This window comes from Ruegeria sp. AP12 (genome assembly GCF_056540025.1).
Genome location: NZ_JBQFVZ010000013.1, coordinates 1 through 43,660 on the forward strand (window position 1 = coordinate 1; position 43,660 = coordinate 43,660).

Here is a 43,660-nt window from a genome sequence, read left to right on the forward strand (position 1 = left end):
CATCGGATACTGAACAGGCATCTCCCAGCCCGCAAAATCAACCAGCTTACCTCCCAACTCAACGTGCAAGGCGTACAACGGCGTGCGTTTCATGTCGGACATAATTCTCACCTTTCAATCAGCGGGACTGGTCGCGAACGACCATGACGGTGCAATGCGCGTTGCGCACCACGCGGGCCAGGTTCGGGCCAATCTCATAATTCGGGAAATCGCCCTTGGTCGATGCCATGACGATCAGGTCAAAGCCGTCCTTATGAGCCAGCTTCAGGATTTCGCGGTAGACGCTGCCTTCTTCGATATGCACCGGCACGTCCGAGGCATTGCCGTGATCCAGAATGGCCTGAACCGCGCCCCGCACGTGGTCTTTGGCACCCGCGCCATAGTTGGCGGGCAGGTTCGGCAGCTGGATGATCTCGGGGATGACGGCCACCGCGTGCAGTTCGGCACCGTAGAATTTCGCCTGTTCCAACGCGACCGGCAGCGCAGTCTTCCACGAGCGGTCGTCAGTGTGATCGATTGGCAGCAGTATTTTCGTCGCCATCACGTCTCTCCTCGAGATAGGGAAATCTGTTTCAAAGGCGGGGGGCCGGGTTGGCCCCCCGTTATTGCAAGGGCCGGGATTATTCGGCAGGCGTACCGCCGGGTTCTTCCGACTGGCCTCCGCTGGCAAAGAACTCTTTCGTCAGTTTGAAGACGATCGGGCTCAGCAGGGCCAGGGCGATCAGGTTCGGAATGGCCATCATGGCGTTCAGTGTGTCGGCCAGCAGCCAGATGAAGCCCAGATCCGCTGTTGCGCCAAAGTAGATCATCACGATCCACAGGACGCGGTAGGGGATCAGGGATTTCACACCCAACAGGAACTCGACGCATTTTTCGCCATAGAAGGACCAGCCGAGGATGGTGGTGAAGGCAAAGATCGACAGAGCGATGGCGATCAGATACCCGCCGATACCCGGCAGCGACAGTTCAAAGGCGTGGCTGGTGAGCGCTGCACCGGATTCACCCGATGTCCATGCACCAGACGAGATGATTGCCAGACCGGTGATCGAGCAGACGATGATGGTGTCGATGAACGTGCCCAGCATCGCGATCAGGCCCTGATTGACCGGACCTTTGGTCTCGGCTGCGGCATGTGCGATCGGGGCCGAGCCCAGACCGGCTTCGTTCGAGAACACACCACGCGCCACACCGAAACGGATCGCGGCCCAGACGGCAGCACCCGCGAAACCACCTTCGGCGGCGGACGGGGTGAAGGCGTAGGTGAAGACCAGCGACACGGCGTTGCCAATGTTGCCAATGTTGATCAGCAGAACCAGCAGACCGGCGACGATGTAGGCGACCGCCATGAACGGAACCAGTTTACCGGCAACCGCACCGATGCGGGTGATGCCACCCAGGATCACGGCTGCGGTCAGAACCATCAGAACCACGCCGGTGACCGAGGTGTTCAGGCCGAAGTTCGATTCCAGAACCTGTGCCACACCGTTGGCCTGCACGCCGTTGCCGATACCGAAGGCTGCGATTGCGCCAAACAGGGCAAAGGCCACACCCAACCAGGCCCATTTCGCGCCCAGACCGTTCTTGATGTAGTACATCGGGCCGCCGACATAGTTGCCCAGCTCGTCCTTTTCACGGTATTTCACCGCGCAGACGGCTTCGGCATATTTGGTGGCCATGCCCACCAGGGCGGTCATCCACATCCAGAACAAGGCGCCCGGACCGCCCAGGAAGACAGCAGTGGCCACACCGGCAATGTTCCCCGTGCCGATTGTCGCCGACAGCGAGGTCATCAGCGCGTTGAACGGGCTGATCTGCCCCTCGCCCTGACCTTCACGGCCTTTGAACAGCAGGCTGAAGCCCGTGCCAATGCGCAGGATCGGCATGAATTTCAGCCCCACCTGCAAGAAGAAGCCGACGCCAAGGATGAGGACCAGCATCAGCGGCCCCCACACGACGCCATTGATGGCCCCTACGATTGAATTTAACGCTTCCATGGTTTCTCCCTCCCGATAGCGTTGGTTTATGCCCCTTTGGCGAGGGCCCGCTGGCGGGCCTGCCTGAGGGCGGCAAAATCTTCGTCCGCGTGGAACGACGACCGGGTCAGCGGAGTGGCTGACACGTGCAAAAAGCCCTTGGACCGTGCGATCTGTTCCAGTTGGGCAAACTCCTCCGGTGACCAGAACCGGTCGATCGGGTGATGTTTCGGGGTCGGCTGCAGGTATTGGCCGACGGTCAGGAAATCGACCTGTGCCGCGCGCAGATCATCCATCACCTGCCGCACGTCGTTCAGGCTTTCACCCAAACCAACCATCAGGCCGGATTTGGTGAAAATCTCGGGATTGGCGCGCTTGGCATCGTCCAGCAAACGTAGCGACGCATAGTACCGCGCACCGGGCCGAACCGTCGGATACAGATGCGGCACGGTTTCCAGATTGTGGTTGAAAACATCCGGCGCCGCATCGAACACAACATCCGCCGCATCGTCCTTGCCCAGAAAATCGGGCGTCAGAACCTCGACCGTGGTGCCGGGGTTCTGGTGGCGCACGGCTCGGATGGTCTGGGCGATATGCCCGGCCCCGCCATCGTCCAGATCATCGCGGTCCACCGAGGTGATGACCACATGGCGCAGGCCCAGCTTTTTCACCGCCGCCGCAACGCGCCCCGGCTCGAACGCGTCTAGCGCGTCGGGGCGACCTGTGGCGACGTTGCAGAAGGAACAGCCGCGGGTGCAGACCTCGCCCATGATCATCATGGTCGCGTGGCGCTTGGACCAGCATTCGCCGATATTGGGGCAGGCGGCCTCTTCACACACCGTTGCCAGAATGTGGTCACGCATCAGGCGGCGGGTTTCGTAATACTCAGGCCCCTCGATCTTTTTCCGGCGGATCCACTTTGGCTTGCGCGGAATGGCGCTGTCGGCCTTCTTGGCCTTTTCGGGGTGGCGGGGGCGAAGCTGGATGGTCATCTGGCGGCCCCCCTTACGCGTGGATCGCGCGGCCCATGACGTCAAGGCAGGCTTCCTTGACCGCCTCGCCCATGGCCGGGTGCGCATGACAGGTGGAGGCGACCTCGGACACGGTTGCGCCTTTGGTCATGGCCAGAACCAGTTCGGCAATCAGATCGCCGCCATGGGCACCGCAGATATGCGCACCCAGGATTTTGCCATTTGGACCCGCCAGAACCTTGACCGCGCCGTCGGTTTCTCCGGTCGAACGGGCACGCGAGTTGGCCATGAAAGCGAACTTGCCGACCGAATATTCGGTGCCCGCCTCTTTCAACGCCTCTTCGGTCAAGCCGACCGAGGCGACCTCGGGGTCGGTGTAAACCACGCCCGGAACGGTGTTGTAATCCACATGGCCTGCTTCACCGGCCAGCATCTCGACACAGGCAACGCCGTCTTCTTCGGCTTTATGCGCCAGCATCGGACCGGGGATGCAATCGCCGATGGCATAGATGCCGGGAACCGAAGTCTGGAACGCACCATCCACTTCGATGAAGCCACGCGGATTTACGGCAATGCCAAGCTCCTCCAGCCCAAGCCCGCGCGTGACAGGGCGGCGGCCAACGGCGATCAGAACCTTGTCGGCCTCGATCACCTCTTCCTTGTCCTTGCCGACCCGGTCCAGCGTCAGGGTCAATCCCGCCGCGCCCTTGTCGATGGACCTCAGGGCCCGGCCAAGCTGAAACTTCAGGCCACGTTTGGACAAGGACCGCTGCGCCAGTTTGGCAATTTCGCCATCGATGCCCGGCAGAACGCGGTCGAGATACTCGACCACCGTGACCTTGGCCCCCAATCGCGACCAGACCTGCCCCAGTTCCAGGCCGATCACACCTGCGCCGACAACAACCAGATGCTCGGGCACGGTGTCCAGTGCCAACGCCCCGGTCGAGCTCAGAACGTCCTGCTCGTCAATCTCGATCCCGTTCAGCGGGGTCGGCTCGGACCCTGTTGCGATCAGGATGCTTTTGGCCTCATAGACCGTGTCACCGACCTTTACCTGCCCATCGGCGGGAATGCTGGCCCAGCCCTCGATCAGTTCAACGCCGTTTTTCTGGAACAGAAACGCGATGCCCTTGGTCAGATCGCCAACTATCTTGTCCTTGCGTCCCATCATCGCGCCCACGTCGATGCTGGCCCCCTCGACCGCAATGCCATGGGAGGAGAGATGTGCAATTTCGGCATATTTGGCCGAGGAGGTCAGCAACGCTTTGGAGGGGATGCACCCCACGTTCAGGCAGGTCCCGCCGAGGGCCCCGCGCCCTTCGACGCAGGCCACTTTCATGCCCAGCTGGGCTGCGCGGATGGCTGCAACATAGCCGCCCGGCCCGCCGCCGATGACAATCAGGTCGTAGATCATGTCTTGGTCTTTCAGTAGATCGGGTGGCTGGCGCAGATCGCGCGGACTTTCCGGCGGGTGGCTTGTTCAACCGCTTCGTCACCGTCGGGGGATTGTGCCAGCGCATCCAGCACGTCGCCGATCAGGTGGCCGATCTGCTTGAACTCTTCGGGGCCAAAACCCCGGCTGCATCCGGCGGCCGTACCCAGACGAATGCCGCTTGTCACGGTGGGTTTCTCGGGATCACCCGGCACGCTGTTCTTGTTGCAAGTGAACCCAGCCCGTTCCAGCGCGGCTTCGGCGTCTTTGCCGGTCACGCTGATGGGGCGCAGATCGACCAGCATCAGGTGGTTTTCAGTCCCGCCGGAAACGATGTCACACCCGCGCGCCATCATCACATTGGCCAGGGCCGCTGCGCTGTCGACCACGCGCTGCATGTAGATTTTGAACTCGGGCTGCAGCGCCTCTCCGAACGCGACGGCCTTGCCTGCGATGACATGCATCAGGGGGCCGCCCTGCAAACCGGGGAACACAGCCGAGTTGATCTTTTTCGCCAGCGCTTCGTCATTGGTCAGGATGATCCCGCCACGTGGACCGCGCAGGGTTTTATGGGTGGTCGAAGTCACCACATGGGCATGTCCGATGGGCGAGGGGTGCAGGCCCGTCGCAACCAAACCGGCAATATGGGCCATGTCGGCCAGCAGCCATGCGCCGACCTCGTCGGCAATGGCGCGGAAACGGGCAAAATCGATCTTCTGCGAATAGGCCGATGCACCGGCGATGATCAGCTTGGGCTTTTCGGCCTTGGCCAGCGCCGCGACCTGATCGTAATCGATCAGCCCCGCATCGGTCAGGCCGTATTGCACCGGGCGAAACCACTTGCCGGATTGCGCGGGCTTTGCACCGTGGGTCAGGTGGCCGCCTGCATCCAGCGACATGCCAAGGATCGTATCACCGGGGCTGAGCAGCGCCAGCTTGACCGCGCCATTGGCCTGCGCGCCGGAATGCGGCTGGACGTTTGCGTATTCACACCCGAACAGCTGCTTCAGCCGGTCGATGGCTTCCTGCTCGACCTCATCCACATATTCGCACCCGCCATAATAGCGGCGCCCCGGATAGCCTTCGGCGTATTTGTTGGTCAGGACCGAGCCCTGCGCGTCGATCACAGCCTGGGAAACGATGTTCTCGGATGCGATCAATTCGATTTGTTCAGCCTGACGGGTGCCTTCGCGGGCAATCGATGCGGCGATAACGGGATCGGCTTCGTGCAGCGGTGTTTTGAACATTTTCTCCTCCTCGATATCCGAATCCTCGGTTCGAAACTTTGTTTCCTATAGTGGAAAAAGTTCCCCCAAGGCAACATCCTTCTCACTTTTGTGAAGTTGCGAGATGATCGGAGACTCGGTAACCTTCGATAAAATAGGGAGATTTTTATGGGCGAAGACCAACGGATTGAGGCGTCCACCCACGAGGAAGAGGGCGAAGGGGCCGCATTGGGGCGGTCAATTCGCGATGCGCGCCGCGAAAAAGGCTGGACTTTGGAAGAGGCCGGGCGCGCTGCGGGAATCGGTCGCTCGACCCTGTCGAAGATCGAAAACAACCAGACCAAACCCAGTTTCGAGATCGTGCGCCGCCTGACTCAGGCACTGGACATGAACCCGCCACAGCTGTTCGTGCAATCTGGTCAGTCCGGCCTCACGGGTCGTCGCGATTTCACACCCAAGGGCGCGGGCGAGATGCGCGAAACCGCAACCTACCTGCACGAGCTTTTGTGCTCGGAACTGACCAGCAAGCGCATGTTGCCTTATGTCGCGACGATCCGCGCGCGCGATATTTCAGAGTTCGACCAGTGGGTGCGCCATTCCGGGGAAGAGTTCATGTATGTCCTCAGCGGCGAGTTGATCTTTATCTCGGAACACTACCGCCCGCTGCCGATGAAGGCGGGGGATTCGCTTTATTATGACAGTGGAATGGGGCACGGCTGTATTTCGACCAGCGAAGAAGATGCAAAGGTGCTTTGGGTCTCGCTGGAATAGGGCGTTTCGCTATTCGTCTTTCAGATAGGTCCATCGGTAGTGCGGCGGCGTCGGCCCCTTGTTGCGCCCGCCTTGCTGCATCTGCTCCCAGGCGTGGGCCAGAATACCGACCGAGCGGGACAGACAGAACAAACCGCGCGCCAGCGGCGGCGCAAAGCCAAGCTCGGCATAGATCACCGCCGTTGCGCCATCGATATTCATCGGAACGGGTTTGCCCTTGCGATGCGCAAGTTCGCCCTCGATCGCCTGTCCGATCCGCATGAAATCCCCGCTGCATGCCCCTTGATCGACGGCTTCTGCAACCAACTGCATCAGGCGCGGGGCGCGCGGGTCGGTTGGGGTGTGAAAACGGTGGCCGAATCCGGGCAGAATGTTTCCGTGCGTGGTGATCCAGTCATCCAATGCGCCCGGCAGATCCTGCGTGTGACCCGCGACAAAGTGATAAAGCTGAACCGCCTGCTCTCCGGCCCCGCCATGCACGTCCCCCAACATGTTGACCGCGCTGGCCATGGCGTTGTTCAGGGGCAGACCGCAGGTCACCGCCATTCGGGCCGCCGCAATTGAGGGCGCTTGCGGGCCGTGATCCACGGCGGCCACCAGCGCGGCTTCGAACAGATGGGCCTGCGCCGGGGTGGGTCTGTCGCCGCGCAGCATGAACCAGATCATCTCAGCGAAACTCAGGGTGCCGATCAGGTCTTGGATCGGCTCGCCGCGCAGGTCAATCCGGCCCGGTTCCATGTCGATGATCGCGGTTTTCCACCAGTCGGAGACGTCGCTCAAATCACGCCCTCCTGTTGCAGGGCGTCGGTCTCGGACTGGGTCAGGCCAAGTGCGGACCAGATCGCGGCATTGTCCGCCCCCAAATCCGGCGGCGCGGTTTCAGGGTGGTTGCGTGTGCCGTCCATGACAACCGGGCTGCCAGCCAGGTGCAGGGTTTCGCCATGCATTTGCAATGGTCCGATCAGACCACGCTCTGCCAATTGCGGGTCGTCAAGCGCATCGGCGACTGTCAGGACCTGCCCGGTGGGCACCCCGAGGGCGTTCAATTCCTGCACCCATTCCTTTGCTGGTCGTGCGGTCAGCGTACGCTCTAACTCCGCGCGCAAGGCATGGCGGTTTTTCTTCCGATCCTCGCGGGTTGCGTAGTTGGGGTTTGTCAGCAGGTCTTCGCGACCCAGATGCCGGGCCAGGGCCTGCCATTGCTCATCCCTGTTGGCGGCGATGTTGATCGGGCTGTCTGCGGTGGCAAATGTTCCGGATGGTGCCGAGGTTGTGTTCTCATTGCCATGCGCGGCGGGCGTCACGCCGCCGATCAGGTAATTTGACACGACCCAGCCCATTGTGGAAATCACCGCCTCGGTCATCGCGACATCCAGAAACGCGCCGCGCGGGGTGGCGTTCAGGGCGGATGTGATGGCGAAGGCCGCTGTCAGCCCGCCGACCGTATCGGCCAGCGGATACCCAACGCGATAAGGCGCTGTATCGGGCGCGCCGGTGATCGACATGATCCCGCTGATGCCCTGCACGATCTGGTCATAAGCCGGATCGTCGCGGCGCGGCCCGTCCTGCCCGAAGCCGCTGATGGCGCAGTAGATCAGGCGGGGGTTTTCGGCCTTCAGGACCTCATAGCCCAGACCCAAGCGATCCATCACGCCGGGCCGGAAATTCTCGACCAAAACATCCGCCGTGCGGACAAGCCGTTTCAGCAGTGCCTTGCCGCGTTCGGATTTCATGTCCAAAGTGACGGATTTCTTCGCCGCGTTCTGGGCCAGAAAACTGATCCCCATCCCGGCCTTGTTGCGTTCGGGGTCGGCCCCCAGCACACGGGCCAGATCGCCGGAACCGGGGCGCTCGACCTTGATCACTTCGGCCCCCATCAGCGCCAGCTGATAACAGCAATAGGGGCCGGCAAGCACGTTCGTCAGATCCAGAACGCGGATGCCGGCCAGAGGGTCAGTCGCCATCAGCAACACCGGCCGCCCGCGCCTTGGCCCGGCGTGCGCGGTAGCTGGGCAGCAGTACCAGAAGGACGGCGATCACCAGCAGGCCTAGCGTCATCGGACGTTCCCAGATGAAGGCGATGCCATCATACAGCTGCATCGAGCGGGCAAAGTTATCCTCCATCATCCCGCCAAGGATGAACCCGATCAGCAGCGGGGCCAGGGGGTAGTCGGCGAATTTCAACGCGGTGGCGCAGATGCCGAAGCCGACGAGGATCAGCAACTCGGTGGCGTTGTTCTGGCCGATATAGGCGCCCATCAACGTAAAGAACAGGATGAACGGGATCAGGTAGTTGCGCGGCACAGCCAGCACTTTGGCGATGTACGGGATCAGCGGAAGGTTCAGGATCAGCAGCACCAGATTGCCGATGAACATCGACATGATGACCGCCCAGAAGATCTGTGGCTCATCCAGCATCAGGCGCGGGCCGGGGGTCACGTTCAAAGCGATCAGAGCGCCCAGCAGAATGGCCGTGGTCCCGGACCCCGGAATGCCCAGCGTCAGCAGCGGCACGAATGACCCGGTACAGGCCGCGTTGTTGGCGGATTCAGGTGCAGCGAGGCCTTTGATCGATCCTTTGCCGAACTCGTCCTGTTCTTCTTTCGGAGCAATGTTGCGCTCGACCGCATAGCCGAGGAAGCTGGCAATTGTCGCTCCGGCCCCGGGCAGGACGCCGATGAAGAAACCTTGCACCGATTGGCGACCGATCACGGGCGCGATGGCTTTGGCCTCGTCCCTGGTAATGCGCAAGTCTTTGATCTCTCCATCATCGCCTTGCAGGTCCTTGGGTTTCAGAACCAGAAACAAAGCTTCGGGCAGGGCGAACATAGCCATGGCTAGCGTGATGAACCCAAAGCCGGATTGCAGGTCCATGATCCCCATGGTGAAGCGGGGCAGGTTGAACAAAGCGCCTTCGCCGACGGTTGCCATGATCAGGCCGAGGATCGTCATGATCAGCGCCTTGGCCACCTGACCCGACCCGGCAAAGGCCGCAATGGCAGACAGGCCGACAACCATCAGGGCGAAGTATTCGGCCGAGTGGAACAGCAACGCGACCGAAGACAGGGCAGGGGCGAAGACCATCAGCAGAATGGCCCCCAACGTGCCGCCTGCGAAACTGGCGATGGCGGCGATGGTCAGCGCCTTACCGGCCTTGCCTTGCCGTGCCATCGGGTAGCCATCAAAGCTGGAAGCCACGGTGCCCGCGACCCCCGGCGCGTTCAGCAAAATGGATGAGGTCGAGCCGCCGAAAATCGCGCCGTAATAGACGCCCGCCAAAAGGATAAGCGCCGCCGACGGATCGCCCATCGAAATCGCAACCGGGATCATGATGGCGATGATCGACATCGGCCCAAGGCCGGGAAGCATGCCGATGAAGGTGCCGATCAGACAGCCCGCGATGACCATCAGAAGGTTTTGGATTGAGAATGCCGTTTGCAGGCCGATCAGAAGTCCTTCGAGCATATCAGCCTCCGAAAATGCCCGGCAGGGGGCGCATGTAGATGCCAAGGACTTCCTGAACCAGATACCAGACCGCGCCGGTGGCGATGAAGGCAACAGGCAGCATGATATGCCACTTGCGCTCGCCCAGAATGAACGAGCCGAGGATCAGGAAGGCGGAGGTTGAGATCAGAAAGCCAACAGGCCGCAGGCACAGGGCATAGATCACCATCAGGGCCAGCAGCATCAAAGCTTGATCAAGATGATACTCCGCCAGACGCCGGTAATCGATATCAGCCTCTTTCGGCTCGGACTTTTCGAACCCCAGCAGGATGATTACGCAGGCGATGATGCCCAGTATCGACAGCACTTTGGGGAAGGTGCTTGGCCAAATAGGGTTGCGCTGCATGAAGGGGGGCAGGCTGCCATCCATCGTAAACCAGGCGGCATAGCCATAGGTCAGACAGACCCCAAGCAAAACAAGCGCGATCCAGCGATCCAGCGCCATGACATCCCCTCCCTTACGTGTTCTTTTTGTGTGGCAGAGCGGCGAACCGCTCTGCCATGGGTGGTGCTTACAGGAAGCCCAGCTTTTTCATCAGATCGCTGATTTGCTGTTCCTGCTGCTCGAGAAAGGCCGAGAAATCGTCGCCTGAATTGTGGATGTTCACCCAACCATTGCGCGCGCGTACTTCTTCCCATTCGGGGGTGTCATACATCTTGGCGATGGCGTCCTGATAGGCGGCCAGCTTGTCCTCGGGCAGGCCGGGGGCCGCGAAGAAGCCGCGCCAGTTGACAAAGGTGGTGTCGATGCCCTGTTCCATCATGGTCTGCGCGTCAGGCGCTGCGTCCACACGCTCATCCGCAGTCACGCCGATGATCTTCACCTCGCCTGCATTTGCCAGATCGACGGCTTCCGAGAAACCGGTCGACAGTGCTGCGATCTCACCCGACAGCAGGGCTGCCATGGCTTTGCCGCCTGCGTCATACGGGATGTATTTGACGCCGAGCGCGTCTTTGCCAGCCGCTTCCATCACCATGGCCGCAACCAGATGATCCATTCCGCCCGGGACCGAGCCGCCGCCGATGGCCGTTGCACCCGGGTCGGCGTCATAAGCCGCCAGCAGGTCCGCCATCGAGTTGATCGGGCTGTCCTTGCCGACAACAATGGCCGCGTAGTCGCCGATCGTGCCGGACACCAGCGTCAGGTCGCGGAAGTTGTGCGGGAACACCCCGGTCAGCGAGCGGATCACGATGGGGGTCGAGTTCACCATCAACGTGCCGTGGTTGCTTTCGGCGTTTTCGATCAGATAACCGATGGCTTTACCGCCGCCGCCGCCCGACATGTTCTCGTAAGACGCGGTGCCCACAAGGCCCGCTTTGGTCAACGCCTCGCCGGTTCCACGCGCGGTGCCGTCCCAGCCGCCGCCTGCGCCGCCGGGGATCAGAAAGTGGATGCTGTCTACAACCTCATCCGCGAATGTCGGCCCTGCAAGACCAACAGCGGCCACAGCCGCGATCAGGGCGCGACGGCCCAGTTTGAATGTCGTCATGTTTTCCTCCCATTTGACAACCGGCCGCTTGGCGGCTCAGATTATCGTCAAGAAAAACACATCAACCTGACATCAACCTGTCACGCGCGAAAATACTGCTTACGCCTCATGAAATTCCTGCTGGTCGAAGACAATATGGACCTCGCGAATGCGATCAGTTCGCGGATGCGGCTGGATGGCCATGTCGTTGATCATGCAGCGAAACTGGATGATGCAACGGCCTATGTGGACACCGAGGAATATGACCTGATCCTGCTGGACATCATGCTGCCCGACGGCGACGGTCGCGACTTTCTGAAACGGCATCGGGCCAGTCATCTGGACACACCTGTCATCGTTCTGACCGCCCGCAGTCAGGTGTCGGATCGAATCGGATCGCTCGATCTGGGGGCAGATGATTACGTCACCAAACCCTTCGATCATGCCGAGCTTGAGGCCCGCTGTCGCGCCGTGCTGCGGCGCAAATCAGGGATCGCGAAATCGACGATTGAGATTGGTGGGATCGTTTTCGACCCTGTCGCGGGTCATCTGGGTGTGGGGTCCGAGACCGTGTCGCTGCGCAACCGCGAACTGCGCCTGTTGGAGTTGTTTCTGAACGCCCCCGGTCAGGTGTTTTCCAAACAGAAGCTGGCGGATCGGTTGTTTTCCTATGACGACAACGTCTCGGATAACGCTATTGAGGTCTATGTGGGCCGCCTGCGCAAGCATCTTGAAAGCTCGGACCTGAAGATCACCACGTTGCGCGGGCTGGGGTACAGGTTGGATCATGTCCGCTAGCGCTGCCGTCTCGGGGTCTTTACGCAACCGGCTGGTGCTGACCCTGATCGGAGGCGCGGCCATTCTGGCGCTTTTGCTGTTCTTTGCCGTGCGCAGCTACGCGGCCCGCGTGGCGCAGCAAGGGCAGGACAATATCCTTGGTGCGTCGGTCACCTCGATCCTGGATGCCGTGGCGCTGCGGGACGGAGAGCTTGAGGTCGATATTCCTTATGCCGCGTTTTCCATGCTCAACACCCCGTCGGATGACAGGGTGTTTTATGCAATCTTTCAGGACGGCCAGCTTTTGTCCGGCTATGACGATTTGCCCGTAACCAACAGCACCCCGGACGGTGGCTGGACCTTCCGCTCGGGTCAGGTCCGGGGCGAGGCGATTAGGCAGGTCAGCGCCAGCCGGACCTTGGTCGGGCTTGGCACCCGGACACAGGTAGAAGTGGCCTTGGGGCAAACGCAGGACGCGCTGGCCGAGACGCTGGATCAGATCTCGCGTAATGCTGCCTTGCTGGGGCTGGGGTTCTTTGCCCTGGCCGCCGGCTTGTCCTTTTGGGCGACCTCCACCACCATTGGGCAGTTGAACAAGCTGACCACATCCGTCACGCGACGGGGGCCGCAGGACCTGAGCCCGTTCCGAAAACCGGTGCCACGGGAAATGGCGCCGCTGGTGACGTCGCTGAATTCCCTGATGGGGCGGCTGGATCACTCGCTCAGCCAGTCCGAGGAATTTATTGCCGAGGCCGCGCATCGCGTTCGTACCCCTTTGGCAACGGTCCGGTCTTATGCGGATGCCACGTTGCAGCGCGTGGAAAAGGAAGAAAACCGCGAGGCGTTGCGGTCGATGGTGCGGGCCATCGACGAAAGTTCACGCGCGGCGGGGCAGTTGCTGGATCATGCGATGATCACCTTTCGGGCCGATCATCTGGAGCGGGAAGAGATCGATCTGGTCACCCTGATCCGCGATCTGGTCCAGCGCCTGACACCAATTGCCGAGATGAAGGATCTGTCATTGTCGCTGACAGGTGATCCGGCGGTGCCTTATTCGGGCGATCTTATCCTGATCCAGAATGCGGTGCGCAACATGATCGACAACGCGCTGAAATACGCACCCGCCGACAGCACCGTCAGGATCGAGGTCACAACCCCGCCCAAAGTCACTGTCAGCGATCGGGGGCCGGGTTTCCCACCGGACGAGATTGACCTGCTGACCCGCCGGTTTGAGCGCGGCCAGAACGCCATTGGAACCATCGGATCCGGTCTTGGTCTGACGATTGCGCAGGATGTGGCGACGGCGCATGGGGGCACACTGACCCTCAGCAACCGGCAGGAGGGCGGCGCATGCGTTACCTTATTGCTTTAGCGTTTCTTTTGTTGCCCTGCGCTGTGTCGGCTCAGGACTGGGAAGATCGGCAGGTGTTCAACGCGGATGCCGGTGGTCCGGTTCTGCGCGTTCTGTCCAGTACCGACACGGTGTTGTTTGCGCCACTGATCGAGGGTTTCATTTCCGAAAATCCCATGATCGGGATCGAATACCTTGTGACCACCACCGCCGATATCGACCGTCTGGTCCGCGCCGACCCGGATGCGTTTGACATCGTCATCTCAAGCGCGATGGACCTGCAGTTGAAACTGGCCAATGACGGGTTTGGTCTGCCATTGACGGACATACCCCATCCGGACTGGGCGCAATGGCATGACAGCCTGTTTGCGTTTACCTCGGAACCGGCCTCAATCGTGATCAACCGTGCCGCTTTCGAAGGCGGGCCGATCCCCGAAACCCGGCAGGAGTTGATCGAGATCCTGCGCGCCCGTCCGCAGGATTTTCGCGGTAAGGTCGGGACCTATGATATTCGGGACTCGGGGTTGGGCTATCTGTTTGCAACGCAGGACGCGCGGGCCTCGGAAACCTATTGGCGGTTGATGGAGGTGATGGGAGGCCTCGGCGTTCATCTGTATTGCTGTTCAGGTGCGATGATCGACGATTTGACGGATGGCACCATTTCCGTCGCTTATAACGTGCTTGGCAGCTACGCGGCGGGACGAGCGGATCGGGATGGTGTGCTGCAGGTCATCCTGCCGACGGATTTCCAAACCACAATGATGCGCACGGCGATGGGTTTGGCGGGTACTCCGGAACCCCAAACCGCCGAGCTGTTCGTGCGCTATCTGATCGCGCAAAACGCGGGCGGCGCGGCCTCGCTGCCGACGCTGCAATCGGGCGGGGCCGCAAACGCGCGCGGGACGATTGTTCTGGGCCCTGCATTGCTGACCTATCTCGATCAGCTGAAACGGAGGAAATTCCTGAGCGACTGGGAAAACGCGGTTATTCAGAGGTAGGGTCGGACGCTGTCAATGCGGGCGGCAACTGATCGCTCCATTTCCTCAACTCATCCAGAAAGCCCAATGCTGTCTGGCCGAACGCGGTGATCGAATACTGAACCGAAACCGGTGCGGTGTTCATCACGCGTCGGTGGATAAGCCCTTGCTGTTCAAGCTGCCTGAGGCGTTCGGCGATCATCTTCTTGCTGGCACCTCCGATCATGCGGGACAGGTCGTTAAAGCGCACAGGCCCATCCTTGAGGTGCCACAGAATGGACCCGGTCCACTTGCCGCCGATGATCCGCATTCCACGTTCTATCGCGCAAGGTTCGGCGCAGGCATTGGTGGCGATGCGACGCCCATCTTTGTCCTGATTGATCTGTGCCCGCATCTTTCGCGCCTTTTCCGGATTACTAGGCTACAAAAAGTATACTGGTTGCTTTTCCTTTCCGCAATTCACAGGTTCACGATACGCCAAGCCCGACCCGGCATGGCCGCCCGCAAACCCCGAACGCACTGAGGATGACCATGTCCCAAGCCGAAATTCATCTGTACACCGCCGGAACCATGAACGGTTACAAACCTGTCATTTTTCTGGAAGAGGCAGGTATTCCCTATGACCTGACTCATATCAATTTCTCAAAGCAGGAACAGAAAACGCCCGAGTTTCTGGCCCTGAACCCCAATGGCAAAATCCCCACGATCGAAGACCGGACCGAAGGGCGGGCGATTTTCGAAAGCGGCGCGATCCTGTGGCATCTGGCCGAGAAATACGGAAAATTCCTGCCGTCCGATCCGGTCAAGCGGTCCGAGGTCATGCAGTGGATGCTGTTTCAGGTTGGCCATGTTGGGCCGATGATGGGGCAGGCAATGTATTTTCAGCACATCGCTGCCCCGAACGGCCATGAAGAGCCGTTTTCCATCCGCCGCTATGTCGACGAAAGCCGCCGGCTGATGGAGGTGATGAATGATCGCCTGAACGGGCGCGACTGGATCGCGGCGGGGGAATACACGATTGCGGATATGATGCTGTATCCTTGGGCGCGGGCGTATGTATGGGCTCGGGTGAAGGTGGATGACCTGCCGCATCTGAACGCGTGGTTTGATCGCATCGACGCGCGCCCTGCGGTTCAGAGGGCGCTGACCATTCCCAAGGCCAACCCACAGTTCTGGGATGCTGATGCCGATGCCAGCGCATTCGCTAGGGAAAACGCCGCGCGGTTCTCGGGTGATGTCAAAAGCTGATCACTCGCGGAAGGCGCGGTTGAAGTAATCGGACATCGGTTTGACCAGATAGGACAGGGGGGTGCGCTCATCCGTCTTGATCATCGCTTCGACCGGCATGCCGGGCAGCAATACCTGACCGTTCAGACGTTCGACCTGCCCGTCATCCGGCACAAGCTCGGCCCGGTAAAAGGTAAAGCCGGTCTGATCGTCGGTGAATGTGTCGGCCGAGACGTTGATCACATGCCCGTCAATCTCGGGCGTTTCCCGCTGATTGAAGGCAGGAAAGCGCAGGGCGACCGGTTGGCCCACATGCAACTGATCCACGTGGATCGCGTCCACCCGTGCCGCCACCACCAAAGGCGTGTCCTGCGGCACCACATACATCATCGGTTCAGCCGGTTGGATCACCGATTGCAGCGCAAATACCTGACTGTCGTAAACCGTGCCCGAAACCGGTGCACGGATATCCAGCCGTGACAGACGCTCGGTCAGGGACAGACGCCGTTCCGACAACTCCGCGACCTGAGATTGCACGTCGCGCAATGTGGTGATCGCCTCTTCCCGGCGTGTGGCGGCCAGTTCGAGGATTTGAATCTCGGTCGCCGCGATCTGACCTTTCAACCGGGCCACTGCGGCCTCAAGCCGTCCGATTTCGCCGGTCAGGTTGGCCTCTTCCCGTTGCAGGGCCAGCACCCGGCTGACTTGGGTCAGGCCGCGCTCCAGCAGGCTTTGCTGATCCTCAAGCTCTTGCTGGATCAGATCGACCTGACGGCGCAGCGAGACAAGCTGCGCCTCGGTTCCGTCAATCTCGCTTTCGGTTTGCACCAACTGTTTGCTCAGCTGTTCGGTCTGCTGGGCCAAGGTGTTCAGCCGTGCGTCGAACAGGCGTTGTTGCCCGTCGATAAGGTCCGGGGCGATGCCGTTTTCCTGTTGAACTTCGCGCAGACGGGCGGCCAGGTCTTCAGGCGCGGCATTGTCGCGTTCGGCCTCAAGCCGGGCACGGCGGGCCAGCAGCTCGAACAGCTGCGCCTCGACAATGGTCTTTTCCGACGACAGGAAGGTGTCATCCAGCCGCAGCAGCAGATCCCCGCTGGAGACAACAGCCCCGTCGCGCACGAAAATCTCGCCGACCACACCGCCATCGGGGTGCTGTATGACCTGACGGTTGCTTTGCACCTCGATCACACCGGACGAAACGATGGCCCCGGCCAGACGTTGTGTGACGCTCCAGACACCAAGCACGCCCACCAGAAAAAACAGCGCAGCAAAGCCGACCAAGGCAGGCAGGGTGATCCGCCACGCGGAACGCCCGTCCGGTTTCGAAGTGTCCGTCATCCCGAAGTCACCTGGCTGAGGTTTCGTTTGATCGCCCCGGCATTCTGGACCATGGCATTCAGAACCTCGTCGCGGGTACCGAATTTGACCACTTGCCCCTTCTCGACCACCGCCAGATTGTCACATTCCGAGATCGCCTGCGGCCGGTGCGTCATGATGATCGCCGACTTCCCGGCGGCTTTCAGCCCCCGCACAGCGGCATTCAGCGCCTCGGTTCCGTCTGCGTCCAGCGCCGAGTTCGGCTCGTCCAGAATCAACAACACCGGGTCCCCATAAAGGGCGCGGGCCAGTGCGATGCGTTGTTTCTGACCGCCCGACAACTGACTGTCATTGCCTTCCAGAAACGTGTCATAGCCCTTTTCCAGAGACAGGATCAGCTGGTGCGCGTTCGCCTTTTTGGCGGCATCGACCACGGCCTGAGAATCGGGGTTCTGGGACATGCGCGCAATGTTTTCGGCCACCGATCCGTTGAACAGGGTGACTTGCTGCGGCAGATATCCGATGTGCTGACCCAGATCGTTAGGGTCATATTGGTCCAGCGTGGCCCCGCCCAGACGAATTTCACCCGCGGCGGGGTGCCAGAGACCCAGCAAAGCCTTGGCCAGAGTGGTCTTGCCCGACCCGCTTTTGCCAATCACACCAAGCGCTGTTCCGGGTTCAAGGTTCAGCGTGACGTTGCGCAAGGTCGGTGCTGTGGCACCCGGCGGGATGACCGTCAGCCCCTTTGCCGCCAGTTGCGCCGCAGGGGTCGGCAGCTTGGTCCGTTCAGCCTCGGGCGGGGTGTGGTCCAGAAACTGGTTCAGCGAGGTCCAGGCGGTACGGGCCTTTTCGACCATGCCCCATTGTCCGATTGATTGTTCGACAGGTGCCAGCGCGCGGCCCAGCAGGATCGACCCGGCAATCATCGCACCGGGTGAAAGCTCGTTCTGCAACACCAGCCAGGCCCCAAGCGCCAGCATGGCCGATTGCAGGAACAGGCGCAGCGATTTGGTCAGCGAGGTAAAGCTGCCGGTCCAGTCACTGGCCGCAATGGTCTGGCGCAGCGCGTCCGAGCGCTGGTTCAGCCAGCGTAGCGTCACGTCCTGCTGCATCCCTTGCGAGCGGACGACTTCCGCCGCCTGACGCGCATGTTCGGAAAAGGCATTTGCCCGGGCGGATGCCGCTTGCGCTTCGGCCACTTTGCGGCGAGTCAGGGCCTGATTCAGCAGCGCAATCACGATCAGCAACCCGCCGCCCGCGACGGCCAGCCAGCCCAGCAGCGGGTGAAAGATGAAAATCGCGGCCAGAAACACCGGGGTCCAGGGGATATCCATCACCGCCAGCAAAACCGGGGAGGCACACAGGTTCTGGATCGACTCGAGATCGCGCAATGCCGTTGCCGGGGCTGCACGGGCCTGCGGGTTCAGCGACCGGCGCAGCGTGGCGTCAAACACCCGCGCGTCCAACTGCGACTGGAACCGCGCACCAAACCGCGCGACGATGCGCCCGCGCGCGAAATCCAGCATGGCCATCAGCCCATAAAGTAGCGCGACCAGCAAAAACAGCGCCGTCAGCGTTTCGACCGCGCGCGAGCCCAGAACACGGTCATAGACCTGCAGCATGAACAACGGCCCGGTCAGCATCAACAGGTTCACGAAGATGCTGAACAGAAAGGCTAGCGCCAGAAAGGTCATACCCTGATTGCGCGTATTGCGCAGTTCATGACGTGGGGCAGCCGGCATTTGGTGCTGGGGTCTCAAAATTCAAAATCCACATCAATCAGGTTGGGCCGGCGGTTAAGAAAGCCCGGCCTTTGTTGCGAAGAACCAATCCTTTTTCGAGGAAGAAATTGCAAATCACAAGGCAAAGTAGCGGCGGCTTTCGGCCATTCCCTTGGCGAGCATCCGCCTTGCCGGGGAAACTCGCATAAGGTGGCGCGTCTTTGTTGTGGCCGCCGGTTCTATCTCGCTGCCAGAAACTCTGACACGCGGGACAAGCCCTGTTTCAGGATTTCAGGACCGTTGGCATAGCCGATGCGCACATAGCCCTCCATCCCAAGGGCTGATCCGGGGGTGAACATCACGCCGGTCTCCTGCAACAGCTTTACGCAGAAATCGCGGGAACTGATTGGCAGGTCGTATTTCAGCAGGGCCGTGGTGCCGGATTTTGGTTTGACCCAGGTGATTTTTGGTTCCTGCGCCACCCAATCCTGCAGGGTTTCCAGATTGCCGCGCGTGATCCGCTGGCTGCGGGCCAAAAGCTTGTCTTTGTTCTCTAGCGCCAGCGCAGCAAAGTGATCGTCGATCATCCCGACCGAGATGGTGTCATAGTCGCGGTGAATGGTCACCGCCTCGATCACCTCGGTTGGTGCGGCGATCCAGCCCAGCCGCAAACCCGCCAGTGAGTACGCCTTGGACATGCCCGCAGTGCTGATGCCTTTTTCGTAGATGTCGGCAATTGATGCGCTGATGCCCGAGCCGTCCTGATCGGTGCCCCGGTAGACCTCATCACACAATATCCACGCATCCGCCGCGCGGGCAATGTCGGCGATGTCTTCCAACATGGCCCGGTCCATCAACGCGCCGGTTGGGTTGTTCGGGTTGTTCAGCGCGATCAGCCTAGTGTCCGGTGTTACAAGGGCGCGCAACTCGTCCAGATCGGGAAGGAACCCGTTTTCCTCACGCAGCTGAAGATGATGCACATTCGCGCCGATGCTGGCGGGGATCGAGTAATGTTGCTGATAGGTCGGTACCACGGCCACAACCCGGTCTCCGCGTGAGACCAGAGTTTTATGGATCAGCATATTGGCCCCGATCGTGCCGTGGGTGACGATTGTGTTTTCAACCGACTGGTTTTCATACAGCGCCGCAATGGCGCGGCGCAGCCGGTCGGACCCTTCGATGGCGCCATAGGTCATTTTCAGGTCCAGAAGCTCGGACAGGTCGGTTGCGTTTCGGCCTGTCAGGGTCAGCAATTCCTGAATGGTCAGGCTTTCCACGCAGGTTTCGGCCAGATTCCAGTCGCATCTGGTTTCCCATTCGTTCATCCAAATCTCGACGCCGAAAGGTTCGATATACATGGCTGAGGGTCCTTGAGTCGTGTGCTGCCTTGGCTGTCCTTAGATCAACGCCTCAAGCTGGTCCAGAACATCAACACTGACGGCCACGCCATTTTCTTGGGCTTCGGCCCGCCGTCTTAGCCGTCCGTCACCGGGAACGCGGGCGTCGCCATTGCCTTCGATTTCGGCGCAGATCCGGGCGATGTAGTCCGCAAACGCATCATTGCCAAATCGCGCCGGGTCCAGCGCGATCAATGTTGCGCCGCCCTTGATGTTCAGCGCGCCATGCGCCTCGCGCGCGTCGTTATTGACGGACAGGGTGCCGCCTGCAAGGGCTGCGCCCAAAACCTCAACCAGAAAGGCAATTCCGGCCCCTTTGTGACCGCCAAAGGGCAGCAGGCTGCGGGTTTCCAGAATGGCGTTCGGGTCCGCAGTCGGGTTGCCTTCGGTATCCAGCCCGGCGGGGTGCGGCAGGTCATGCCCTTCGGCAGCGGCCATCTTGATATCCAGAAACGCAACGGCCGAGGATGCCTGATCCCACACCACCGGTTCGGCCCCGTCGCGCGGGCAGGCAAAAGACATGGGGTTGGTGCCAAACACCGGGCGTTGTCCGCCCTGCGGCACCACCAAAGACAGTGAGTTGACCACGGCGAGCGCCACCAAACCCGCCTCGGCCAGAGGTTCCGTATCGAACCGCAGGGCGGCCAGATGGTGGCAATTGGCACAGGTGAAGGCGGCAATGCCATTCTCGCGCGCCATGGCGATCAGCTCGTCACGGGCGGCGGAGGCTGCGATCTGATAATACCCGTTGTCCCCGTCGCCACGCAGAACACCCGGCGCGATGCGCTTGATTTCCGGTTGCGCGGACGGGTTGGCATAACCCGAGGTGAAGCTTTGCACATAGACCGGCAGGTTGCGCAGGCCGTGGCTGCGCGGCCCGTCGCGTTCGGATTGTGTGACAATATCGGCCAGAACGTCGCTGCCACGCTCATCCATACCGGCGCGGATCAGCACTGATTTGGCCAAAGACCGGATTTCGGTCAGCGAAAGGGTTCGTGTCGAAGCGTGTGCCACAGAAAAATCCTTTGCTTTCAGGCTGCAATTGGGACCGGTTCGGATCTGGCCTGCGGCCCGAGCGTTGCATGTCTTTCATAGGTTTGAAAGGGCGACGCGCCGGTTTTCCGGGGCAGGGGGCAGCGATTTGAATTGAAAGCCGGGTCCAAAGAATGCTTAACACTTGGCATAAAGACGAAAACACGTGACGGGGAGAACCAAGATGAAGAAGATTCTTATGGCAACGGCGGCCGCAGCTTTGATGGCAGCCCCGGCGCTGGCCGAGACCAAGGTGGGCATGATCACCACATTGTCGGGCGGCGGGGCCGGTCTGGGCATCGACGTGCGCGACGGGTTCATGCTGGCGATCCAGCAATCGGGCCGCGACGATATCGAAGTTGTCATCGAGGATGATCAGCGCAAACCGGATATCGCGGTGCAGCTTGCCGACAAGATGATCCAGTCCGAAAAGGTGGATGTGCTGACCGGTATCATCTGGTCGAACCTTGCCATGGCCGTTGTGCCCTCGGTCACGGCGCAGGGGAAATTCTATCTGTCGCCAAATGCCGGACCCTCGCCGCTGGCCGGTAAGGGGTGTCACCCCAACTATTTCAACGTCGCCTGGCAGAACGACAACCTGCACGAGGCTGCGGGCGCCTATGCCAATACCGCCGGATACGGCAACAGCTTCATCATGGCCCCGAACTATCCCGCCGGGACCGACGCGCTGACCGGATACAAGCGGACCTTCGAAGGCGATGTAGCGAGCGAGGTCTATACCCAGCTGGGTCAGACCGACTATGCCGCCGAAATCGCGCAAATCCGCGCGTCGGGCGCGGACAGCGTATATTTCTTCCTGCCCGGCGGCATGGGGATTTCCTTCCTCAAGCAATACGCCGACAGCGGCGTGGACATTCCGGTCGTGGGTCCTGCGTTCAGCTTTGATCAGGGCATTTTGCAGGCGGTCGGTGACGCCGCGCTTGGAGTTGTGAACACTTCGCAGTGGAACAAGGACATCGACAACCCGACGAACGCGGCCTTTGTCGAAAGCTTTCAGGCCGAGTACGGACGTCTGCCGTCGCTCTATGCCAGCCAGGGCTTTGACACGGCGAACCTGCTGATCTCGGCCATCGAGGCCGCAGACGTGTCGGATGCGGACGCGTTCCGCGAGGCGCTGCGGGCCGCGAATTTCGACAGCACGCGCGGCGATTTCTCATTTGGTCCAAACCACCATCCGGTACAGACAATCTACGCGCGCGAGGTTGTTCAGGAAGGCGATGTCTTCACCAACAAGATCATCGGCACCGCGCTTGAGAACCATTCCGACGCATATGCTGCTGACTGTAGCATGTAACACCACGCCCCGGGGTTGATCCCGGGGCTTCCCCTTCGTCCTTTGACCAACCCTCCCGGACTGGATTCGGGACACCGGAACGCGTGATGTCCACACTACTTGTTATCGAGCAGGTCCTGAACGGATTGCAGTTCGGTGTCATGCTGTTTCTGATGGCAGCGGGCCTGACCCTGATTTTTGGCGTCATGGGCCTGATTAACCTCGCGCACGGGTCGCTCTATATGGTTGGCGCCTTCGCGGCCGCTTGGGTTGCGGGTGCGACGGGTTCGTTCCTGCTGGCGCTGATCGCGGCTTTTGCGGCGGCGGCCATGGCCGGAACGCTGATCGAGATGGTGGTGATCAGGCGGCTTTACAAAGCGGCGCATCTGGATCAGGTGCTGGCGACCTTTGCGCTGATCCTGATCTTTTCCGAGGGCACCCGATACGTCTTTGGGTCCTTCCCGCTGTTTCTGGATGTGCCCGATTACCTGTCGGGCCCTGTGACCCTGCCGGGCGGTATCCAATACCCGCTATACCGTCTTGTCCTGATCGGGATCGGCCTTGTTGTGGCGCTTGGCCTATGGTGGCTGACGGCGCGGACCCGCATCGGCATCCAGATCCGCGCAGGCGAGAATGACCGCGAGATGATCGCCGCACTGGGCGTCGATATTTCGAAGCTATACACGCTGGTCTTTGCCCTCGGCGCAGCGCTTGCGGGGCTTGCCGGAGCCCTGGTCGGTGCGATCCAGTCGGTGCAGGTCGGGATGGGCGAGCCGGTGCTGATCCTTGCCTTTGTGGTCATCGTGATCGGCGGCATCGGTTCGATCCGGGGGGCGTTTATCGGATCGCTGCTGGTGGGGCTGACGGACACGCTGGGCGGTATCTTCTTGCCCGAGCTGTTTAAGCTGTTCATGGACAGCGGCGCGGCCACGCAAACCGGGTCTGCGCTTGCCTCGATGTCGGTCTATATCCTGATGAGCATCGTTCTGATCTGGCGACCATCTGGCCTGTTCGGGGCGCGCGCATGATCTCGGAACGCCTTATCAACTGGGCCGTGATTGCGGGCCTTGTGGCGCTGCCACTTTGGGCGCTGAGCGTGGATGAGATTTTCACGATCACCCTGACCACCCGCGCCGTGATCCTGGCGCTGGCGGCGGTGGGCCTTAACATCGCGCTTGGCATCGGAGGCATGGTCTCCTTTGGACATGCCGCTTTCTTCGGGTTGGGTGGCTATACGATGGGCATTCTTGCCTATCATGCGCAAACCTATGTGCCGCTGGAACTGGGGCCGTTCACGATAGAAGGCACAAAATCCATGCCGGTGATCTGGCTGACGGCGACGGTGATTTCCGCTCTGGCCGCCTGGGTGATCGGGCTGCTCAGCCTGCGCACGACGGGCGTGTATTTCATCATGATCACCCTCGCCTTCGGGCAGATGTTCTACTACTTCGCCATTTCCTGGGGCAGTTATGGCGGCGAAGACGGCTTGTCGATCTACGTGCGCAACGGGTTTCCGGGACTGAATACGCTGGATCCGATCCAGTTCTTCGGGTTGTGCTTTGCGGCCTTGTGTCTGGCGCTTTTGCTGCAATGGGGCTTGCGCAATTCACCTTTCGGGCTGGCCCTGAATGCCGCCCGCCAGACGCCCGAGCGGGTTGAAACCGTCGGCCTGAACCCGATGCACCTGAAACTGGTGGCCTTCGTCATCTCGGGCGCGATCACGGGGTTGGCAGGGGCATTGTTTGCCGATCTCAACAGGTTTGTCTCTCCCACCATGTTCAGCTGGCAACTGTCGGGTGAGCTGATCATCCTGATCGTGATCGGTGGGGTCGGGCGGTTGATGGGGCCGGTCATCGGCGCGGTGATTTTTGTGGCGCTAGAACACTGGCTGGGTGGCCTGACCGATTTCTGGCACGTCTGGCTGGGCACGATCCTATTGTTGATCGTCCTGTTCGGGCGCGGCGGGGTGATTGGCCTGTTGACGGGTAAGGAGGGCGCGCATGTCTGAGCCGATCCTTGCCACGCATGGCCTGACGAAATCCTTCGGCGCTTTGACAGCAACTGACGATGTTTCGATCGATCTGAAACCGGGTGAGATACATGCGATCATCGGCCCGAACGGGGCGGGAAAATCCACCCTGATCGGACAGATCAGCGGCAGCCTTGCGCCCGATCAGGGCCGCGTCGATCTGATGGGGCAGGACGTCACTGGTCTGAGCACCGCCGCCCGCGCGCAGGCAGGGTTGGGTCGGACATTCCAGATCTCGGCTCTGGCGATGGAAGACAGCGTTTTCGAGAATGTGCTTCTGGGGGCCATCGGTGCGACTTCGGGCGCTTGGTCGTTGTTTCGCCCGGTCACGCGCAAGACTGATCTGAACGCCCGCGCTACAGAGGCGTTGGACCGCGTCGGGCTTGCCGACGTCAGGGAAGCCCGCTGCGCGGACCTTTCGCATGGCCAGCGCCGCCAGCTTGAAGTGGCCGTTGCCCTGACGTTGAAACCAAAGGCCTTTGTCATGGATGAGCCGATGGCCGGGCTGGGGGCGGAAGGGTCCAAAGCGATGACAGGTTTTCTGGACGGGCTGCGCGCCGAGGCCCCCATTCTGCTGGTTGAACATGATATGGATGCGGTCTTTGCCTTGGCAGACCGGATCAGCGTTCTGGTCTATGGCCGGATCATCGCCACGGGCAGCGTCGATGACATCCGCAGGTCGCAAGAGGTGCAGGACGCCTATCTGGGAGACAGCGCTTGAGCCTTCTGTGCGTTGAAAACCTGACCGCCTCTTACGGTCCGTCGCAAACCCTGTTTGGCGTAAACCTGTCATTGGATGCGGGTGAGGTTCTGGCCCTGATGGGGCGCAACGGCATGGGTAAGACAACCACCGTGCGCGCGATCTGCCGAATGATGCCCTCGGATGGCCGTCTGGAGTTTGCGGGGCGCGCGTTGCACATGTTGCCGAGCCATAAGGTGGCCCGTCTTGGGGTCGGGCTGGTGCCCGAAGGCCGGCGCTGTTTTCGCGACCTGACCGTGCGTGAGAACCTGATCGCTGCTGCACGCCCCGGCGAATGGACGTTGCAAACGGTGGGTTCGCTGTTCCCCCGATTGGCGGAACGTTCGGGTCAGCGCGCCGCATCCCTGTCGGGGGGTGAACAACAAATGCTGGCCATCGGGCGCGCGCTGATGACCAATCCGCAGCTTTTGATACTGGACGAAGCGACCGAGGGTTTGGCCCCGATCATCCGTCAGGAAATCTGGGCCGCAATTGCCCGGCTGAAACGCGAGACCGGCATGGCCATTCTTGTGATCGACAAGTCGCTGAAAGAACTCTCGGCAATTTCAGATCGCGCGGTGATCCTGGAACGTGGAAAAACCGTGTGGCAGGGGACAATGGCCGAACTGACCCCTGAGATTTCGCAAAGATATGTCGGGATTTAAGCCCTGGGTTTGCGGCTGAGCAGCCCGTATTTCAACGCCCATGACCGAAAAGACCGACGCTTGCGCTTGTCCTGTTTCAACGCCTGCTTTGCCTGCGCCCCGCCTTTGCGGTTGAATTCGTAAACGTCAATGACCCGTTCGGCGCAGCCGCAGGCTTCGCCCATTCCGACCTTGGCGAAATAGAATTTCTCGAACCGTTCCGGTTTTTGCATGGCGCGCCTCCTGCTGTCATTGAACCGATTTGGCCGCGACTTGCCAAATCACTTTACCGAATGCGCGCCAGGCAGAAAGTGTCCAGTCAGCCGCCAATATAGGTCCCTTGCTTGGGTCGGTAGAAGATTTTCTGGTCATGCAGTCGGCCCAGAAGGTCATGCATCCGGCGTACCGTATCCTCAAGGTTTGCGCGGTCTTCGTTGGAATTCCCGGTAATCTCGGTGGTATAAGACGTCATCGCCTGTCGCAATGCCTGTTCGATCAGGTCCATATCCTCGACCGATAGTTCGAACATATCGTTGTATTGGGGCATTCCGGGACCTCCTGCCATGGGCGCGCAGGATCAGTTTGCCCTGAAAACCGCGTGAATTCCACCTGCGAACAAGCGGGCCTAGCCTTTGGGCATCCGGGCCGAATAGAACTGCGCAATCGCCTGCGTCCTGTTTTTGACCGAGAGCTTTTCGTAAATATTCGACAGGTGGAACTTTACCGTGTTTGTCGAGATTTGCAGTTCCTTCGACAATTCGCGGTTGGACATACCCTGCGCCAGCGCGTCGAGGATTGCGCGTTCCTTGCGCGACAGGCTTTCTATCGGGTCCTGCTGCATCTTCCGGACGTCGATGAAGGGGAACATCATCTTTCCGGCAGCAACCTCGGCACAGGTTTCCAGCAGCCCCTCGACCGCGCCGGACCGGGGGGCAAAACCGGCAGCCCCGGCTTGCATGGCCAGGCGCGGAATATCTCCGCCCGCCTCACCATAGACGACGAACCGTGGTGCATTGGCCTGATCGCGCAGCACTTCGATCAGCTTGGCGGCCCCCAGAACCGGCAGCGTCCAGTCCACTACGCCCACGTGAACGGGCACACGCATCACCGTTCCCAGAAACCCCTCGGCAGTAGCGGATGTGGCCACCAAAGAGAATCGCGGATCCCGCTCAAAGATTTCCGACATGGCAGACAGAACCAGCGGGTTGCTGTCCGCCAGCATGATCTCGATCGGAGATTTTGGAAGTTCAACCATCTGATTTTGCCCTGATTTTCCGAGAACCTACCCATTTGGGTGGGCCGATCTTTTGTATACCTCGGTATTTTTACCGTTATGGGTAGGAAGATACCCATACTATTGGGCATCCAAAAGCAGTAGTAAGTTACGTTGCGTCATAGGGCAAGTCTGCGTTTTCTACACGGCAACAAAACAGTTCGGGCGCGCCGCCCGCTCCACAGCCGAGGATGACACAGTATGACATTCCAGATTTACCCTCCGCTCGAAATCCCCGAGACCCTTGCCGCGGGCCCAGGACCGGGCAACACGGATGCGCGTGTGCTTCAGGCCTTCGCCAGGGCAGGTGTCGCGGATCACATGCAGGGTGATGTGCTGCGCGGCATGATCGAGTGCAAACACATGCTGCGGAAGATCTGGGGGACGGACAACGCCCATACCTTCGCCGTGGCCGGAACCGGCTGGAGCGCGCTGGACACCATGTTCTCGGCCGTTGTGCCCGGCGACAAGGTTGTGGCCTTTGCCAATGGCACCTTTTCCGGCATCGACGCGCTGACCCTGCGGATCAAGGCCGCCACGCCGCAAGAGCATGCCGCCAACCCCCTTGATCCCCAAGCCGCCAGCGTGACGGTGATCGACGTGCCCCATGGCCAGCCGGTGACAGGCGAGATGGTCGAGGCTGCTCTGGCCGAGCACAAACCCAAATGGGCGTTCATGGCGCATTGGGAAACCGGCTCGGGTCGCGTCAACGATCTGCGCGGGTTCTCGGATGCATGTCAGCGGCATGGCGCGATGGGTCTGATCGACGCGGTGTCGTCGCTGGGCGTCGATGATTTCTCAATCGATGACTTTCCGGGCATTGCCGGTTGGGCGTCCTGCCCGCAGAAGGGCCTGTGCTGCCTGCCGCTGACTTACGCGCCGGTCAGCTTCACGGATGCCTATATCGAGACACTGATGGCGACCGGAGCGTATTCTTACGTCCACAACCCGATCTTCGAGGCCCGCCATTGGGGTATCGTTGACGGGCAGGATGTCGAGAAAGGTACCTATCACCGCACCCATTCGGCCTATGCGGTGGCCGCGTTCCATGAATCCCTGCGCCTGACCCTGATCGAAGGTCTGGCCAAGCGGTCGATGTCATACCGGACCCACGAGCGCGTGCTGCGCGATGCGGTTATCGAGATGGGGTGTCAGGTCACCTCGGACATGCCCAGCCTCGTGGTGCTGAACCTGCCCCCGGAACTGGCGGGCCGCGAAATGGAGCTGGTGCAGAACTGTCGCGCCCGGGGCTTTGGCATATGGCCGACGCTCAGCGCGCCGGTGCAGGTGCGGATCGGCATCCTCAACCAATTGAACCGCGAGGCGGTCAGCCGGATCGTGCGCCTGTTTGCCGAAGCCATTCGGGAACTGGGCGGTCAGGTCGACGCGGACGCAATCGAAGCCCTTTTGGAAAGCCGTTACGGCACCTCAATCGCTGCATAATCAGGAGCGGATCAGATGGATATCCATGAATATCAGGCCAAGGAAGTCCTTTCGAATTTTGGCGTCGACGTGCCTGCGGGCGCGCTGGCCTACAGCCCCGAACAGGCGGCCTATCGGGCGCGTGAACTGGGCGGCGACAAGTGGATCGTCAAGGCGCAGGTCCACGCGGGCGGGCGCGGCAAGGCGGGCGGCGTCAAGCTGTGCAACACCGAAAACGAGATCTATCAGGCCTGCGATGACCTGTTTGGTCGCAAGCTGGTCACCCATCAAACCGGCCCCGAAGGCAAAGGCATCTACCGCGTCTATGTCGAAGCCGCCGTGCCGATTGATCGCGAGATCTATCTGGGGTTTGTGCTGGACCGCTCAAGCCAGCGGGTGATGATCGTGGCATCATCCGAAGGGGGGATGGAGATCGAGGATATCTCAGCCGACCGTCCCGAAAGCATTGTGCGGTCGATTGTTGAACCGGCGGTCGGGCTGCAGGAGTTTCAGGCCCGCGAGATTGCGTTCAAATTGGGTCTGGAACCCAAGTTGATCCAGCATATGGTGCGCACTCTGCAAGGTTGTTACGCTGCCTTCAGCGATCTGGACGCCACCATGGTTGAGATCAACCCACTGGTCATCACTGGCGACGACCGCGTTCTGGCGCTGGACGCCAAGATGAGCTTTGACGACAACGCCCTGTTCCGTCATCCGCAAATCGCTGAACTGCGCGACAAAAGTCAGGAAGACCCGCGCGAAAGTCGCGCAGCGGATCGCGGTCTGTCTTATGTCGGGCTGGACGGCAATATCGGCTGTATCGTGAACGGCGCCGGGCTGGCGATGGCGACGATGGACACGATCAAGCTGGCCGGGGGCGAGCCTGCCAACTTCCTCGACATTGGTGGAGGGGCCTCGCCCGAGCGGGTGGCCAAAGCCTTCCGGCTGGTTCTGTCGGATGACAACGTACAGGCGATCCTTGTGAATATCTTCGCCGGGATCAATCGCTGCGACTGGGTGGCCGAGGGCGTGGTTCAGGCGCTGAAGGAACTGGACCTCGACATTCCTGTGGTCGTGCGGCTGGCCGGAACAAATGTCGAAGAAGGCCAGAAAATCCTCGCCAAATCCGGCTTGCCGATCATCCGCGCCACCACACTGATGGAAGCCGCCGAACGCGCCGTGGGCGCATGGCGCAACGATTTGTCCCAAAACACCAAGATGAGGGCTGTGTAATGAGCATTCTTCTCGATCGTGATACGCGCGTCATCGTGCAGGGCATCACCGGGCGCATGGCTCGGTTCCACACCAAGGACATGCTGAAATACGGCACCAATGTCGTCGGTGGCGTGGTGCCCGGCAAAGGCGGCGAAACCGTCGAAGGCGTTCCGGTCTTTGACACCGTCAAGCAAGCTGTTGAAGCGACCGGCGCAGATGCCAGCCTCGTCTTTGTGCCGCCCCCCTTTGCGGCGGATTCGATCATGGAGGCCGCAGATGCCGGTATCCGCTACTGCGTCTGCATCACCGATGGCATCCCGGCGCAGGACATGATCCGGGTGAAACGGTACATGTACCGCTATCCTAAAGACAAACGCATGGTTCTGACTGGGCCGAACTGTGCGGGTACGATCTCACCCGGCAAGGCGTTGTTGGGAATCATGCCGGGGCATATCTATCTGCCCGGCCATGTGGGGATCATCGGGCGCTCGGGCACGCTGGGTTATGAGGCTGCGGCGCAATTGAAAGAGCGCGGGATTGGTGTGTCAACCAGCGTCGGGATCGGTGGCGACCCGATCAACGGCTCGTCCTTCAAGGATATTCTTCAGCGTTTTGAAGAAGATGAAGACACCCATGTCATCGCCATGATCGGTGAAATCGGCGGCCCTCAGGAAGCCGAGGCGGCGGAATACATCCGCGACCACATCACCAAGCCGGTGATCGCCTACGTCGCGGGTCTGACCGCGCCCAAGGGCCGGACCATGGGGCATGCGGGGGCGATCATCTCGGCCTTTGGCGAAAGCGCCAGCGAGAAGGTCGAGATTCTGTCCGCCGCGGGTGTGACCGTTGCCGAAAACCCTGCGGTGATCGGTGAAACAATCGCTCGGGTCATGGAGGCTGCGTGATGGTCAAACCTTCTGTTCTTGTCACCCGCCGCTGGCCCGCCGCCGTCGAGGCGCAGTTGGCTGAGAACTACAACACGGTTCTGAACACCGGCGACAAACCCATGTCCCCGTCTGAGATCCGGCAGGCTCTGAAATCTTATGATGCCGTCCTGCCGACAGTGACTGATACACTCAGTTCGGAGGCGCTGGACGTATCTGGTGCGCAGACGAAAATCCTCGCCAATTACGGTGTCGGCTACAGCCATATCTGCGAACCGTCGGCGCGCGAGCTTGGCATGACCGTCACCAATACACCCGACGTGCTGTCTGAATGCACCGCCGATATCGCCATGACCCTGCTGTTGATGGTGGCCCGCCGCGCCGGTGAAGGCGAACGGGAACTGCGTTCGGGCAACTGGACCGGCTGGCGGCCTACGCATCTGGTTGGCACCAAGGTCAGCGGCAAGACGCTGGGCATCATCGGGTATGGCCGCATCGGTCAGGAGATGGCCCGCCGCGCGCATCATGGCTTTGGCATGGAGGTGCTGGTTTACAACCGCAGTCCGGTGGACCCGGACGTGTTGGCGCGGTGCAATGCCACTCAGGTTGGGTCGATTGATGAGTTGCTGCCGCTTTGCGACTTTGTCTCGCTGCATTGCCCCGGCGGGGCCGCGAACCGACACCTGATCAATGCGCGCAGGCTGGATCTGATGAAGCCTGACGCCTTCCTGATCAACACAGCACGCGGAGAGGTCATCGACGAGCCGGCGCTGGTTCAGTCCCTGACCTTCGACATGATCGGTGGTGCCGCGCTGGATGTGTTCGACGGCGAACCCCGCATTTGTTCGGACCTTCTGCACTGCGACAACCTTGTGATGCTGCCCCATCTGGGCAGCGCCACAAAAGAAGCGCGCGAGGCGATGGGGTTTCGGGTGCTCGATAACCTGAGCGACTTCTTTGAGGGCCGTGAACCGCGTGATCGGGTGATCTGATCCTCGAACCTGCCATTTCTCATTTGCCGATGCGGCCCTAGGGGTCGTTTCGTCCCCTTTCTCACAGGAGAATTGCCCCGTGAATGCCCCCCACCGTGACACCGGCTTTTTCACCCAATCCCTGTCCGACCGCGACCCGGAACTTTTCGGCTCGATCACATCCGAGCTGGGCCGCCAGCGCGACGAGATCGAGTTGATCGCGTCCGAGAATATCGTCTCTGCTGCCGTGATGGAGGCGCAGGGCTCGGTGATGACCAACAAATACGCCGAGGGCTATCCCGGTCGCCGCTATTATGGCGGCTGCCAGTTCGTCGATATCGCCGAAAACCTGGCCATCGACCGTGCGAAAGAACTGTTTGGCTGCGGCTTTGCCAATGTGCAGCCGAACTCTGGCAGCCAGGCCAACCAGGGCGTGTTTCAGGCGCTGATCCAGCCCGGCGACACCATTCTGGGCATGAGCCTGGACGCAGGCGGACACCTGACCCATGGCGCGCGCCCGAACCAGTCGGGCAAGTGGTTCAACGCGGTGCAATATGGCGTCCGCAAAGAAGACAACATGCTGGACTATGATCAGGTCGAGGCGCTGGCGAAGGAACACCAGCCCAAGCTGATCATCGCCGGTGGTTCGGCCATCCCGCGTCAGATCGACTTTGCCCGCATGCGGGAAATCGCCGACATGGTCGGCGCGTATCTGCACGTGGACATGGCGCACTTTGCCGGTCTGGTGGCAGCGGGCGAACACCCCTCTCCTTTCCCGCATGCGCATGTGGCGACCACAACGACTCACAAGACCCTGCGCGGTCCGCGTGGGGGTATGATCCTGACCAATGATGAAGATATCGCTAAGAAAGTGAACTCGGCGATCTTCCCCGGCATTCAGGGCGGCCCGCTGATGCATGTGATCGCGGCCAAGGCCGTGGCCTTTGGCGAGGCGCTGCGGCCCGAGTTCAAAAGCTACATCCAGCAGGTCGTGGCCAACGCGCAGGCGCTGTCGGATCAGCTGATCAAGGGCGGTCTGGACACGGTGACCCACGGCACCGACACCCATGTGGTGCTGGTCGACCTGCGCCCCAAGGGCGTGAAAGGCAACGCCACCGAAAAGGCTCTGGGCCGGGCGCATATCACCTGCAACAAGAACGGCGTGCCGTTTGACCCCGAAAAGCCGACCATCACCAGCGGCATCCGTCTGGGCAGCCCTGCCGGGACCACACGCGGCTTTGGCGAGGTCGAATTCCGCCAGATCGCCGACTGGATCATCGAAGTGGTCGATGGTCTGGCTGCCAATGGCGAAGACGGCAACGGCGCAGTTGAGGCCAAGGTCAAAGCCGAGGTCGCAGACCTTTGCGCCAAGTTCCCCATCTATCCGAATATATAAGACGAAGGACAAATCTCATGAGCTTTCATAACATCAACCAAGCCCCCGCCCGGCTGAACCGCAGCGAACTGGCCGTGCCCGGCAGCCAACCGGGCATGTTCGAAAAGGCCGCACAGTCGGACGTGGACGTCATCTTTCTTGATCTCGAAGATGCCGTAGCACCTGACGAAAAAGAGCAAGCCCGCAAGAACATCATTCAGGCGCTGAACGATATCGACTGGGGTGCCAAGACCATGTCGGTGCGCATTAACGGGCTGGACACCCATTACATGTACCGCGATGTGGTCGATGTGGTGGAACAGGCCGGAGAACGGCTGGACCTGATCATGATCCCCAAGGTCGGAACGGCGGCAGATGTCTATGCGGTCGATATGCTGGTCACGCAGATCGAAGATGCCAAGGGTTACAAGACACGTATCGGGTTTGAGCACATCATCGAAACCGCTCTGGGGATGCAGAATGTCAGCGAGATCGCGGCAGCCTCGAAACGCAATGAAAGCCTGCATTTTGGGGTCGCGGACTATGCGGCATCGACCCGCGCGCGCACGACGATCATTGGCGGCGTGAACCCGGATTACTCGGTCCTGACTGATGCTGATGCCGATGGGGGCCGGGCGACGCATTGGGGCGATATGTGGCATTACGCTTTGGCGCGTATGGTTGTCGCTGCGCGGGCCAACGGACTGCGCCCCATCGACGGACCTTTCGGGGATTTTCAGGATCCCGACGGATATCGCGCAGCAGCCAAACGCGCGGCGGTTCTGGGTTGTGAAGGCAAATGGGCCATTCATCCCAGCCAGATTGCCCTGGCAAACGAGGTCATGTCGCCCTCGGAGGCCGAGGTGACCAAGGCGCAACGCATTCTTGTCGCTATGGCCGAGGCCGAGGCACAGGGCAAAGGCGCGGTGTCACTGGATGGAAGGCTGATCGACTATGCCTCGATCCGTCAGGCGGAGGTGCTGGTGGAAAAGGCCGGGCAGATCGCAGCCGCCTAAATGACTGCTTGGGTCAGGTACTGGCGACCAGAATTGCGGTCGCCACACCAGCCAGCACCATCCCGTTACCCCGACAGTTTCGCCAAATCACTGCTCAGGGCGCGGGCTTCGGCGATGCTGCGTTGCAGGGCGGCGAGTTTGTCGTCGGGCGTCGCACCGCCCGGAGTGGCGTTCAGAACCCGATCAATGCGCGCTGCCGTGGCTGGATCAGCACCGCCAAGCGCGTCGCGCTGTTGCAGGATCCTCAGCTTCAACTGCGCCAATTCGGATTCCGACGCCCGGATCTGCGCGGCCAATGCGTCATTCCGGGCTTGGGCCTCGGCAACTTCGCCCTCGGCGGCGGTGATCCGGTCGTCATAAGCCCCCGTCGCGATCCCCGAGACGCCCGAGAAGAACCCACCTTCGGCAGGGTCGGTGGTTGTCTGGCAAGCGGCCAGAAGCACACAAGGTAAGGCGAGGCGGAGCATAATCACACCTTTCATAGCGATGAGGCCAGATCGCCCGCGATGCCGCGCATCTGGGTTATCTGATTGGACAAAGCCGCCAGATCGCCATCGATGGGCGAAGCAGTCTGTCCGCGGGATATGGTCAGGTTACGCGCCTCGTTGAACTCGGCCTGTCGTTTGGTGGCCCCGTCGATGGCCAGCTCCATCTGTGTCAGGTTGCCGTTCGCCTCGGCCAGTTCGCGCTGCAAGTCGGCCTGATCCACGGTTCCCGAGGCGACCTGCGCGTTCAACGCATCCAACTCGGCCTTTTGCGCCGCCAGAACCTGATTCATGACATTGATCGTCGTCTGCATTTCGGACGCGTTGCGGTCGAGGTCCTTTTTGATCTGCCGCAGCCGCGACTCGCGCCCGGCATAGTTGCGCTGAACAAAGGCCACATAGGTGCCCGCAAGGGCGCCAGCACCCAACCCGATGGAAAATCCGGTGCCGATATCGTCGCTGCCACCGATGCCAAAGCCGATGGCCCCGCCGGTCACGCCCCCTGCAATGGCCCCTTGCAGGATGGTCTTTTGCATCGCCGCCGCCTGTTTCGCCAGATCAGCCTCGGCCTGTGTCGCGCCGCCAGTGCCCGCAGGCGGAGCAGCGGTTTGACTGGTGTCGCTACAGGCCGAAAGGGCCATCGAGACGGCAAGCACAGCTGCGCTTATTCGGGGGGTATGAGATCGGCCAGCCATTGGTAACTCCCTTTTTTGCTGTCCTCGGCCTGCGCAACATGGCGCAGGAACAGGGCGGCGTCATCTGTCAGCTGGGCGCTTGCAAGGCCCAGCGAGTTTGATCCCGATGCTGCGCTGATGATCGAGGTATCAACGTCGGGTGGAAAAAAGACGACAGACCGTCTGAGGACTTCGTCATAGTAGCTGCGGCTTTGGTCCAGCCGTCGCAGGATGATGCCTCGGGATCGGTAGATGTCATACACGTCATTGCGCGCCTGCTGCAGCACCGGCAGCGCGTCGGGGTTCGAGCGGGCAATCTCTTCGATCTGTCCCAGCGCATCTTCGGCAATGGCCAGCGTGCGTTCAACACTGCGCAGGGCAACAAGGTCGGTGCGAAGACGTTGCAATGTGGTCGCGGCCAGAAACACCGACACTTGTGCGGCATCCTCATACAGTCGCTCGGCCGAGGCGGTCTCTTGCGCGGGCAGGCGTCGGCGATAGCTGTCCAGCGCCGGACCCAGATCGCGCGTTTGCCCGTCGCTAAGGTGTCCAAGCGCCACCAGCGCGGTTGCCAGTTTTTCCGGGTTGGCTTCGGACAGCGACGCGCCCAGAACGGCCAATGACCCGGATGATCCGGTTGTCAGGGCGGCAATCCGGTCCCGTGCGAAGGCTGCGAACAGACCGTCGGGGTAGTCCTGCAAATAGTCTTCAAACACGCGGGCATCCGAACTAGACGAGATACTGCGCCACTGCGCCAGATCCGCCGCCGTTGTATCCTGCGGTGCGTCCAGGGGCAGGCCGGGGGCAAAGCTGTGTTCGTCCAGCACGGATTCTTCGACCCAGGGGATCTGACGCCCCTCGGTTTCAAGCACGACCTGCTGCCGCACCCGTCCCAACATCAGCCGCACGTCCAGATCGGGCGTTGCGATATGGTCCAGAAGGCCGGTGGTAAAGACGCTGTTGTCGCCCAGCCCGTCATAGGCCACGTTGCCGGGATCGGTGGCATAGGCAATCAGCAGGCCCGCGCCGCCGCGCATTCGAACCAGCCCTTGTGCGACCATACCACTGTCAGAAAACGGGTTATTGCGGCAGGCATCCAGCAGCAGAATGCCAACATCCGGCCCCGCTTTGGACATCACGTCGCGCACCCTGTCCAGCGTCAGGGAACTGCGTCTGAGTGCGGCCACATCACTGCCTGCAAAATCGGTGCCAATCAAATGGTTCTCGCCGCCAATCTGAACGCCGTGGCCTGCGTAAAAGAACACGGCCATCTCGGCCCCTTTGGCGGCGGTGCCGAATTGATCCAGTGTCTGTTCCATCCCGGCGACGTTTTGGTCGGTCGCCCGGATCACACTGAAACCCAGCTCGGTCAGGGCCGACCCCAGCGCGGCGACGTCATTCACCGGGTTGCGCAGCGTCATGTCCGGCGAGGCATAATTCGAATTGCCGATCAGAAGCGCCACGCGGGTCGAGGCATGACCCTGCGCGGCCACGAAGACTAAACCAAGCAGGGCAATGGTCAGAACGCGGCTGAGTGCAAAGAACGGGCGGGCTACGGGCATGCCGCCACGTTAGCGCATGGCGCTTTCAAATAACAATCGGTGCAACGGCACAGTCCAAGGACCAATGGCCAAATTACCATAGCTCCGCGTTCTACCCGCGCGGTATCAAACGACATGACCGGTCAGGTAACCTCGTGTCCTAAGCCGCCGCCGAGGCCACCGGCAAGCGCATCATCAAGGCCGCCATTTCGTCAAGGTCGTGATCCGAGACGGGGCAGGCAGAGTTCTGCGACATGGAGTGATTTGCGGGGATCTTCATGGCTGCAGCAAGGTCAGCATCCGTCAGACCCGCGCAGACGGAAGGCAGTTCTGCGGCGATGCCACAGGCGCGCATCAGGCCTATGTAAACGTCGGGCAGTGCCTCTGCCGTAGCCGGTCCACCAAGGGCTTGGGCTGCCAGGGCGTAGTTCTCGGCCCCGTCCGATCGGGCGACAAGCCAGGGCAGGCTGACCTCCAGCGCAAGACCGGTTGCATGTCCGTGGTGGACCCGTGCCAATGATCCGAGTGCATGGCTGATATTGTGCCCCATATGCGTGTTGCAATTGTGCAGGGCCAAACCGGCGACGGTGCTGCCCCAAAGAACGCGTCCGCGCGCCTCAAGATCAGACCCGTCTGCCACCACGCGGGGCAGGGCGTCCGACAGAATGCGCAACGCTTCCAGACCATAGAGCAGACCGGCAGGGCTGGTTGAACGTGCCGTTGCCCCTTCAAGCGCGTGCGCGACCGCGTCGATGCCGGTCCACGCCGTGATGTGCGGCGGCAGGCTCAGCGTCAGTTCGGGGTCCAGCACGGCCTGTGCGAACATCAGCTCTTCGCCGAAATACCAGTTCTTCAACCCCTCGGGCGTGGACACGATCGATGTGCGCGTGACCTCGGACCCGGTTCCGGCCGTTGTCGGGATCGCGATTGCGGGCAGACCGTCCTGCGGCAACGGTTGCGCTGCCAGCGCAAAGTCGCGCGCCGGTTTTTGGCTGTTGGCTATGGCCGCAACAAGTTTGGCCGTGTCCATGGCTGCCCCACCGCCCAGACCAATGACGCTTGTGGCCCCGGTTTCCCGCGCCTTGGCCGACAGGTCATCAACCAGAGTTTCCTTGGGCTCACCCGCGACATCTGCGGCAAGAACGAAAGGCACACTATGTGCAGCCAGATCCTGCGTCAGCCGGTCCGTAACACCAAGATCCGCCAGAATGGTGTCCGCGATGATCAGCACCGGACCGCCGCCCAAATTCGCCACGATATCCGGAACCTTCGACAAACGTCCGGCCCCAAAAGTCAGCGGAGGCACCCGGCCAATGTTAAACGTTTGCATTGCAACCTCGTTCTATAAGTGACGCCTTTTGCAAGCATCTTTGACGAGCAGTCATTCACGGCGCAAGCGCCGAATTTGTCCGCAAGAACGAGAACCGCCAAGCGGGTGGGTGTGTGGCGCGAAACTCACAGTTTTATTGCCTGTCGGGAAGCCTGTGGGCGCGGGGCTAGCAGGCTGCGCGCTGCAACCCGTCTTTCGATAATTGCTGGTCCTGCAGGCGATCCAGTTCCTGCAATGCGACCTGTGGATCGCCGGTGCGCGACAAGGCGCGGTCATAGGCGCGGCGAACGGACCGGGGCCGCCAGGGCAGCGCCGCGTTTGCCAGCCACCTACGTAAGGGTGGGGGCAGCCGGTCGAACTCGCGCATGGGATCTTCCCGCCGCCGGCGTTTTTTCAGTTTCGTCTGGCCCAGATTGCCCGCCATTCTTATGCGTCCTCGGTATCGAAAACCGGGTCCAGCACCAGAACCAATCGGGTTTCCCCGAACCCTTCGATGGGTGGGGACCGGTGCAACAGCCCCGAAGCCGGTGTCTCGGGCCAGCGCGAGCCACGCATCACCATGGGGCACCCCGTTGCCAAGGTGAACAGTTTTTGCGGCTCTGCCCCATTGGACGAGATGCCATATTGGGTGCCGGTTCCCCGATAGGTGCAAATGAGTCGCGCCAGGATCGCGTCAATGTGGAACTTGCGGCAGGCGTTTGTGGTGACGACGCCAAGGCGCACGCGCAGATATGGCGCGCGCATGATCCCGGCAAACCGGGCCGAGAGGTCGGCGATGTCCTCGATCAGCCATGTGCGTTCGGGACCTTCCTCAGTACCTGCGATGTCACAAAGATGCTGAACGGCCTCTTTTACTGCACCGGGGCGCAGCACCATGCGTGTGGCAGGCAACTGATCGGGATGCAGACCGTCGATCCAGGTCTGAAACCCCAGCGGCGGTTGCCTGCGCCAAATCGCTGCCGCACAGCCGGGTTTACGGATAACGGACAGATCTTCGGGCCTGTCCGCAACACCAACGCCGATTGCGGCATTCCTGATCTCGGTATGCGCCAAAGTCACGCCGCTTCCCCTTCGCGCCGCCAGCCCGGGAAGGGGTCAGGCAAGTCCAGTGGCAGGGCCTCGGGACCCGAGGCCAGATGCTCGGGGACCAGACAGTCGTCCAACCGCACTTTCAATACCGGCCAGTCAATACCCGAGCCGATGAACACAATCTCTTGCCGCCGATCACCCCAGGGTTCGGACCAATGCGCCCGCATATATTCGCGCGCGCCTTCATGATCCGGCCACCGCTCTTTCGGGACCGAGGCCCACCACGTGCCCAGAGGTTTGACGGAAGACAGCGCGCCCGCCATGGAAAACTCGGCCACCCAGTTCGGGCGCGTGGCCAGCCAGAAATGTCCTTTTGCCCGGATCACACCCGGCAAATCCCCATTCAAAACGTTCAGGATCTTCTCGGGCTCAAAAGGCTGACGGGCGCGGTACACGAAACTGGTAACGCCGTATTCTTCGGTCTCAGGCACGTGGTCGGCAAACCCATAAAGTTCCTTGGCCCACATTGGATGCTCATGCGCCTTCTCAAAATCGAATAGGCCAGTGTCCAGAATGGCATCGGCGGCCACGTCGGAGTGATTGGTCTCGATGATGCGCGCGTCGGCGTTCAGGCTGCGGATGATCTTGCGCGCGGCATCGGTTCGCTCCGGCCCGGCATCGGCCACCTTGTTCAGAATGACCACATCGGCAAATTCGATCTGTTCCACCAGCAGGTTGACCAGCGTGCGGTCGTCTTCCTCGCCCATGGTCTCACCCCGGTCGCGCAGGAAATCGTGGCTGGAGTAGTCATGCAGCAGGTTCACCGCATCCACCACCGTCACCATCGTATCCAGCCGCGAAACATCGGACAGGCTTTCGCCCAGCTCATCCCGAAAATCAAAGGTCGCTGCGACCGGAAGCGGTTCAGAGATGCCGGTGGATTCGATGAGCAGATAGTCAAAGCGGCCATCTTCAGCCAGTCGGCGCACCTCTTGCAGCAGATCATCGCGCAGGGTGCAGCAGATGCAGCCGTTCGACATCTCGACCAGCGTTTCATCGGTGCGGCTGAGTTCCGTGTCCGCGCGCACAAGGTCCGCGTCGATGTTCACTTCGGACATGTCATTGACGATCACGGCGACGTGGCGGCCTTCGCGGTTGTTCAGGACACGGTTCAGCAATGTGGTTTTGCCCGCGCCGAGAAAACCGGACAGGACGGTGACGGGAAGTCGGGTATCGGTCATTGCCTTAAAACTCCGTGGGGTTTTGGGTGTCTGTGGGATGTGGTTTGCGCAGCAAATCGAGGCTGCGCTGAATCTCAGGCCGGTTCAGGTTGCGTCCGATCAACACGATGCGGGTGCGGCGGTCTTCCCCGGTCCAGTTTTTTATCGGGACAGGCGGATCAAAGATGTGCTGGACCCCGTGGAACGCAAATGGCGTCTCGATCCCGTCCAGAAACAGGATGCCCTTAACACGCAGGATGTCCTTGCCTTTGTGGGCGATCAGAGTGTCGAACCACTTGTCAAAAAGGTCGTCATCCAAGGCCGCGTCCAGAACAATCGAAATGGACGCTATGTCGGTGTCATGACGGCGAAACTCGGTCGTCGATACGGGGCTGTCCGCCGAGCCCGGCAGCAGCCCGGACAGGTTGCCAAGAGGATCCTCATTTTCTTTGGGTGTCGTCCAGGCCAATGCGTCCTGTTGGCCTGCGGTGTCGCGCATGCTTGTCAGGTTCCACATCCCGGCCGCGCTGAAATCGCGTTCCGAAACGCGCATGATGCTGGCGGTCGGGTTCAGGTCACGGAGTCGTTTGGTCACGGCCTTTGATTCAGTGTCAGAAACAAGGTCCGTCTTGCTGAGCACGATCAGATCGGCCAGCGCAACTTGCGAGACGGCCTCGAATTGCGCATCCAGCGTCCTGGGGCCGTTGACGGCGTCCACAACGGTGACGATGCCATCCATCCGCGTATTCCGCGCCAGATATGGATCGACCAAAAGCGTTTGCAGGATCGGTCCGGGATCGGCCAGGCCCGTGGTTTCAATCACGATCCGGTCAAAGTGCAGCATGCCTTCGTCGCGCCGGGCAAGCAGCTTGACGAACGTGTCCGACAGATCCCCGCGGATTGAGCAGCACAGGCAGCCGGATGACATCAGCATCACGTCGCCGTCCACCGATTCAATCAGATCGTGATCCAGACCCGCCTCGCCGAACTCGTTCACGATCACCGCAATGGGTCCCGAACTGGACTCCGCAAGAATTCGGTTAAGCAGTGTCGTCTTACCCGCCCCTAAGAACCCGGTGAGCAATGTCACTGGGACGCGCAGATCATTGGTCGGGTTTGGCGTGGTCTTTGAGGCGTGAGTCATGAACATGGGTGTGAGATAAATGTAATAACATTACATCACTAGGGGAAAACAATTCGAGTGTCCAGATGGCGCAGGGCGATAGGGTCAAAGTGCCTTGATCATGCGCCTTTGACTTAGGAAGATGCCACAGAGAAAATGGGTGTGAATTGAAGTTCAGGTGGGTCAGGCCGCCTCTTCAATACTGAACTAATGGCGTATGTAAGATATAAGTATTTGTTATGGTTTAGGTATTCTCCGCATGCAGATTAGGTGCGCGGGTTTTGTCGACCGCCCGCTCTTTGTTGTTGAGAAGAGGCCACAGTCAGTAGTGTCAAGGTGACACGCACTGGACATCCTTTAACCAAAAGATCAATTTCTCGCTTAAGGCGAGAGCCTCGCCACAATAATGACAACTTGGACATGAATCTTCTTGTCCAAAGAATTTTTTAGGGCCTTACAATGGTTGTTAATATTTCAACTCCTCCTTCGTCGTCTCCACTGAGCGCGATCCAAGGAACCCGCGCGTATGGTAACGGTGATCCGAATACGACGACAACGATTACCTACAGTTTTCATCAATACGCAGGCTCTAGCCCTTGGACGAATGCCTACAAAGACGATTTCAAAAAGGCTCTGGCTGTCTTTGAAACTGTAGCCAACGTTAAGTTTCAAGAAGTCTCGATTTGGCAGGATCCCGATATCTACGAGGTTCTTGCACCGAATTCCAACCCGTACTTCTTCGATTCCCCGTATACGCTCGGGTATCACTATACGCCCTCAAATAACCCCTCCGAAGGTGCCTTCAGCACGGATTACTGGGATGCAGGCCCAGGTGGGAACGGTGATGCCGGAGGCTACTTTTTCACGACTCTGCTGCACGAGCTGGGCCATGCACTTGGCTTGGCTCACCCGCACGATTCAGGGTTGGGTACAACAGTCATGCGCGGCGTCACAGGACCGTTCGATTCTTTCGGAGCATCGGGTTTGAACCAGGGTGTCTACACCGTCATGAGTTACAATGACGGTTGGACCTCCAAGAACGGAATTCTGCCGGTGGACGCCAAATGGGGTGGCGCTACAGGATTGGGTGCGCTGGATATTGCTGCGCTGCAAAACATGTACGGCGCGAACAATTCGTACAACTCGGGAAGCAATACGTACGATCTGGCCACCAGCAACGCCAGCGGCGTCGGGTATCAGGCCATTTGGGACACAGGCGGATCCGATACAATCCGTTATTCTGGCAGTGGGATCACAGTTATCGATTTGCGACCCGCCACCCTTGATTATTCGTCTACGGGCGGCGGCGGCGTGTCTCATGTTGGGGGCGTAAAAGGCGGGTTCACGATTGCGGCCGGTGTTGTTATCGAAAACGCATCGGGTGGATCTGGGAAGGACACCATTTTTGGCAATGCCGCCGTAAACACTCTGAATGGTAACGGCGGCAACGACACCTTTTTTTCAGCCTCCAACGGATCGAACAACAACACGATCAACGGCGGTGGCGGCAGCGATACAATCTACCTCGCCAATGGATCCGGCGCAGACACTGTAAACGGTGGATCCGGTAACGACGTCGCCATTGTCAGAAACAATACAGGTTCGTTCTCGGGTGGAACTGGCACTGATACGGTCAGATTCGTAAGCGCCATCAGCAAGTATCTGTTCATCAACAATGGCAGTACCTACGAGTTTCTGGACGTTATCACCGGCAGAACCTTTACAGTGTCCAGCGACGTGGAGCGTTTCGAGTTTTCGAATGGAAATCTGGGCTACAACCTTACTCAGTTGACGAACGCAACTCAGATCTCGGACGTCGAAACGACTGGAACCGCGCTTCAACACGCCGCGCAAGGTATCTACCTGATCGGTGGTCCGGGTTCGAATGTCGCAGTTACTTTCAATGGTCAGGTTATGGGGGAGAATTCCCTCGTTGGCTGGACGGCCATTCAAGTTGAAGACGATGGCCAAGGATACCTTATTCTTTGGCGCAATGACGATGGCCGTTACGCGGAGTGGACGCTTGACGATCAGGGCGCGCGTTTGAGCGGTCGCCCGATTGCGAATGTTGTCGATGTCGAGGTGTTCTACGGCGTTGATCTGAACAATGATGGCACGATTGGTCATTTCACGACGACCGTTGAAAATGACGGCGCGACTACGCTGGCCTCGTCGACGCGTGGGGTTTACCTGATCGACGGCAGCACGGAAGTGACATGGAGAGGGGACCAGATCGGCCCTGACAGCCTGC

At 60.5% G+C, this 43,660-nt stretch carries 43 protein-coding genes; 17 read left to right on the top strand and 26 right to left on the bottom strand.

Features of this window, described 5'->3' with window-relative positions:
• Positions 1 to 118: 118 nt before the first annotated feature.
• The 5 genes from ACR0E6_RS20375 to glyA (ACR0E6_RS20395) form a co-directional block, all read right to left on the bottom strand.
• Complete coding sequence (locus ACR0E6_RS20375; protein ID WP_170456616.1) at positions 119 to 541, bottom strand: universal stress protein; 423 nt, start codon at positions 539 to 541, stop codon at positions 119 to 121.
• A gap of 79 nt (positions 542 to 620) precedes the next feature.
• Positions 621 to 1,994, bottom strand: coding sequence for an alanine/glycine:cation symporter family protein (locus tag ACR0E6_RS20380; RefSeq protein WP_480586722.1), 1,374 nt, complete (start codon positions 1,992 to 1,994; stop codon positions 621 to 623).
• A gap of 26 nt (positions 1,995 to 2,020) precedes the next feature.
• Positions 2,021 to 2,965, bottom strand: a complete 945-nt coding sequence (gene lipA / locus ACR0E6_RS20385; protein ID WP_480586724.1) for a lipoyl synthase — start codon at positions 2,963 to 2,965, stop codon at positions 2,021 to 2,023.
• A 13-nt stretch (positions 2,966 to 2,978) separates the two neighbouring features.
• Complete coding sequence (lpdA, locus tag ACR0E6_RS20390) at positions 2,979 to 4,358, bottom strand: dihydrolipoyl dehydrogenase (protein ID WP_480586727.1); 1,380 nt, start codon at positions 4,356 to 4,358, stop codon at positions 2,979 to 2,981.
• 11 nt (positions 4,359 to 4,369) lie between these two features.
• Positions 4,370 to 5,623 carry a serine hydroxymethyltransferase gene (gene glyA / locus ACR0E6_RS20395; protein WP_480586729.1) on the bottom strand — a complete coding sequence of 418 codons (1,254 nt, stop codon included), beginning with the start codon at positions 5,621 to 5,623 and terminating at the stop codon, positions 4,370 to 4,372.
• A 147-nt stretch (positions 5,624 to 5,770) separates the two neighbouring features.
• Between glyA (ACR0E6_RS20395) and ACR0E6_RS20400 the strand changes: the two genes are divergently transcribed.
• A complete protein-coding gene (locus ACR0E6_RS20400) occupies positions 5,771 to 6,373 on the top strand; it encodes an XRE family transcriptional regulator (RefSeq protein WP_170456626.1) in 603 nt (200 codons plus the stop codon).
• A 9-nt stretch (positions 6,374 to 6,382) separates the two neighbouring features.
• On the opposite strand, the gene ACR0E6_RS20405 is transcribed toward ACR0E6_RS20400, so the two are convergent.
• The 5 genes from ACR0E6_RS20405 to ACR0E6_RS20425 all read right to left on the bottom strand — a co-directional run bounded on the left by ACR0E6_RS20405 (position 6,383) and on the right by ACR0E6_RS20425 (position 11,367).
• Positions 6,383 to 7,153 carry a citryl-CoA lyase gene (locus tag ACR0E6_RS20405; protein WP_480586732.1) on the bottom strand — a complete coding sequence of 257 codons (771 nt, stop codon included), beginning with the start codon at positions 7,151 to 7,153 and terminating at the stop codon, positions 6,383 to 6,385.
• Entirely contained in the window at positions 7,150 to 8,337 is a 1,188-nt protein-coding gene (locus ACR0E6_RS20410; protein ID WP_480586735.1) for a CaiB/BaiF CoA transferase family protein, read from the bottom strand. The genes ACR0E6_RS20405 and ACR0E6_RS20410 overlap by 4 nt, the downstream gene beginning before the upstream one ends.
• Positions 8,327 to 9,838: a tripartite tricarboxylate transporter permease gene (locus ACR0E6_RS20415; protein WP_170524572.1), complete on the bottom strand. Its 1,512-nt coding sequence runs from the start codon at positions 9,836 to 9,838 to the stop codon at positions 8,327 to 8,329. Before ACR0E6_RS20415 ends, ACR0E6_RS20410 begins: the two co-directional genes overlap by 11 nt.
• A gap of 1 nt (position 9,839) precedes the next feature.
• On the bottom strand, positions 9,840 to 10,322 hold the full coding sequence (locus tag ACR0E6_RS20420) for a tripartite tricarboxylate transporter TctB family protein (RefSeq protein WP_170456634.1): 483 nt from the start codon (positions 10,320 to 10,322) through the stop codon (positions 9,840 to 9,842).
• Positions 10,323 to 10,389: 67 nt separating this feature from the next.
• Positions 10,390 to 11,367, bottom strand: a complete 978-nt coding sequence (locus ACR0E6_RS20425; protein ID WP_170456636.1) for a tripartite tricarboxylate transporter substrate-binding protein — start codon at positions 11,365 to 11,367, stop codon at positions 10,390 to 10,392.
• Positions 11,368 to 11,475: 108 nt separating this feature from the next.
• Here ACR0E6_RS20425 and ACR0E6_RS20430 point away from each other — a divergent pair, with 108 nt between their 5' ends.
• From ACR0E6_RS20430 to ACR0E6_RS20440, 3 genes are read left to right on the top strand one after another with little or no spacing between them, the layout of a single operon-like run.
• Positions 11,476 to 12,144 (top strand): response regulator transcription factor, encoded by a 669-nt coding sequence (locus ACR0E6_RS20430; RefSeq protein ID WP_170456638.1) that lies wholly within the window; start codon positions 11,476 to 11,478, stop codon positions 12,142 to 12,144.
• Positions 12,134 to 13,495 (top strand): sensor histidine kinase, encoded by a 1,362-nt coding sequence (locus ACR0E6_RS20435; protein ID WP_170456640.1) that lies wholly within the window; start codon positions 12,134 to 12,136, stop codon positions 13,493 to 13,495. Before ACR0E6_RS20430 ends, ACR0E6_RS20435 begins: the two co-directional genes overlap by 11 nt.
• The gene (locus tag ACR0E6_RS20440; RefSeq protein WP_480586739.1) at positions 13,474 to 14,472 is read left to right on the top strand and encodes an ABC transporter substrate-binding protein; all 999 of its coding nucleotides are present in this window, start codon (positions 13,474 to 13,476) and stop codon (positions 14,470 to 14,472) included. Before ACR0E6_RS20435 ends, ACR0E6_RS20440 begins: the two co-directional genes overlap by 22 nt.
• Here the strand turns inward: ACR0E6_RS20440 and ACR0E6_RS20445 are convergent.
• Positions 14,459 to 14,845: a winged helix-turn-helix transcriptional regulator gene (locus tag ACR0E6_RS20445; RefSeq protein WP_170524556.1), complete on the bottom strand. Its 387-nt coding sequence runs from the start codon at positions 14,843 to 14,845 to the stop codon at positions 14,459 to 14,461. The genes ACR0E6_RS20440 and ACR0E6_RS20445 overlap by 14 nt on opposite strands.
• Positions 14,846 to 14,982: 137 nt before the next feature.
• Between ACR0E6_RS20445 and ACR0E6_RS20450 the strand changes: the two genes are divergently transcribed.
• On the top strand, positions 14,983 to 15,699 hold the full coding sequence (locus ACR0E6_RS20450) for a glutathione S-transferase family protein (protein ID WP_480586742.1): 717 nt from the start codon (positions 14,983 to 14,985) through the stop codon (positions 15,697 to 15,699).
• Here the strand turns inward: ACR0E6_RS20450 and ACR0E6_RS20455 are convergent, their stop codons facing one another.
• The 4 genes from ACR0E6_RS20455 to ACR0E6_RS20470 all read right to left on the bottom strand — a co-directional run bounded on the left by ACR0E6_RS20455 (position 15,700) and on the right by ACR0E6_RS20470 (position 21,127).
• Positions 15,700 to 17,016 carry an HlyD family type I secretion periplasmic adaptor subunit gene (locus ACR0E6_RS20455; protein ID WP_480586745.1) on the bottom strand — a complete coding sequence of 439 codons (1,317 nt, stop codon included), beginning with the start codon at positions 17,014 to 17,016 and terminating at the stop codon, positions 15,700 to 15,702. It abuts the gene before it with no gap.
• Positions 17,013 to 18,737 (bottom strand): type I secretion system permease/ATPase, encoded by a 1,725-nt coding sequence (locus ACR0E6_RS20460; RefSeq protein WP_480586748.1) that lies wholly within the window; start codon positions 18,735 to 18,737, stop codon positions 17,013 to 17,015. Before ACR0E6_RS20460 ends, ACR0E6_RS20455 begins: the two co-directional genes overlap by 4 nt.
• Before the next feature lie 218 nt (positions 18,738 to 18,955).
• The gene (locus ACR0E6_RS20465; RefSeq protein ID WP_170738169.1) at positions 18,956 to 20,074 is read right to left on the bottom strand and encodes an aminotransferase; all 1,119 of its coding nucleotides are present in this window, start codon (positions 20,072 to 20,074) and stop codon (positions 18,956 to 18,958) included.
• Between the two features lie 39 nt (positions 20,075 to 20,113).
• Positions 20,114 to 21,127: an Ldh family oxidoreductase gene (locus ACR0E6_RS20470; protein ID WP_480586751.1), complete on the bottom strand. Its 1,014-nt coding sequence runs from the start codon at positions 21,125 to 21,127 to the stop codon at positions 20,114 to 20,116.
• Between the two features lie 202 nt (positions 21,128 to 21,329).
• Here ACR0E6_RS20470 and ACR0E6_RS20475 point away from each other — a divergent pair, with 202 nt between their 5' ends.
• The 5 genes from ACR0E6_RS20475 (at position 21,330) to ACR0E6_RS20495 (ending at position 25,872) form a co-directional block, all read left to right on the top strand.
• Positions 21,330 to 22,460, top strand: coding sequence for an ABC transporter substrate-binding protein (locus tag ACR0E6_RS20475; RefSeq protein WP_170634878.1), 1,131 nt, complete (start codon positions 21,330 to 21,332; stop codon positions 22,458 to 22,460).
• An 86-nt stretch (positions 22,461 to 22,546) separates the two neighbouring features.
• Positions 22,547 to 23,467, top strand: a complete 921-nt coding sequence (locus ACR0E6_RS20480) for a branched-chain amino acid ABC transporter permease (protein ID WP_480586754.1) — start codon at positions 22,547 to 22,549, stop codon at positions 23,465 to 23,467.
• Positions 23,464 to 24,447: a branched-chain amino acid ABC transporter permease gene (locus ACR0E6_RS20485; RefSeq protein WP_480586757.1), complete on the top strand. Its 984-nt coding sequence runs from the start codon at positions 23,464 to 23,466 to the stop codon at positions 24,445 to 24,447. Before ACR0E6_RS20480 ends, ACR0E6_RS20485 begins: the two co-directional genes overlap by 4 nt.
• Positions 24,440 to 25,189, top strand: coding sequence for an ABC transporter ATP-binding protein (locus ACR0E6_RS20490; RefSeq protein WP_480586761.1), 750 nt, complete (start codon positions 24,440 to 24,442; stop codon positions 25,187 to 25,189). The genes ACR0E6_RS20485 and ACR0E6_RS20490 overlap by 8 nt, the downstream gene beginning before the upstream one ends.
• On the top strand, positions 25,186 to 25,872 hold the full coding sequence (locus ACR0E6_RS20495; protein ID WP_480586764.1) for an ABC transporter ATP-binding protein: 687 nt from the start codon (positions 25,186 to 25,188) through the stop codon (positions 25,870 to 25,872). Before ACR0E6_RS20490 ends, ACR0E6_RS20495 begins: the two co-directional genes overlap by 4 nt.
• On the opposite strand, the gene ACR0E6_RS20500 is transcribed toward ACR0E6_RS20495, so the two are convergent.
• The 3 genes from ACR0E6_RS20500 to ACR0E6_RS20510 all read right to left on the bottom strand — a co-directional run bounded on the left by ACR0E6_RS20500 (position 25,869) and on the right by ACR0E6_RS20510 (position 27,106).
• The gene (locus ACR0E6_RS20500) at positions 25,869 to 26,084 is read right to left on the bottom strand and encodes a hypothetical protein (protein WP_170524522.1); all 216 of its coding nucleotides are present in this window, start codon (positions 26,082 to 26,084) and stop codon (positions 25,869 to 25,871) included. The two genes, ACR0E6_RS20495 and ACR0E6_RS20500, sit on opposite strands and share 4 nt — an antisense overlap.
• A gap of 86 nt (positions 26,085 to 26,170) precedes the next feature.
• On the bottom strand, positions 26,171 to 26,398 hold the full coding sequence (locus tag ACR0E6_RS20505) for a hypothetical protein (protein ID WP_480586767.1): 228 nt from the start codon (positions 26,396 to 26,398) through the stop codon (positions 26,171 to 26,173).
• Positions 26,399 to 26,476: 78 nt separating this feature from the next.
• A complete protein-coding gene (locus ACR0E6_RS20510) occupies positions 26,477 to 27,106 on the bottom strand; it encodes a response regulator transcription factor (RefSeq protein ID WP_480586769.1) in 630 nt (209 codons plus the stop codon).
• A 219-nt stretch (positions 27,107 to 27,325) separates the two neighbouring features.
• Here ACR0E6_RS20510 and ACR0E6_RS20515 point away from each other — a divergent pair, with 219 nt between their 5' ends.
• From ACR0E6_RS20515 to ACR0E6_RS20540, 6 genes are all read left to right on the top strand, one after another.
• A complete protein-coding gene (locus ACR0E6_RS20515; protein WP_480586772.1) occupies positions 27,326 to 28,567 on the top strand; it encodes a pyridoxal-phosphate-dependent aminotransferase family protein in 1,242 nt (413 codons plus the stop codon).
• 15 nt (positions 28,568 to 28,582) lie between these two features.
• Positions 28,583 to 29,779 carry a malate--CoA ligase subunit beta gene (locus ACR0E6_RS20520; RefSeq protein ID WP_480586775.1) on the top strand — a complete coding sequence of 399 codons (1,197 nt, stop codon included), beginning with the start codon at positions 28,583 to 28,585 and terminating at the stop codon, positions 29,777 to 29,779.
• A complete protein-coding gene (gene sucD, locus ACR0E6_RS20525; RefSeq protein ID WP_480586778.1) occupies positions 29,779 to 30,666 on the top strand; it encodes a succinate--CoA ligase subunit alpha in 888 nt (295 codons plus the stop codon). The genes ACR0E6_RS20520 and sucD overlap by 1 nt, the downstream gene beginning before the upstream one ends.
• Positions 30,666 to 31,637: a 2-hydroxyacid dehydrogenase gene (locus ACR0E6_RS20530; RefSeq protein WP_480586781.1), complete on the top strand. Its 972-nt coding sequence runs from the start codon at positions 30,666 to 30,668 to the stop codon at positions 31,635 to 31,637. The genes sucD and ACR0E6_RS20530 overlap by 1 nt, the downstream gene beginning before the upstream one ends.
• 79 nt (positions 31,638 to 31,716) lie before the next feature.
• Positions 31,717 to 33,012: a serine hydroxymethyltransferase gene (gene glyA / locus ACR0E6_RS20535; protein WP_480586784.1), complete on the top strand. Its 1,296-nt coding sequence runs from the start codon at positions 31,717 to 31,719 to the stop codon at positions 33,010 to 33,012.
• Between the two features lie 17 nt (positions 33,013 to 33,029).
• The gene (locus ACR0E6_RS20540) at positions 33,030 to 34,007 is read left to right on the top strand and encodes an HpcH/HpaI aldolase/citrate lyase family protein (RefSeq protein ID WP_480586786.1); all 978 of its coding nucleotides are present in this window, start codon (positions 33,030 to 33,032) and stop codon (positions 34,005 to 34,007) included.
• 65 nt (positions 34,008 to 34,072) lie between these two features.
• Here ACR0E6_RS20540 and ACR0E6_RS20545 read toward each other — a convergent pair whose 3' ends face one another.
• The 8 genes from ACR0E6_RS20545 to ACR0E6_RS20580 form a co-directional block, all read right to left on the bottom strand.
• A complete protein-coding gene (locus ACR0E6_RS20545; RefSeq protein ID WP_480586789.1) occupies positions 34,073 to 34,474 on the bottom strand; it encodes a hypothetical protein in 402 nt (133 codons plus the stop codon).
• A gap of 11 nt (positions 34,475 to 34,485) precedes the next feature.
• On the bottom strand, positions 34,486 to 35,187 hold the full coding sequence (locus tag ACR0E6_RS20550; RefSeq protein WP_480586792.1) for a hypothetical protein: 702 nt from the start codon (positions 35,185 to 35,187) through the stop codon (positions 34,486 to 34,488).
• Entirely contained in the window at positions 35,157 to 36,728 is a 1,572-nt protein-coding gene (locus ACR0E6_RS20555; protein WP_480586795.1) for a caspase family protein, read from the bottom strand. Before ACR0E6_RS20555 ends, ACR0E6_RS20550 begins: the two co-directional genes overlap by 31 nt.
• Positions 36,729 to 36,867: 139 nt before the next feature.
• On the bottom strand, positions 36,868 to 38,037 hold the full coding sequence (locus tag ACR0E6_RS20560; RefSeq protein ID WP_480586797.1) for an iron-containing alcohol dehydrogenase: 1,170 nt from the start codon (positions 38,035 to 38,037) through the stop codon (positions 36,868 to 36,870).
• 166 nt (positions 38,038 to 38,203) lie between these two features.
• The gene (locus ACR0E6_RS20565) at positions 38,204 to 38,461 is read right to left on the bottom strand and encodes a DUF6525 family protein (RefSeq protein WP_480586800.1); all 258 of its coding nucleotides are present in this window, start codon (positions 38,459 to 38,461) and stop codon (positions 38,204 to 38,206) included.
• A gap of 2 nt (positions 38,462 to 38,463) precedes the next feature.
• Positions 38,464 to 39,096 carry a DUF1826 domain-containing protein gene (locus tag ACR0E6_RS20570; RefSeq protein WP_480586803.1) on the bottom strand — a complete coding sequence of 211 codons (633 nt, stop codon included), beginning with the start codon at positions 39,094 to 39,096 and terminating at the stop codon, positions 38,464 to 38,466.
• Complete coding sequence (locus ACR0E6_RS20575) at positions 39,093 to 40,307, bottom strand: GTP-binding protein (RefSeq protein WP_480586806.1); 1,215 nt, start codon at positions 40,305 to 40,307, stop codon at positions 39,093 to 39,095. The genes ACR0E6_RS20570 and ACR0E6_RS20575 overlap by 4 nt, the downstream gene beginning before the upstream one ends.
• Before the next feature lie 4 nt (positions 40,308 to 40,311).
• Positions 40,312 to 41,430: a CobW family GTP-binding protein gene (locus tag ACR0E6_RS20580; protein WP_480586809.1), complete on the bottom strand. Its 1,119-nt coding sequence runs from the start codon at positions 41,428 to 41,430 to the stop codon at positions 40,312 to 40,314.
• A gap of 438 nt (positions 41,431 to 41,868) precedes the next feature.
• Between ACR0E6_RS20580 and ACR0E6_RS20585 the strand changes: the two genes are divergently transcribed.
• Positions 41,869 to 43,660: matrixin family metalloprotease (locus ACR0E6_RS20585; protein ID WP_480586812.1), on the top strand; the 1,792-nt coding region annotated here is incomplete at its 3' end.

Bases quoted from the DNA above. Each gene is read 5' to 3' on its own strand.
- ACR0E6_RS20480 (WP_480586754.1), top strand. From the start codon at position 22,547: ATGTCCACACTACTTGTTATCGAGCAGGTCCTGAACGGATTGCAGTTC.
- lipA (WP_480586724.1), bottom strand. From the start codon at position 2,965: ATGACCATCCAGCTTCGCCCCCGCCACCCCGAAAAGGCCAAGAAGGCC.
- ACR0E6_RS20565 (WP_480586800.1), bottom strand. From the start codon at position 38,461: ATGGCGGGCAATCTGGGCCAGACGAAACTGAAAAAACGCCGGCGGCGG.
- ACR0E6_RS20555 (WP_480586795.1), bottom strand. From the start codon at position 36,728: ATGCCCGTAGCCCGCCCGTTCTTTGCACTCAGCCGCGTTCTGACCATT.
- ACR0E6_RS20455 (WP_480586745.1), bottom strand. From the start codon at position 17,016: ATGACGGACACTTCGAAACCGGACGGGCGTTCCGCGTGGCGGATCACC.
- ACR0E6_RS20500 (WP_170524522.1), bottom strand. From the start codon at position 26,084: ATGCAAAAACCGGAACGGTTCGAGAAATTCTATTTCGCCAAGGTCGGA.
- ACR0E6_RS20425 (WP_170456636.1), bottom strand. From the start codon at position 11,367: ATGACGACATTCAAACTGGGCCGTCGCGCCCTGATCGCGGCTGTGGCC.
- ACR0E6_RS20530 (WP_480586781.1), top strand. From the start codon at position 30,666: ATGGTCAAACCTTCTGTTCTTGTCACCCGCCGCTGGCCCGCCGCCGTC.
- ACR0E6_RS20515 (WP_480586772.1), top strand. From the start codon at position 27,326: ATGACATTCCAGATTTACCCTCCGCTCGAAATCCCCGAGACCCTTGCC.
- ACR0E6_RS20400 (WP_170456626.1), top strand. From the start codon at position 5,771: ATGGGCGAAGACCAACGGATTGAGGCGTCCACCCACGAGGAAGAGGGC.
- ACR0E6_RS20450 (WP_480586742.1), top strand. From the start codon at position 14,983: ATGTCCCAAGCCGAAATTCATCTGTACACCGCCGGAACCATGAACGGT.
- ACR0E6_RS20420 (WP_170456634.1), bottom strand. From the start codon at position 10,322: ATGGCGCTGGATCGCTGGATCGCGCTTGTTTTGCTTGGGGTCTGTCTG.
- ACR0E6_RS20490 (WP_480586761.1), top strand. From the start codon at position 24,440: ATGTCTGAGCCGATCCTTGCCACGCATGGCCTGACGAAATCCTTCGGC.
- ACR0E6_RS20550 (WP_480586792.1), bottom strand. From the start codon at position 35,187: ATGGCTGGCCGATCTCATACCCCCCGAATAAGCGCAGCTGTGCTTGCC.
- ACR0E6_RS20575 (WP_480586806.1), bottom strand. From the start codon at position 40,307: ATGACCGATACCCGACTTCCCGTCACCGTCCTGTCCGGTTTTCTCGGC.
- ACR0E6_RS20435 (WP_170456640.1), top strand. From the start codon at position 12,134: ATGTCCGCTAGCGCTGCCGTCTCGGGGTCTTTACGCAACCGGCTGGTG.
- ACR0E6_RS20460 (WP_480586748.1), bottom strand. From the start codon at position 18,737: ATGCCGGCTGCCCCACGTCATGAACTGCGCAATACGCGCAATCAGGGT.
- ACR0E6_RS20375 (WP_170456616.1), bottom strand. From the start codon at position 541: ATGGCGACGAAAATACTGCTGCCAATCGATCACACTGACGACCGCTCG.
- ACR0E6_RS20540 (WP_480586786.1), top strand. From the start codon at position 33,030: ATGAGCTTTCATAACATCAACCAAGCCCCCGCCCGGCTGAACCGCAGC.
- ACR0E6_RS20440 (WP_480586739.1), top strand. From the start codon at position 13,474: ATGCGTTACCTTATTGCTTTAGCGTTTCTTTTGTTGCCCTGCGCTGTG.
- ACR0E6_RS20505 (WP_480586767.1), bottom strand. From the start codon at position 26,398: ATGCCCCAATACAACGATATGTTCGAACTATCGGTCGAGGATATGGAC.
- ACR0E6_RS20520 (WP_480586775.1), top strand. From the start codon at position 28,583: ATGGATATCCATGAATATCAGGCCAAGGAAGTCCTTTCGAATTTTGGC.
- ACR0E6_RS20580 (WP_480586809.1), bottom strand. From the start codon at position 41,430: ATGACTCACGCCTCAAAGACCACGCCAAACCCGACCAATGATCTGCGC.
- sucD (WP_480586778.1), top strand. From the start codon at position 29,779: ATGAGCATTCTTCTCGATCGTGATACGCGCGTCATCGTGCAGGGCATC.
- ACR0E6_RS20465 (WP_170738169.1), bottom strand. From the start codon at position 20,074: ATGTATATCGAACCTTTCGGCGTCGAGATTTGGATGAACGAATGGGAA.
- ACR0E6_RS20485 (WP_480586757.1), top strand. From the start codon at position 23,464: ATGATCTCGGAACGCCTTATCAACTGGGCCGTGATTGCGGGCCTTGTG.
- ACR0E6_RS20430 (WP_170456638.1), top strand. From the start codon at position 11,476: ATGAAATTCCTGCTGGTCGAAGACAATATGGACCTCGCGAATGCGATC.
- ACR0E6_RS20445 (WP_170524556.1), bottom strand. From the start codon at position 14,845: ATGCGGGCACAGATCAATCAGGACAAAGATGGGCGTCGCATCGCCACC.
- lpdA (WP_480586727.1), bottom strand. From the start codon at position 4,358: ATGATCTACGACCTGATTGTCATCGGCGGCGGGCCGGGCGGCTATGTT.
- ACR0E6_RS20410 (WP_480586735.1), bottom strand. From the start codon at position 8,337: ATGGCGACTGACCCTCTGGCCGGCATCCGCGTTCTGGATCTGACGAAC.
- ACR0E6_RS20545 (WP_480586789.1), bottom strand. From the start codon at position 34,474: ATGCTCCGCCTCGCCTTACCTTGTGTGCTTCTGGCCGCTTGCCAGACA.
- glyA (WP_480586729.1), bottom strand. From the start codon at position 5,623: ATGTTCAAAACACCGCTGCACGAAGCCGATCCCGTTATCGCCGCATCG.
- ACR0E6_RS20415 (WP_170524572.1), bottom strand. From the start codon at position 9,838: ATGCTCGAAGGACTTCTGATCGGCCTGCAAACGGCATTCTCAATCCAA.
- ACR0E6_RS20475 (WP_170634878.1), top strand. From the start codon at position 21,330: ATGAAGAAGATTCTTATGGCAACGGCGGCCGCAGCTTTGATGGCAGCC.
- ACR0E6_RS20560 (WP_480586797.1), bottom strand. From the start codon at position 38,037: ATGCAAACGTTTAACATTGGCCGGGTGCCTCCGCTGACTTTTGGGGCC.
- ACR0E6_RS20380 (WP_480586722.1), bottom strand. From the start codon at position 1,994: ATGGAAGCGTTAAATTCAATCGTAGGGGCCATCAATGGCGTCGTGTGG.
- ACR0E6_RS20510 (WP_480586769.1), bottom strand. From the start codon at position 27,106: ATGGTTGAACTTCCAAAATCTCCGATCGAGATCATGCTGGCGGACAGC.